This window comes from Actinomadura sp. ATCC 39365, assembly GCF_054392275.1.
Genome location: NZ_CP184335.1, coordinates 9,902,950 through 9,958,906, shown reverse-complemented (window position 1 = coordinate 9,958,906; position 55,957 = coordinate 9,902,950). Strand labels below are relative to the sequence as shown.

Annotated in this window: 57 protein-coding genes and 1 pseudogene (2 of these 58 running past the window's edge); 33 read left to right on the top strand and 25 right to left on the bottom strand. The window is 72.1% G+C overall.

The features are described from left to right. Both ACNF49_RS47600 and ACNF49_RS47595 read left to right on the top strand, forming a co-directional pair. Positions 1-399 carry the final stretch of a glycoside hydrolase family 3 protein gene (locus ACNF49_RS47600; protein ID WP_357983873.1) on the top strand. It extends 1,080 nt beyond the left edge of the window, so 399 of the gene's 1,479 nt are visible here — the last part of the coding sequence; its start codon lies off the left edge, out of view; its stop codon occupies positions 397-399. A gap of 4 nt (positions 400-403) precedes the next feature. Continuing rightward, the gene (locus tag ACNF49_RS47595) at positions 404-1,069 is read left to right on the top strand and encodes a pentapeptide repeat-containing protein (protein WP_357983870.1); all 666 of its coding nucleotides are present in this window, start codon (positions 404-406) and stop codon (positions 1,067-1,069) included. Positions 1,070-1,134: 65 nt separating this feature from the next. Here ACNF49_RS47595 and ACNF49_RS47590 read toward each other — a convergent pair whose 3' ends face one another. The 4 genes from ACNF49_RS47590 to ACNF49_RS47575 are packed head-to-tail and all read right to left on the bottom strand — an operon-like array spanning position 1,135 to position 4,376. Then, positions 1,135-2,157: an NAD(P)H-dependent flavin oxidoreductase gene (locus ACNF49_RS47590; protein WP_482941834.1), complete on the bottom strand. Its 1,023-nt coding sequence runs from the start codon at positions 2,155-2,157 to the stop codon at positions 1,135-1,137. Continuing rightward, on the bottom strand, positions 2,154-2,888 hold the full coding sequence (locus ACNF49_RS47585) for a CoA-transferase subunit beta (RefSeq protein WP_357983864.1): 735 nt from the start codon (positions 2,886-2,888) through the stop codon (positions 2,154-2,156). The genes ACNF49_RS47590 and ACNF49_RS47585 overlap by 4 nt, the downstream gene beginning before the upstream one ends. Continuing rightward, positions 2,875-3,651 carry a CoA transferase subunit A gene (locus tag ACNF49_RS47580; RefSeq protein WP_357983861.1) on the bottom strand — a complete coding sequence of 259 codons (777 nt, stop codon included), beginning with the start codon at positions 3,649-3,651 and terminating at the stop codon, positions 2,875-2,877. The genes ACNF49_RS47585 and ACNF49_RS47580 overlap by 14 nt, the downstream gene beginning before the upstream one ends. Then, entirely contained in the window at positions 3,648-4,376 is a 729-nt protein-coding gene (locus ACNF49_RS47575; protein WP_482941833.1) for an enoyl-CoA hydratase family protein, read from the bottom strand. The genes ACNF49_RS47580 and ACNF49_RS47575 overlap by 4 nt, the downstream gene beginning before the upstream one ends. A gap of 46 nt (positions 4,377-4,422) precedes the next feature. Between ACNF49_RS47575 and ACNF49_RS47570 the strand changes: the two genes are divergently transcribed. Continuing rightward, positions 4,423-5,151 (top strand): SDR family oxidoreductase, encoded by a 729-nt coding sequence (locus ACNF49_RS47570; protein WP_482941832.1) that lies wholly within the window; start codon positions 4,423-4,425, stop codon positions 5,149-5,151. 9 nt (positions 5,152-5,160) lie between these two features. Continuing rightward, a complete protein-coding gene (locus tag ACNF49_RS47565) occupies positions 5,161-6,090 on the top strand; it encodes an SDR family oxidoreductase (RefSeq protein WP_358000649.1) in 930 nt (309 codons plus the stop codon). 10 nt (positions 6,091-6,100) lie between these two features. On the opposite strand, the gene ACNF49_RS47560 is transcribed toward ACNF49_RS47565, so the two are convergent. The 3 genes from ACNF49_RS47560 to ACNF49_RS47550 form a co-directional block, all read right to left on the bottom strand. Next, complete coding sequence (locus ACNF49_RS47560; RefSeq protein WP_357983849.1) at positions 6,101-7,171, bottom strand: WD40 repeat domain-containing protein; 1,071 nt, start codon at positions 7,169-7,171, stop codon at positions 6,101-6,103. Beyond that, a complete protein-coding gene (locus ACNF49_RS47555) occupies positions 7,168-7,602 on the bottom strand; it encodes a SigE family RNA polymerase sigma factor (protein ID WP_482941831.1) in 435 nt (144 codons plus the stop codon). Before ACNF49_RS47555 ends, ACNF49_RS47560 begins: the two co-directional genes overlap by 4 nt. A 98-nt stretch (positions 7,603-7,700) precedes the next feature. Further along, a complete protein-coding gene (locus tag ACNF49_RS47550) occupies positions 7,701-8,354 on the bottom strand; it encodes an NIPSNAP family protein (protein WP_482941830.1) in 654 nt (217 codons plus the stop codon). Positions 8,355-8,570: 216 nt separating this feature from the next. On the opposite strand from ACNF49_RS47550, the gene ACNF49_RS47545 reads away from it, so the two are divergent. From ACNF49_RS47545 to ACNF49_RS47535, 3 genes are all read left to right on the top strand, one after another. Beyond that, positions 8,571-8,825 carry a hypothetical protein gene (locus tag ACNF49_RS47545; protein ID WP_357983843.1) on the top strand — a complete coding sequence of 85 codons (255 nt, stop codon included), beginning with the start codon at positions 8,571-8,573 and terminating at the stop codon, positions 8,823-8,825. A 32-nt stretch (positions 8,826-8,857) separates the two neighbouring features. Further along, positions 8,858-9,115 (top strand): hypothetical protein, encoded by a 258-nt coding sequence (locus ACNF49_RS47540; protein ID WP_352363132.1) that lies wholly within the window; start codon positions 8,858-8,860, stop codon positions 9,113-9,115. 90 nt (positions 9,116-9,205) lie between these two features. Then, a complete protein-coding gene (locus tag ACNF49_RS47535; RefSeq protein ID WP_482941829.1) occupies positions 9,206-10,021 on the top strand; it encodes an ATP-grasp domain-containing protein in 816 nt (271 codons plus the stop codon). On the opposite strand, the gene ACNF49_RS47530 is transcribed toward ACNF49_RS47535, so the two are convergent. The 6 genes from ACNF49_RS47530 to ACNF49_RS47505 form a co-directional block, all read right to left on the bottom strand. Beyond that, a complete protein-coding gene (locus tag ACNF49_RS47530) occupies positions 10,022-10,768 on the bottom strand; it encodes an SDR family oxidoreductase (protein WP_482941828.1) in 747 nt (248 codons plus the stop codon). 34 nt (positions 10,769-10,802) lie between these two features. After that, entirely contained in the window at positions 10,803-12,008 is a 1,206-nt protein-coding gene (locus tag ACNF49_RS47525) for an ATP-grasp domain-containing protein (protein WP_482941827.1), read from the bottom strand. 28 nt (positions 12,009-12,036) lie between these two features. Further along, positions 12,037-13,332 (bottom strand): DUF2252 domain-containing protein, encoded by a 1,296-nt coding sequence (locus tag ACNF49_RS47520; protein ID WP_357983831.1) that lies wholly within the window; start codon positions 13,330-13,332, stop codon positions 12,037-12,039. A 63-nt stretch (positions 13,333-13,395) separates the two neighbouring features. Then, positions 13,396-14,169: an SDR family oxidoreductase gene (locus ACNF49_RS47515; RefSeq protein WP_482941826.1), complete on the bottom strand. Its 774-nt coding sequence runs from the start codon at positions 14,167-14,169 to the stop codon at positions 13,396-13,398. 11 nt (positions 14,170-14,180) lie between these two features. Then, the gene (locus tag ACNF49_RS47510) at positions 14,181-15,302 is read right to left on the bottom strand and encodes an acyl-CoA dehydrogenase family protein (protein ID WP_482941825.1); all 1,122 of its coding nucleotides are present in this window, start codon (positions 15,300-15,302) and stop codon (positions 14,181-14,183) included. Continuing rightward, positions 15,289-15,903 (bottom strand): flavin reductase family protein, encoded by a 615-nt coding sequence (locus ACNF49_RS47505; RefSeq protein ID WP_482941824.1) that lies wholly within the window; start codon positions 15,901-15,903, stop codon positions 15,289-15,291. Before ACNF49_RS47505 ends, ACNF49_RS47510 begins: the two co-directional genes overlap by 14 nt. A gap of 201 nt (positions 15,904-16,104) precedes the next feature. On the opposite strand from ACNF49_RS47505, the gene ACNF49_RS47500 reads away from it, so the two are divergent. The 4 genes from ACNF49_RS47500 (at position 16,105) to ACNF49_RS47485 (ending at position 20,106) form a co-directional block, all read left to right on the top strand. Next, positions 16,105-17,265 carry a thiolase C-terminal domain-containing protein gene (locus ACNF49_RS47500; protein ID WP_482945684.1) on the top strand — a complete coding sequence of 387 codons (1,161 nt, stop codon included), beginning with the start codon at positions 16,105-16,107 and terminating at the stop codon, positions 17,263-17,265. A 3-nt stretch (positions 17,266-17,268) separates the two neighbouring features. Continuing rightward, positions 17,269-17,712, top strand: coding sequence for a Zn-ribbon domain-containing OB-fold protein (locus tag ACNF49_RS47495; RefSeq protein WP_482941823.1), 444 nt, complete (start codon positions 17,269-17,271; stop codon positions 17,710-17,712). Between the two features lie 851 nt (positions 17,713-18,563). Continuing rightward, the gene (locus ACNF49_RS47490; RefSeq protein WP_352363150.1) at positions 18,564-19,304 is read left to right on the top strand and encodes a GntR family transcriptional regulator; all 741 of its coding nucleotides are present in this window, start codon (positions 18,564-18,566) and stop codon (positions 19,302-19,304) included. 199 nt (positions 19,305-19,503) lie between these two features. Further along, positions 19,504-20,106 carry a GNAT family N-acetyltransferase gene (locus ACNF49_RS47485; protein WP_357983819.1) on the top strand — a complete coding sequence of 201 codons (603 nt, stop codon included), beginning with the start codon at positions 19,504-19,506 and terminating at the stop codon, positions 20,104-20,106. 64 nt (positions 20,107-20,170) lie between these two features. Here ACNF49_RS47485 and ACNF49_RS47480 read toward each other — a convergent pair whose 3' ends face one another. Further along, positions 20,171-20,761, bottom strand: coding sequence for a hypothetical protein (locus tag ACNF49_RS47480; protein WP_482941822.1), 591 nt, complete (start codon positions 20,759-20,761; stop codon positions 20,171-20,173). A gap of 11 nt (positions 20,762-20,772) precedes the next feature. Beyond that, entirely contained in the window at positions 20,773-21,684 is a 912-nt protein-coding gene (locus ACNF49_RS47475) for a serine/threonine-protein kinase (RefSeq protein ID WP_482941821.1), read from the bottom strand. A gap of 105 nt (positions 21,685-21,789) precedes the next feature. Between ACNF49_RS47475 and ACNF49_RS47470 the strand changes: the two genes are divergently transcribed. Continuing rightward, entirely contained in the window at positions 21,790-22,470 is a 681-nt protein-coding gene (locus tag ACNF49_RS47470; protein ID WP_482941820.1) for a copper homeostasis protein CutC, read from the top strand. 37 nt (positions 22,471-22,507) lie between these two features. On the opposite strand, the gene ACNF49_RS47465 is transcribed toward ACNF49_RS47470, so the two are convergent. From ACNF49_RS47465 to ACNF49_RS47445, 5 genes and pseudogenes are all read right to left on the bottom strand, one after another. After that, a complete protein-coding gene (locus tag ACNF49_RS47465) occupies positions 22,508-23,620 on the bottom strand; it encodes a DUF6986 family protein (protein WP_482941819.1) in 1,113 nt (370 codons plus the stop codon). Between the two features lie 8 nt (positions 23,621-23,628). Continuing rightward, positions 23,629-24,951, bottom strand: coding sequence for an FAD-dependent oxidoreductase (locus ACNF49_RS47460; protein ID WP_357983807.1), 1,323 nt, complete (start codon positions 24,949-24,951; stop codon positions 23,629-23,631). Positions 24,952-25,124: 173 nt separating this feature from the next. Beyond that, positions 25,125-26,642, bottom strand: a complete 1,518-nt coding sequence (locus tag ACNF49_RS47455; RefSeq protein ID WP_482941818.1) for an AMP-binding protein — start codon at positions 26,640-26,642, stop codon at positions 25,125-25,127. A gap of 16 nt (positions 26,643-26,658) precedes the next feature. Next, entirely contained in the window at positions 26,659-27,726 is a 1,068-nt protein-coding gene (locus tag ACNF49_RS47450; protein ID WP_482941817.1) for a phenylacetate--CoA ligase family protein, read from the bottom strand. Beyond that, positions 27,723-28,789, bottom strand: a pseudogene (locus tag ACNF49_RS47445) (LLM class flavin-dependent oxidoreductase). The gene ACNF49_RS47450 and the pseudogene ACNF49_RS47445 overlap by 4 nt, the downstream one beginning before the upstream one ends. 101 nt (positions 28,790-28,890) lie before the next feature. Here ACNF49_RS47445 and ACNF49_RS47440 point away from each other — a divergent pair. After that, positions 28,891-29,364 (top strand): hypothetical protein, encoded by a 474-nt coding sequence (locus ACNF49_RS47440; RefSeq protein WP_482941816.1) that lies wholly within the window; start codon positions 28,891-28,893, stop codon positions 29,362-29,364. A 6-nt stretch (positions 29,365-29,370) separates the two neighbouring features. On the opposite strand, the gene ACNF49_RS47435 is transcribed toward ACNF49_RS47440, so the two are convergent. After that, positions 29,371-30,348 carry an acyl-CoA dehydrogenase family protein gene (locus ACNF49_RS47435; RefSeq protein ID WP_482941815.1) on the bottom strand — a complete coding sequence of 326 codons (978 nt, stop codon included), beginning with the start codon at positions 30,346-30,348 and terminating at the stop codon, positions 29,371-29,373. Positions 30,349-30,481: 133 nt separating this feature from the next. On the opposite strand from ACNF49_RS47435, the gene ACNF49_RS47430 reads away from it, so the two are divergent. Continuing rightward, positions 30,482-31,153, top strand: coding sequence for a hypothetical protein (locus tag ACNF49_RS47430; protein WP_357988119.1), 672 nt, complete (start codon positions 30,482-30,484; stop codon positions 31,151-31,153). 139 nt (positions 31,154-31,292) lie between these two features. Next, on the top strand, positions 31,293-33,035 hold the full coding sequence (locus ACNF49_RS47425; protein ID WP_357988116.1) for a proline--tRNA ligase: 1,743 nt from the start codon (positions 31,293-31,295) through the stop codon (positions 33,033-33,035). 220 nt (positions 33,036-33,255) lie between these two features. On the opposite strand, the gene ACNF49_RS47420 is transcribed toward ACNF49_RS47425, so the two are convergent. Continuing rightward, on the bottom strand, positions 33,256-33,789 hold the full coding sequence (locus tag ACNF49_RS47420; protein ID WP_482941814.1) for a ferritin-like domain-containing protein: 534 nt from the start codon (positions 33,787-33,789) through the stop codon (positions 33,256-33,258). Then, positions 33,786-34,286, bottom strand: coding sequence for a hypothetical protein (locus tag ACNF49_RS47415; protein WP_482941813.1), 501 nt, complete (start codon positions 34,284-34,286; stop codon positions 33,786-33,788). The genes ACNF49_RS47420 and ACNF49_RS47415 overlap by 4 nt, the downstream gene beginning before the upstream one ends. A 284-nt stretch (positions 34,287-34,570) precedes the next feature. Between ACNF49_RS47415 and rimP the strand changes: the two genes are divergently transcribed. From rimP to truB, 8 genes are all read left to right on the top strand, one after another. Continuing rightward, positions 34,571-35,065, top strand: a complete 495-nt coding sequence (gene rimP / locus ACNF49_RS47410; protein WP_357988107.1) for a ribosome maturation factor RimP — start codon at positions 34,571-34,573, stop codon at positions 35,063-35,065. Positions 35,066-35,077: 12 nt separating this feature from the next. Next, entirely contained in the window at positions 35,078-36,082 is a 1,005-nt protein-coding gene (nusA, locus tag ACNF49_RS47405) for a transcription termination factor NusA (protein ID WP_357988104.1), read from the top strand. Further along, positions 36,066-36,365 (top strand): YlxR family protein, encoded by a 300-nt coding sequence (locus tag ACNF49_RS47400; RefSeq protein ID WP_352365338.1) that lies wholly within the window; start codon positions 36,066-36,068, stop codon positions 36,363-36,365. The genes nusA and ACNF49_RS47400 overlap by 17 nt, the downstream gene beginning before the upstream one ends. A gap of 125 nt (positions 36,366-36,490) precedes the next feature. Further along, the gene (gene infB / locus ACNF49_RS47395) at positions 36,491-39,613 is read left to right on the top strand and encodes a translation initiation factor IF-2 (protein ID WP_357988100.1); all 3,123 of its coding nucleotides are present in this window, start codon (positions 36,491-36,493) and stop codon (positions 39,611-39,613) included. A 120-nt stretch (positions 39,614-39,733) separates the two neighbouring features. After that, positions 39,734-40,030 carry a DUF503 domain-containing protein gene (locus tag ACNF49_RS47390; protein ID WP_352320823.1) on the top strand — a complete coding sequence of 99 codons (297 nt, stop codon included), beginning with the start codon at positions 39,734-39,736 and terminating at the stop codon, positions 40,028-40,030. Positions 40,031-40,069: 39 nt separating this feature from the next. Further along, entirely contained in the window at positions 40,070-40,510 is a 441-nt protein-coding gene (gene rbfA, locus ACNF49_RS47385; protein ID WP_482941812.1) for a 30S ribosome-binding factor RbfA, read from the top strand. Further along, on the top strand, positions 40,507-41,544 hold the full coding sequence (locus ACNF49_RS47380) for a DHH family phosphoesterase (protein ID WP_482941811.1): 1,038 nt from the start codon (positions 40,507-40,509) through the stop codon (positions 41,542-41,544). Before rbfA ends, ACNF49_RS47380 begins: the two co-directional genes overlap by 4 nt. Then, positions 41,526-42,398 carry a tRNA pseudouridine(55) synthase TruB gene (gene truB / locus ACNF49_RS47375; RefSeq protein ID WP_357988093.1) on the top strand — a complete coding sequence of 291 codons (873 nt, stop codon included), beginning with the start codon at positions 41,526-41,528 and terminating at the stop codon, positions 42,396-42,398. The genes ACNF49_RS47380 and truB overlap by 19 nt, the downstream gene beginning before the upstream one ends. 71 nt (positions 42,399-42,469) lie before the next feature. Here truB and ACNF49_RS47370 read toward each other — a convergent pair whose 3' ends face one another. Next, positions 42,470-43,489: a TRM11 family SAM-dependent methyltransferase gene (locus ACNF49_RS47370; protein WP_482941810.1), complete on the bottom strand. Its 1,020-nt coding sequence runs from the start codon at positions 43,487-43,489 to the stop codon at positions 42,470-42,472. A 102-nt stretch (positions 43,490-43,591) separates the two neighbouring features. Between ACNF49_RS47370 and ACNF49_RS47365 the strand changes: the two genes are divergently transcribed. The 8 genes from ACNF49_RS47365 (at position 43,592) to ACNF49_RS47330 (ending at position 52,728) form a co-directional block, all read left to right on the top strand. Further along, positions 43,592-44,518: a bifunctional riboflavin kinase/FAD synthetase gene (locus ACNF49_RS47365; RefSeq protein ID WP_482941809.1), complete on the top strand. Its 927-nt coding sequence runs from the start codon at positions 43,592-43,594 to the stop codon at positions 44,516-44,518. Between the two features lie 185 nt (positions 44,519-44,703). After that, the gene (gene rpsO / locus ACNF49_RS47360) at positions 44,704-44,973 is read left to right on the top strand and encodes a 30S ribosomal protein S15 (protein ID WP_195896693.1); all 270 of its coding nucleotides are present in this window, start codon (positions 44,704-44,706) and stop codon (positions 44,971-44,973) included. Positions 44,974-45,369: 396 nt separating this feature from the next. After that, on the top strand, positions 45,370-47,706 hold the full coding sequence (locus ACNF49_RS47355; protein WP_482941808.1) for a polyribonucleotide nucleotidyltransferase: 2,337 nt from the start codon (positions 45,370-45,372) through the stop codon (positions 47,704-47,706). Between the two features lie 46 nt (positions 47,707-47,752). Then, positions 47,753-49,060, top strand: coding sequence for a M16 family metallopeptidase (locus ACNF49_RS47350; protein WP_357988081.1), 1,308 nt, complete (start codon positions 47,753-47,755; stop codon positions 49,058-49,060). Between the two features lie 112 nt (positions 49,061-49,172). Then, entirely contained in the window at positions 49,173-49,910 is a 738-nt protein-coding gene (dapB, locus tag ACNF49_RS47345; protein WP_357988077.1) for a 4-hydroxy-tetrahydrodipicolinate reductase, read from the top strand. Positions 49,911-50,056: 146 nt separating this feature from the next. Beyond that, a complete protein-coding gene (locus ACNF49_RS47340) occupies positions 50,057-50,530 on the top strand; it encodes a GNAT family N-acetyltransferase (protein ID WP_357988074.1) in 474 nt (157 codons plus the stop codon). A 9-nt stretch (positions 50,531-50,539) separates the two neighbouring features. Beyond that, positions 50,540-51,202, top strand: a complete 663-nt coding sequence (locus ACNF49_RS47335; RefSeq protein ID WP_357694398.1) for a TenA family protein — start codon at positions 50,540-50,542, stop codon at positions 51,200-51,202. Further along, positions 51,193-52,728, top strand: a complete 1,536-nt coding sequence (locus ACNF49_RS47330) for a PucR family transcriptional regulator (protein ID WP_357988068.1) — start codon at positions 51,193-51,195, stop codon at positions 52,726-52,728. The genes ACNF49_RS47335 and ACNF49_RS47330 overlap by 10 nt, the downstream gene beginning before the upstream one ends. 12 nt (positions 52,729-52,740) lie before the next feature. On the opposite strand, the gene ACNF49_RS47325 is transcribed toward ACNF49_RS47330, so the two are convergent. Continuing rightward, positions 52,741-52,977 carry a glutaredoxin domain-containing protein gene (locus tag ACNF49_RS47325; RefSeq protein WP_482941807.1) on the bottom strand — a complete coding sequence of 79 codons (237 nt, stop codon included), beginning with the start codon at positions 52,975-52,977 and terminating at the stop codon, positions 52,741-52,743. Positions 52,978-53,107: 130 nt separating this feature from the next. Between ACNF49_RS47325 and ACNF49_RS47320 the strand changes: the two genes are divergently transcribed. Further along, positions 53,108-54,727, top strand: coding sequence for an ABC transporter substrate-binding protein (locus tag ACNF49_RS47320; protein WP_482941806.1), 1,620 nt, complete (start codon positions 53,108-53,110; stop codon positions 54,725-54,727). Beyond that, positions 54,727-55,957, top strand: partial view of an alpha/beta hydrolase family protein gene (locus tag ACNF49_RS47315; protein ID WP_482941805.1) — the 5' portion only. 641 nt of this gene lie beyond the right edge of the window; 1,231 of the gene's 1,872 nt are visible here — the first part of the coding sequence; it begins with the start codon at positions 54,727-54,729; its stop codon lies off the right edge, out of view. Before ACNF49_RS47320 ends, ACNF49_RS47315 begins: the two co-directional genes overlap by 1 nt.

Genomic DNA, 55,957 nt, shown 5'->3' with positions numbered 1-55,957 from the left:
CTGCCGCTCACCGGGGCGGCGCACGTGGTCGAGCTGACGCCCGAGATGAACCTGGCCATTGACAAGGGCACCCCGTGGGGCGTCGGCGAGCCGCTGGGACGGCTGCTGCCCGGCACCGCCGTCACCCGGCTGGCGGCCGGGGACACCACCGGGGCCAGGCTGGAGCGGCTGATCGGCGAGGCGGCGCAGCGCCCGCTGGTGATCGTGGTCCGCGACGCGCACCGCTACGCCTGGCAGGGCGAGGCGCTGCGGCACCTGCTCAGCGCCCGGCCGGACGCCGTCGTCGTGGAGATGGGCCTGCCCGCCCGCTCCGACCTCGGCGCCGTGCACATCGCCACGTACGGGTCGGCGCGGGTCTGCGGCCAGGCGGCGGCGGAGGTGCTCACCGGTACGCTGTGACACCGTGATCCTCGACGGCGAAGACCTCTCCCACAGCCGCCCCGCCCTCCATGACGACGGGCCGCACGTCTTCCGCGGCTGCGACCTGACCGAGGCCGACCTGTCCGGAGCCGCGCTGGCCGGCGCCCGCTTCGAGTCCTGCGTGCTCGACGGCGCCGACCTGCGCAAGGCCGACCTCGACGGCGCGGTCTTCGCGGGCGGCGGCGGCATGCGCCCGAGGTTCAACGACGCCGACCTGATCGACGCGACGTTCACCGACGTCGACCTGTCCTCGGCCCAGTTCGGCGGCGCCCTGCTCACCGACGCCTCCTTCCAGGGCTGCCGCATGATCGGCGCCGCGCTCACGGCCTCGCGCGGCACCGGCTTCAAGGTCGCGCGGTGCAACCTGACGCTGGCCAACCTCGGCGGCTGCTCGCTGCGCGGCGAGTTCATCGAGGGGGTGCGCTTCGACGACGCCGACCTGTCGGGCTGCGACTTCACCGAGGCCACCCTCAGCGACTGCCGGCTCATCGGCACGCGGCTGCTCAACACCACGTTCGCCAAGGCCGACCTGCGCGGCGCCGACCTCGGGCAGCCCGACGACGCCAAGCTGCGCGCCTTCGCCGGCGCGATCATCAACCAGGCCCAGGCCAACGCCATCCTCGCCGCCCGGGGCATCACCGTCGTGTGAGCCAGGCATCGGGTGAGCCAGGCGTCGGGTGGGGCAGGCATCGCGTGGGTCAGGCGTCGGGTTGGTCAGGCCAGGCGCCTGCGCGCCTCCTCGGCCTCGGCCATCACCCGCCCGATCAGCTCGGCGCACGACGGCAGGTCCTCGATCACGCCCACCACCTGGCCGGAGGCCATCACCCCGAGGTCGGCCCGCCCGTCCACCATCGCCGCGCGCAGCAGCACCGGCGTGTTGGCCGCCTGGAGCACCTGCGCCCAGGTCAGCTCCCGGCCGCGGCGCATCCGGCGTCCCTCGCGGACCAGCGCGCCCCACGACAGGCCGGACAGCCGACGGAAGCGGGCGCCGTTCAGCACCGCGCGCAGCAGCCGCGAGCGTTCCAGCGAGGCCACGAACGGGGTGCTGAGCACGCGGTGCGGCACGCCGTCCACCCTGGTCGTCACGACGGTCTCGCGGGCGGCCAGGTAGACGTCCTTGACCGCGCCGGGCACCGGGGACTCGCGGGTCAGCAGGAACCGGGTGCCCATGGCGATCCCGCACGCGCCGTAGGCCAGCGCGGCGACCAGGCCCCGGCCGTCGAAGAAGCCGCCCGCCGCGATCACCGGGATGTCCACCGCGTCCACGACCTGCGGCAGCAGCAGCGTGGTGGCCAGCGGGCCGGTGTGCCCGCCGCCCTCGCCGCCCTGCACGATCACCGCGTCCACGCCCCACGCGGCCACCTTCTCGGCGTGCCGGCGCGCCCCCACCGACGGGATCGTGACGACCCCCGCGTCCTTGAGCCGGGCGATCAGCTCGCGCCGGGGCGCCTGGGCGAACGACGCCACCCGCACACCCTCCCTGATCATCACCTCCACCCGCTCGGCCGCGTCGTCGGCGTCGGAGCGGATGTTCACCCCGAAGGGGGCGTCGGTCCGCTCCTTGACCCGCCTGACCGCCGCCGTCATCTCGGGCACCGACATGGTGGCGGCGCCGATCACGCCCAGCCCGCCCGCCGCCGAGACGGCCGCGGCCAGCCGGGCGCCCGCGACGTACCCCATGCCGGTCTGGACGACGGGATGGCGGCAGCCGGTGAGCTCGGTCAGCGCCGTCCTCATCCGGCCACCTCGCGGTCGCGCGCCCGGCCGGGATCCAGCCGGTCCAGGACGGCCAGCTCGACGGCGTCCGGCTCCCGCGTCGTGGGCACCTCCGGCGGGACGACCAGGTCGAAGCCGGTGGCGGCCAGCACGTCGGCCACGCTCACCCCCGGATGCGTGGACACCAGGCGCATCGAGCCGTCGGGTGTGGCAAAGTCGAGCACCGCCAGGTCCGTCACCACCCGCCGCAGCTCGTACGCCCCCCGGTCGGTGCCCAGCCCGCTCACCATGTCCACCGCGGGCACGAACACCCGCCGCGAGTGCCGCGGGATCCAGTAGCTCGTCGGGTCGCACCGCGTGTTCCCCGGCGCCCCGCGCACCCCGAGGAGCTGGGCCTTGGGACGGGCCCAGTCGCCGATGCAGGAGATGTTGCTGTTCCCGTGCCGGTCGATCTGGCTCGCGCCGAGCATCACGTGCCGGCGGCCGTTCAGCACCAGCCACAGGTGCTCCCGGAACGGCAGCCACCCCTCCACCACCTCGGGCGCCGCTCCCAGCGCGGGCACGTCGCCGGTGAGCAGGCAGACGCCGTCGGAGGTGAGCAGGCCGGGCTCGAACGTCAGCCGGGCCAGCCGCGCGGCCAGCACCGTGACCGCCCCGCCGATCCCGGCCGCCAGGATCTCCCCGTCGCCCCTGAACGCCTCCGCACAGGCCAGCACGCAAACGTCGGCCCTGCTCACCTCAGTTCTGGTCATCGACGCCGCCCTCCACGTACCGCCGCTGCCGTTCCTCGTCGCGCCCGTAGTCCGGCTCGCAGGAGGTGAACCCGGCCCCGCCGGGCGCCTCCACCACGCCCGTCACCATCGACCGGCTGATCAGCAACGACTGCACCGGCCCCTCCTTCAACAGGTCGGCGGTGTCCACCAGCCGCTCGCAGGACACGTAGCAGCGCCCGGCCGCCTTGGCGTACAGGTCGTCGAAGTACGGGTCGGGGCCCAGGTACTGGGCGTTCCCGCGGACGTCGGCCCGGTTCAGGTGCACCAGGGCCACGTCCATGGTCAGGGCGGGCACCGCGACCAGCTCCTCCCCGTCCCCGTACGGCGAGCGCACCGTCCGCAGCTCCGGGTTGACCCGCAGCACGCCGGACCCCAGCCCCGCCCGCGTCGGCAGGAACGGCAGCCGGTGCGCCGCCGCCAGCAGCCCGAACATGAACATGCCCTCGTCGTACTCGGTGAACTCGACCGCGCCCGCCTGCCTGGCCGCCCGGAAGTGCGGTTCGAGGGGGATGGAGTCGAGCGTGACGAACGGCGCCACGACCCTGCGCACCTTGCCCGCCGCGCACAACATGCCGACGTCCGGGCCGCCGTAGGAGACGATCGTCAGATCCCGGACGGACGTGCGCAGCAGGCCGCCCACCAGCGCCATGGGCTTGCGCCGCGAGCCCCAGCCGCCGATCCCGACCGTCATCCCGCTCTCCACCGAGGCCGCGACCTCCTCGACGGACATCACCTTGCTCATCGGAACCGCTCCCTGTGCTCGTCGCCCATGCCCATGAGGTTCAGCTCGAAGGTGAAGCCCTGCTCGAAGCGGTAGCTGCGCCGCACGTCCACCGGGTCGATGCCGTTCAGCGACTCCTTGGCGCGGCGGATGACGTACGGGTCCTTGGCCGCGATCTGCCCGGCCACCTCCATCGCCGCCTCGCGCAGCTTGTCGGGCGGCACCACCTCCAGCACCGACCCGAACGCGTGCAGCTCGGCCGCCGTGACGTTCCGGCACGTGTAGACCATGGCCCGCATGAGGTGCTGGGGCACCAGCCGGGCCAGGTGCGTGGCGGCCCCGAGCGCCCCGCGGTCCACCTCGGGCAGCCCGAAGTAGGCGTCCTCGCTCGCCACCACCACGTCCGCGTTGCCGGCCAGGCCGACGCCGCCGCCCAGGCAGTGCCCGTGCACGGCGGCGATCACCGGCACCTCGCACTCGTAGACGGCCGCGAACGCCTCGAAACACTGCCGGTTCGCGCCGACGAGCGCCGTGTGCCCGGGGTCGGCCCGCATCTCCTTGATGTCCACGCCGGCGTTGAACCCGCGGCCCTCGGCCCGCAGCACCACCACCCTGGTCGCCGGGTCGCGCCCGGCCGCGCGCACCGCCGCCGCCAGGTCGGCCCAGCCCTGGACGGTCAACGCGTTCACCGGCGGCACGTCCACCACGACCTCGGCGACCGGCCCGTCCCGCAGTGTGATCCCCATCGCGCTCCCTGGTCGCACCTAACGCTTGCTTGGTACGGTAGCACCCGTGACGGTCACTTACGACTACACGGGCAGGTCCGTGCTGGTGACGGGCGGCACCCAGGGCATCGGCGCGGGCATCGCCCACGCCTTCCGCGCGGCCGGCGCCGACGTGACGGTCTGCGCCAGGAAGGACCCCGGCCCCCTGGACGGCCTGCGCTTCGTCCAGGCCGACGTGCGCGTCCCGGCGGACGTCGAACGGCTGGTCGCCGGGTTCGACCGGCTCGACGTGGTGGTCAACAACGCCGGCGGCTCGCCGCCCGCCCCCGTGTCGGGCACCTCGCCGCGCCTGCACGCCCGCGTCATCGAGCTCAACCTGACCGCCCCCCTGCTGGTCTCCCAGCGGGCCCACCCGCTGCTGGCCGCGGCTCGCGGGGCGATCGTGATGATCGGCAGCGTCAGCGGCGCGCGTCCCTCGCCCGGCACCGCCGCGTACGGCGCCGCCAAGGCGGGCCTGCACCACCTGGCCCGCTGCCTGGCCGCCGAATGGGCCCCCGAGGTCAGGGTCAACTCGGTCGTGGTCGGCCTGGCCGACACCACGGCGGCCGAGCGGTACACCGGTCAGGGGCGGGCGGACGCCACCATCCCCGCGGGCCGCCCCGCCACGCCCGCCGACGTGGCCGCGGCGTGCCTGTGGCTGGCCGCCCCCGGCTACGTCACCGGCGCCGAGGTACGGGTGGACGGTGGCGGCGAGATCCCCGCCTGGCAACACCTAGCTTCTGACGATATTTCTTGATATCTGTGCATGATCCCCTTGGGAGGTCTTGTGGGCATTTGCGCTGGCCGCGTGGTGATCGTGACAGGCGCCGGACGCGGCATCGGCAGGCAGCACGCCCTGGAGTTCGCCCGGCAGGGCGCCCGCGTCGTGGTGAACGACCTCGGCACCGCCCGCGACGGCGGCGGCGCGTCGTCCGGCCCGGCCCACGAGGTCGTCGCGGAGATCGAGGCCCTCGGCGGCCGGGCGGTGGCCAACTGCGACGACGTGTCCGACTGGGCCGGCGCCGCCCGGCTGGTGAAGACCGCCGTCAGCGCGTACGGCCGGCTGGACGTCCTGGTGAACAACGCCGGCTTCCTGCGCGACCGCATGCTGGTCTCGATGACCGAGCAGGAGTGGGACGACGTCGTCCGCGTGCACCTCAAGGGCCACTTCCTGCCGCTGCGGCACGCGGCCGCGTACTGGCGGGAGCGCTCGAAGGCGGGCGAGGAGGTGTCCGGCAGGGTGGTCAACACCTCGTCGGGCGCGGGCCTGCTGGGCAGCGTCGGCCAGGCCGGCTATTCGGCGGCCAAGGCCGGTATCGCCGCGCTCACCCAGGTCGCCGCCGCCGAGCTGGCCCGCTACGGCGTCACCGTCAACGCCATCGCGCCGGCCGCCCGCACCCGGATGACCGAGGAGGTGTTCGCGGCGACCATGGCCAGGCCGCGGGCCGGGTTCGACCCCATGGACCCGGCGAACGTCGCCCCGCTCGTGGTCTGGCTCGGCTCGGCGGCCGCCGCGCACGTGACGGGCCGGGTCTTCGAGGTGGAGGGCGGCACGATCGCGCTGGCCACCGGCTGGCGCCACGGCCCCGCCGTGGACCGGGGGGCCCGCTGGTCGCCGGAGGAGGTGGGCGAGGCCGTCGCCACGCTCCTGGAGGCCGCGCCCGCCCCCGAACCCGTCTACGGCGCGGCCCCCTGATCCCCGCCGGCTAGCGGACCAGCCCGGGCACGGACGACTGGCCGTCCCCCCGCAGCGCGAACAGCTCGGTGGCACGCCCCGAGGTCACGTCCACCGCGTAGACCCTGGCGACGGCGCGGGGGTCGTCGTCCGGATAGGCCAGCATCGTCACCTCCTGGGGGGACGTCCAGCCGCCCAGCTTGGCCGGCCGCAGCCCCTCGGCGAGTCCCGACGGCCTGACCCGGCGCTCCTTGCCCCCCGTGACGTCGAAGACGACGATCGTGCCGTCGCGCTGCACCATGGGCTCCCGGTTCCGGTCGAGGGTCGTGCCGACGCGTGCGATCGTGCGCCCGTCCGGGGCCAGGGCGCTGAAGTCGTAGGTGTGCTCCGGAACCGTCACCGGGTCGCGGCCGAGCACCCGCAACGACGTGGTGTCCTCCTTGGCACTGGCCAGCACGACCGGGCCCGTCCCGTCCGCCACGCTCACCGGCCACGAGCCCTTCGGCAGGGGGGTCGCCGTGCCGCGCTCCACGTCCACGAGCCGGGGCACGCCCGCCCCCGCCACCACGAAGCGCAGGCCGCCGGGCGAGAGCCGCAGCGCGTACTCGGCGGCGAAGTCCTCCGCATCCTGCTTCAGCGGCGACGTCCACACCTGGCCCCCGGCCAGGTCCCGGACGACGATCGCGTGCCTGCCGGGGCTGTAGTAGGCGATCCTGCGCCCGTCGGCCGTCGCCTCGACCGGCCCGTTCTGCGGCCCGTCGGCCAGCTCGTACGTGGCGCCGTCCCGGGTCACCAGCCGCCACGGGCAGGCCGAGGCGTCGTCGCGGCACATCGGCCGGTAGAACTGCTCGACCGGCGCGACGCCCTCGGCGGGCAGTTCGAGGGCGGTGGCCGTCGGCGGGGTGAGCACGATCGGCGGCGCCGGGCGTGCCTCCCGCAGGAGCACCGCGCCGCCGCCCCCGATCACGCAGACCGCCGCCGCGACGCTCACGGCCAGGCGGGCCGCGCGCCTGCGCCGGGCGCGCAGGACGGCCCGCGCGGCCAGGTCGACGACCGGCGCCTGCTCGGCCAGCGCCCGCAGGTCCTCGCGCAGCGTCTTCATCGGTACACCTCCATGGGGGTGAGGGCACGCAGCCGGGACAGCGCGTAGTGCGTCTGGCTCTTGACCGTGCCGAGCGAGACGCCCATGAGCCGGGCGGTCTCGTGCTCGGTGCGGTCCTCGTAGAAGCGCAGCACGATCACCGCGCGCTGTTTCGGGGTGAGCCGGCCCAGCGCGTCGAGCAGGGTCAGGCGGCGCACGGTCGCCTCGTCGTGCGCGTGCCCGCCGGTCTCCGGCAGCTCGGCGGCGGGCAGTTCGGGCCGTCTGCGCCGGCGCCAGGAGATGGTCTGGTTCACCAGGGCCCGGCGCGCGTACGCCTCGGGGTTGCCGTCCTTGGCGAGCTTGCCCCAGTGCGAGGCGACACGGGTGAGGACCGTCTGCAACAGGTCCTCGGCGAGATGGGGGTCTCCGGTGAGCAGGTACGCGGTCCGCATCAGCGACTGCTGACGGGCGCGTACGAACTCGTGGAACCCTCGTAGCGGTCCATGTAGGAAATCAACTCCACCGAGGGCCCGAGGGTTGGAAGAAGTCGTCAGCGCATCGACGACCGGGCGGTGGGACGCAGGCGCAGCCGCACCGGCGGGGCGGTCAGGCGGGCGTCCAGCATGGGCAGGTCCGCCCGGCGCTCGTCCTCGGGCCGGGCGAACCGGGTGAACCACACGAACACGTTCTCCCCGGTCCGGACGGGCAGGCGGGGGAAGGTGTTCTCGGCGTGCTCGCTCTCCAGGCAGCCGACCGGCGGCGTCCCGGCCTCGGCCAGCGCGGGCGCGACCCGCCGGGCGAAGAACTCGGCGAAGCCCGCCCCGACGTGGCAGATCGTCGCGACGTACAGGGCGTCCGGCGGCTCGGCGGCGCCCGCGGGCGGCCGTTCCCAGGAGGGCAGCTCCGGGCCGGACGGGCGGAGCAGGAGCACGTCGTCGGAGTCGATCATCGTGGCGTTGGCGGCGTCGCGGTGCGCCCGCCAGACCGGGCCGTCGTAGAAGCCCTCCAGCGCCGCCCGGCGCGCCTCCATGTCGGGGAAGGCGCGCAGCCAGGTGAAGGTGTCGGGCGCGTCGGGATCGCGGAAGGTGCCCGCGATGCGCATGCCGAGCTCCTCCTGCGGCTCGACGAACTCGCGCTCGAACAGCGTGATCAGCGTGTCGCGCCGTCCGGGGTGAAGGGTGTACCGCCGTAGTTCGTAGATCATGCCCGGACGTTAGGGCGGGGTCGCTGCCATCTCATGTCAGGGTAGGCGGCGAACAATGTTCTGATCACTCTAAGCTACCGAACGGCAACGCAGAGTTATATAGTCGCATTGACCTTGATCCCAATGGGTCACAGAAGGTCAAAAAGGGGGCGGCGGTTGCCCAGGGCCCTGGCGCCCGCCGTCCTCGCAGGGGTCCTCACCGGTGAAGGAGCAGAAGTGATCAAAAGGCTGTGCGCCGCAGGTGCCGTGCTGGCCGCGGCCGGCGTCGCCATGGCGGCCGTTCCCGCCCACGCTGACACCTGGTCCGACAACTGGAGCAGCAACAGCGACTCGTCGCAGTCGGGCAACAACTTCGGCGACGTCTCCGCGGCCAACCGCGGTGGCTGGGACTCGACCAACGTCAACAACATCAACGGCGTCGCGACCACCGCCACCGACGGCGGCATCGCGGTGACCTACATCTTCTACTGACCTCCGTACAGCTCTGAGGAAGGGACATCGACATGATGAAGAAGCTCTGCGTGACCACCGGCGCCGTCGCCGCGGCCGCCGCCCTGACGCTCCTGTCCGCCCCGGCCCACGCCGACGTCACCGCGGGCAACTCCAGCTCCAACCATGACACCTCCCAGTCGGGCAACAACTTCGGCAACGTCGTGAACGTCAACGTGAGCGGCACCGACGCCACCAGCGTCAACAACGTCAACGGCAACGCCACGACCGCCACCGACGACAGCCACGCCGGCACCAGCGTCGACTCCTAGCCGGACCCGGGGGCGCCCTCCGGCGCGGAGAGGGCGTCCCCGTGCGGGCCGGGTCGAGGCGGCCCGGCCCGCTCCCACTACCATCCCTGGATGACGAACTGTGCATATGTCACCTTTGATGACCCAACCGGCCTCGACGACGAGCGCGACCTCGCCCTCTCCCACTGGCAGGCCAACGGCATCGAAGGCCGCGCCGAACGCTGGGACGACCCCGCGGCCGACTGGAGCGCCTACGACGCCGTCGTGGTGCGATCGGCCTGGGACTACATCGACCGGCGCGAAGAGTTCCTGGCCTGGGCCCGCCGCGTCGAGTCCGTCACCAAGCTGCTCAACCCGGCCGTCGTCCTCGAGGGCAACACCGACAAGACCTACCTGAGAGACCTGGGCGTGCCGACCGTGCCCACCCATTGGTCCGCCCACGACCTGCCCGACTGGCCCGAGTACGTCGTCAAGCCCGCGATCTCCGCCGGAGCCCGCGACACGACCAGGACCACCGACCGCGACAAGGCCGCGGAGCTGGCCGCCGCGCTCGAGGCCGCGGGGCGGCAGCCGATGGTCCAGCCCTACCTCGACATGGTGGAGTCGGAGGGCGAGACCTCCCTGCTGTACTTCAACGGCCGCCTCAGCCACGCCGTCCGCCGCCATCCGATGCTGGCGGCGGAGGCGACCCTCGACTACAACGCGCGGGCCGAGCTCCGCACCCCGGCCCCGGACCAGGTCGACCTGGCCGAGAAGGTGCTAGCAGCCATTCCCCACGCCCTTCTCTACGCCAGGATCGACCTGGTCCGGCTGTCCGACGGCACGCCGGTGGTCATCGAGCTGGAGCTGACCGAGCCGTACCTGTTCCTGCGGTACGCGCCGGACGCCGCGGCGAACTTCGCCAGGGCTCTGGGGGAGCTGGTCTGATCAGCAGGAGATCCCGCCGTCCACCGGGATGACCGTGCCCGTCAGGTACGAACCCGCCCGCGAGGACAGGAAGACGGCCGCGCCCGCCATGTCGTCGGGCCGGCCGATCCGTCCCAGGGGCACGGTCGAGGCGATGGCGGCGCGGGTGGAGGGGTCGTCCAGGGCGAAGGCCATCATCTTGGAGTCGAACGGCCCGGGGGCGATGGCGTTGACCGTGATGTGCTCCTTGGCCAGCTGCCTGGCCAGGTGGCGGGTCAGCATGTGCACGGCCGCCTTGGTGGAGGAGTAGGCGTAGCTCTCCAGGGCGGGCACCCGGATGCCGTCGATCGAGCCCACGTTGATCACCCGGGCCGGGTCGTCCGGGTCGGCCGCCTCGCGCAGGTTCGGCAGGAACTGCTGGGTCAGGTAGAAGACGCCCTTGACGTTGATGTCCCAGAGCTTGTCGAAGGCGTGCTCCGGATACTCCTCCAGAGGCGCGCCCCAGGTGGCGCCGGCGTTGTTGACCAGCACGTGCAGCGGGCCGCCCACCGCCGTGACCAGCGTGTCCACCCCCTCGGGCGTGGACAGATCGGCCTGGACGGCCGTGCAGCCCAGCTCGGCGGCGGTCTTGTCGACCTCCGCCGCCTTGCGTGCCGATATGACGACGGTCGCGCCGGCCGCGACGAACCCGGCGGCGATCATGCGGCCGATGCCGCGCGAACCGCCGGTGACGACGACCGTCTTGCCTTCCACCGAGAACAGACTCATGTTCCGGAAGCATGCCATACCGACTGGTCGGTTACTAGCTGCCCTCGTCCTTCACCCAGAGTCGCAACAGCCCCCGGAAGTGCTCGGTGAACCGCTCGCGCTCGGCCGCCGGGTACGTGGCCGCCACCGTGTCGACCAGCAGCCGGTCGAACTCCGGCCCGGCCACCCACTCCAGCACGATCTCGTCGATGTGCGCCAGATGGGTCCGGCAGAACTCCTCGTACCGGTCCACCTCGAAGTACCGGTCGGCCAGCTCGCGGTACCGGGCCAGCCGTTCCCCGTAGTCGCCGGTGACCTCGAAGTAGTCGTGCGTCTCCAGGTCGATGCGTGGCCGGCGGCGGGTGGCCACGCAGAACACGCTCCACTTCACCAGCGCCTTGATCGCCCAGGGGAAGTAGTAGTGCAGGCTGGTCAGGGCCACGTCGGGGCAGGCGTTGGCGTAGTCGATCGGGTGCACGTCGGAGCCCTTGACCAGCGTCTCGCAGGAGTTGAACTCCCAGCGGAAGAACGCGTTCACCAGCCGCCCGACGGTGACGACCTCCTCGCCCACGGACGGCGAGAGGAACTCGTGGTCCACGGCGTACCGGGCGTGCATCGGCTCGTCGGGGCGGAAGCGCATGACCATGGTCTCCGCGCCGATCGACAACGACCTGGCGAAGGCGTCGTACCCCTCGACGGACTGCTGGAGGTGCATGAGCATCTCGCCGCTCTCGTCGTAGGCGCGGTGCAGCTCGTCGCGGTCGCGGACGCGGGAGACGCCCCGCCAGGCGCCGCCGTCGTACGGCTTCATGAACAGCGGATAGCCGATGCGCTCGGCGACCGCGTCGAGGTCGAAGGACTGGTTGTAACGCTCGGCGGTGTAGGCGTAGCGGGAGTTGTCCACCGGGTTCTTGTACGGCACCAGCACCGTCTCCGGCACCTTGAGCCCCAGCCGCATCATCGCGCAGTAGGCCGCGTGCTTCTCCATCGACTGGAACGTGAACGGGCTGTTCAGCAGGTAGACGTCGTCCATCATGGCGATCTTCTTCAGCCACTCGCGGGGGTGGTAGTACCAGTACGCCAGCCGGTCGATCACCAGCTCGTGACGTGGCTTGGCACGCAGGTCGAACGGCTCGATCGTGATGCGCTCGACGTCGAACTCGCCCACCCCCTTGATCGGCCCCAACCGGCGTAACACGGTCTCGAACGCCGCCGGCCAGTCCTCCTCGGTCCCCAGCAGCAGCCCAATGAGATGACGCACGATGCTCCTCCGCGGCCGCCGCGAGGGCTCACACTCCGGGCAGGCGACCGTTCCTGAACAGGTCGACGAACCGTTGATGGTCTTCACGAGCCTGTGCCCCATATCGGTGGGCGAAATCCACCAACATGCCGATGAATCCGGATTGATCGCCGTTGATGACTGCCACGATCGCCTCCTCCGTTGAGAAGTCCACCAGGTCGTGACTGGACTCGTCGTCGGCCACCGAGTGCATGCGCGCCACCGCCCGTCCCAGGTCGCGCATGATGGAACGCAGCTCGTCCGGCTCGTTGACGTCGTCCCAGTCGAGGTCGGCCGAGTACGGCGACACCTCGGCCACGAGCTGGCCCACCCCGTCGAGTGAGGCGTACCCGAGCCAGGGGTCGGCATATGCCTGTAGCGCCCGCTGCGACTCGGCCGTGCGGTGGCCCTGGTGCAGGAAGTAGGAGGCCGCCTTCTCGTTGTCGACGTACCGGGCCACGGCCGGCACCTGGGCCTGCTTCATGTAGAGGATGACGTCGTTCTCCAGCGCCTGCGAACGCCCCTCAAGCAGCAGGTTGTACGACGGCAGCCCCGCCGACCCGATCCCCACGCCCTTGCGCAGCGCCACGTCCTTGACGACGTGCTCGACCGGGTTGGACGGCGTGGGCAGCGTGCCGAGGTAGCCCTCGAACGCCGCCAGCACCCTCTCCCGGGCCGCGGCGTCGACCTCCTCCCGGCCGTCCATGAGGGCGAAGCGCCGGTCGTAGTCGTCGATGACGGTCTCCACGTCGAGCATCGCCACCCGCGTGCTGAGCCGCGCCGTCTGCAGCACCCGGTGCAGCACGCCGCCGGTGGTCTCCAGGGTGAGCGAGCCGATGGCGTCGTCGCCGCCGGTCGCGATGCCGTGCAGCTCGGCCAGGTACGCCCGCGCGAACTCGGTCACCAGCGCGCTGATCGTCTCGTCCGACAGCGCCTTGGCGTAGCCGATCAGCGCCACGCTGGCGGCGAAGCGCTTGAGGTCCCAGACGTAGGGGCCGACGTAGGCCTCGTCGAAGTCGTTGACGTTGAAGACCAGCACCCCGGAGGCGTTCATGTACGTGCCGAAGTTCTCGGCGTGCAGGTCGCCGTGGATCCAGACCCGGCCCGTGGGCTCGTCGAGGTAGGAGCCGTCGGCGAAGTCGCCGGTCAGGTCGGCGTAGAACAGGCCGGCACTGCCCCGGTAGAAGGCGAACGGGGAGGCCGCCATCTTGCGGAACTTGCGCCGGAAGGCGGCCGGGTCCCGTTTGATCGACTCGCCGAACTCGCTGATCAGGACGTCGAGCAGGAAGGAGGAGCGTGTGCCCATGACACGGACGGTAGCCCGCCGGATCCTCGCCGCCTACCCCGAATTCTCCCTGACAGGGCCAGGTCAGGGATGTTGCGAGGACACCGAGACGGTCTCGCCCGTCATGTACGAGGAGTAGTCGCTGGCCAGGAAGACGATCACGTTGGCCACCTCCCACGGCTCGGCCGACCGCCCGAACGCCTCCTTGGCGGCCAGCTCCGCCAGCAGCTCCTCGCTCGTCACCTTCGCCAGGAAGGGATGCACGGCCAGTGACGGCGCCACCGCGTTCACCCGGACGCCGTGCTCGGCGACCTCCAGCGCGACGCACCTCGTCAACGCCATCACCCCGGCCTTGGCCGCCGCGTAGTGCGCCTGCCCGCGCTGCGCCCGCCAGCCGACCACCGAGGCGTTGTTCACGATCACGCCGGAGCCCTGGCCGATCATGTGCCGGACCGCCGCCCTGGTGCACCGCATGGTGCCGTTGAGGGTGACGTCGAGGACCGTGTGCCACTGGTCGTCGGTCATCTCGGCCAGCGGGGCCGTACCGCCGAGGCCGGCGTTGTTGATCACCACGTCGAGCCGGCCGTGCGCCTCCACCACCGCGTCGAACAGCGCCAGCACCTGCGGCTCCGACGTCACGTCGCACGGGACCGCCAGGGGCTTGACGCCGGTCAGCTCGGTCAGTGCCTCGGCGGCGGCGGCCAGGCGGCGCTCGTGCCGGTCGGACAGGACGATCGTCGCCCCCTCCTCCGCGCAGCGCCTGGCGGTGGCGTAGCCGATGCCCGCGCCCGCGGCGGCGGTCACCAGCGTGACCTTGCCGTCGAGCAGACCGTGCGACTTCGGATAGGGCGGTGCCATCCGTGCTCCAATCAGCGGGGGAGTCCGAGAGTGCGCTCGGCGATGATGTTCCGCTGGATCTCACTCGACCCGGCATAGATCGTGTCCGCCCGGCTGAACAAATACAAGCGCTGCAGGTCGTTCAGACCGTCCGCCGCCACGAGCCCGGCCTTCCCCTGGACCTCCTGCGCCAGCTCGCCCAGCCGGCGATGCCACTCCGACCAGTAGAGCTTGGCGATCGACACCTCCGGACCCGGGTCCGGGCCCAGCATCCGCAGGGCGTTCAGCCGCATGATCTCCAGCTCCAGCCACGACCGGACGAGCCGGTCGCGCAGCACCGGGTCCTCGGCCGCCCCGGTCCGCCGGGCGGTCGCGATCACCTCGGCCAGCTCCCGCCGGAACCCGATCTGCTGCCCCAGCGTGGACGCGCCGCGCTCGTGGCCCAGCGTGGCCATGGCCACCCGCCAGCCGTCGCCCGGCGCCCCGAGCAGGTTCCCCGCCGCCGTGCGCGCGCCGTCGAAGAACACCTCGTTGAACTCGGAGGTGCCGGTGAGCTGCCTGATCGGACGTACGGTGACGCCCGGCCCGCCCATCGGCACGAGCAGGTACGACAGCCCGCGATGCCGCTGCGAGCCCTCCTCGGTCCGGCACAGGACGAAGCACCAGTCGGCGACGTGGGCCAGCGACGTCCACACCTTCTGCCCGGTGATCACCCACTCGTCGCCTTCGAGCCGCGCCCTGGTCTGGACGTTCGCCAGGTCGGACCCGGCCTCGGGCTCGGAGTAGCCCTGGCACCACAGCTCCTCGCCGAGCTGGATCGGCGGGAGGAAGCGGTCTTTCTGCTCCTCGGTGCCGAACTCCAGGATGGTCGGGCCGATCAACCCCTCGCCGATCAGGCCGACCCGGGCCGGGGCGCCGGCCCTGGCGTACTCCTCGTAGAAGGCGACCTGGTCGTCGAGAGAGGCGGCCCGGCCGCCGTACCGCTCGGGCCAGCTCAGGCAGGTCCAGCCCGCCTGGCCGAGCCGGCGTTCCCAGGCCAGGCGCAGGTCGTGCCCCTCGTGCTCCCTGCCGGGGCCGCCGAGACCGCGGACGTGCGCGAACTCGCCGGACAGGCTCTCCTCCAGCCAGGCGCGGGCCTGCTCACGCAGGCTCAACAAAGCCCCCGTAGCCGCCCTGGAAGAAGACCAGGGGGCCGCCGTCGGCGTGCGTGTCGAGCTGCAGCACCCGGGCCACCACGATCATGTGGTCGCCGGCCGGGTGCTCGGCCTCGATCACGCAGTCGAGCCAGGCCAGCGCGCCTTCCAGCACCGGGTTGCCGCCGGGGGAGCCGGTCCAGGCCAGACCGGCGAACTTGTCGCCGCCCTTGGCCGCCATCTGCGCGCAGACCGGCTGCTGGTGCTCGGCCAGCACGTTCACGGTGACGACCTTCGCGCCGCGTACCCGGGGCCAGCTCGTGCTGGTGTGGGCCACGCAGAAGGCCACCAGCGGCGGGTCGAGCGAGACGGACGTGAAGGAGTTGGCCGCCAGGCCGCACGGCTGGTCGTTCGCCGGGTCGAGGGCGGTGATCGCCACCACGCCGGTCGCGAACCTGCCGAGGACCTGACGGAACCGGCGGCTGTCGACCTGGCCGTTCCCGTTGTGCTGTGTTGGGCCGGGCGGCATGGCGGCTCCGTTGCGAGTCCTGCTGCGCTGGTGGGGCGCCGGAAGGCCGCGACAGCCGTCCGGCGCGATGAGCCGGGCAGCGTGTGTGCTCATGGGGTCCGCCTCCTCGTCACCGACTGCGCCCATCATACATACCAAGCGCTTGCTTGGACACTAGGTCCGTCCCGGAAACCCTGTCAATCCGTCCGGAGCGTGGCCCGGCGATCCGGCCGCCGCTCGTTCCTCGGGCTGCCGGATCGCCGCGGTTGACATGGGGAAAAGGGTGGGCATAGCGTGATCTATGTGCCCAAGCGCTTGCTTGATTTCCGGGATGTGACCGCCATCGCGGGGGTCGGTTACACCCCCTTCACCAAGAACTCGGGCGTCAGCACCCTCACCCTGGCCTGCCGCGCCGTCCTGGCCGCCCTCGACGACGCCGGCCTGCCCCCGGACGCCGTGGACGGCCTGGCCACCCACCGCGTCGGCGACTCGGCCCCGCCCTCCCTGGTGGCCCCCGCCCTCGGCCTGCCCGACCTCGCCTGGCACCTCGACCAGTTCGGCGGCGGCAGCGTCTCGCACGCCGTCATCGGCCAGGCCGCCCTGGCCGTGGCCACCGGGATGGCCGAGACCGTCGTCTGCTACCGCGCGATCAACGCCCGTTCCGAGTTCCGCATGGGCGGCACCGGGCGTGGCGTGCCGGTCAGCCCCGAGGTCCAGTACCAGGCCCCGTACGGCTACTTCGCCCCGCCGCAGCAGTACGCCATGTACGCCCGCGCCCACATGCTCCGGTACGGCACCAGGTCCGAGCACTTCGGCCGCCTCGCGGTCACCCAGCGCGCCAACGCGGTCAAGAACCCGCGGGCCCTCATGCGTACCCCCATCACGCTGGAGGACTACCTGGCCAGCAGGTGGATCGCCGAGCCGTTCCGCCTCCTGGACTGCTGCCTGGAGACCGACGGCGCCTGCGCCCTCGTCGTCACCACCGCCGAACGCGCCCGCGACCTGCGCCGCCACCCCGTCCTGATCTCGGCGGCGGCCTGGGGCGGCGGCACGTCCCACCTGTCGGGCACGGGCCCGGCCGACCCCACGGTGACCGCGGCCGCCGCCCTGGCCCCGCGCCTGTACGCGCAGGCCGGCCTCGGCCCCGGCGACGTGGACGTGGCCGAGATCTACGACTGCTTCACGTACTCGGTGATCGTGCAGCTGGAGGACTACGGCTTCTGCGCCAAGGGCGAGGGCGGCCCGTACGTGGAGTCGGGCGCCACGGCCCCGGACGGCGAGCTGCCCGTGAACACCCACGGCGGTTTCCTGTCGGAGGGGTACGTGCACGGCGTCAACCACGTCGCCGAGGCGGTCGCCCAGCTCCGGGGCGAGGCCGGCGACCGGCAGGTGCCCGGCGCCGAGGTGGCGCTCTCGACGGCCCAGCCCGGCTACATCCTGCCCGCCACCTCCGCCCTGATCCTCAGGAGGTCCTGACCGATGACCCACGGTCCCCGTCCCGAGCCCGACCGGGACTCCGCCGAGTGGTGGGAGCGCCTGGCGCGGGAGGGGTTCGCGGTGCAGCGCTGCGACGGCTGCGGCACCGCGCGCTTCCCGGCGCGGGCCTTCTGCCCGTCCTGCCGGGGCGAGGCGTGGCGGTGGCTCCCGGTGCCGGCCGAGGGCGTGGTCGAGAGCTGGATCGTCAACCGCCGGCCTTTCATGCCGGGGGCGGGGGAGCCGTACGTCGTGGTGATGGTCCGGCTGGACGCCGTGCCCGGCTGCCTGGTGCACGGGAACTGGCGCGGCGCCGCCCCCGAGCCGCTGCCCGGCCAGCGCGTACGAGGGGTGCGCACGCGCATCGACGACCGGCTGACCCTGCTCGACTGGGAGCCCCTGACCGGGGACGCGGATGCCCATTCGCCCGAGCGCACATCCTCCCGCTGATCGGTCCAGATCCGGACATTCGATTCGTACCGGAAATTCCCACCAGTCCCACCATTGCGAAGGTGCCTACAGGTTGGCCCCTGAGGGTTGATGATGAAGCTGAGGCGTCAACCATGGAGGCGACCCGGACGTGGCGGCGTACGTGTGCGGTAGCGACTCGGCGACAGACGTGACACCGAGGTCACGACCGCTGACTCCTGCCGCCGGCCCGGGCCTGGCTCGGATGGCGCGCAGCCCTCCGGGCACGGGGGGCGGTACGGCGGCGCAAGAAGGTCCCTCTCGGAGGAAGGCGCGTCCTGGCGGGCGTGGGGGACCCGCCAGGACGCGCTTCCTGCCCCGTGAACGGCGACGCCAGGACTCCGGCGAGGGATGGAGTCCTAGGCCGCGAGTTCGCTCACGGAGTCGGTGGGGGTGTGCGAAGGCACGTGCCGCCGGTGACGAACGGTGCTGCGTCGAGCCGCACCGACAGGGTCATCGATGGGGTGCGTGACGGGGGCGCCACCCTCCTCGTTCCAGACAAAGGATCCGTCTATGCACCACACGGTCAGTTCGGTCGACACCGAGAGCACGGACATTGCCTTTCCCTTGCTCTGGTGCTTGTGGGAGAACCCGTCGCGCCGCAACGCGTAACGCAGTAAACGAGTTGCTTCGCGGGGGTCCTGCCAGGGCAGGAACGGCGTGTCCGAGTGAACCGGCAACACTTGGCCTCCACCCCCTCACCGGCCTTTAGATGGATTTGTACCAACGAATGGATGATGGGCCGGTCGAGGGGCTTCGGTCAAGGGGTTGTGGCCTGCTAGAACCAGATCGTCTAAATTGTTGGAACAAAAGGGGTGAAAGTGGCAAGGTCGGTGCTGTATCAGCAGGTGGCGGCGGAATTGCGTCGAGCCATCTACTCGGGTGTCCTCGGCCCCGGGGCGCAGCTGCCGACCGAGGCACAGCTCATGGAAGACCACGGGGTGAGCAGGAACACCGTCAGGCTGGCTCTCGGGGAGCTCGTCAACGAGGGGCTGGTCACGCGCACGCCGAGGCGCGGCACGGTGGTCCGCGACCGCAGGCCGCTGCTCATCTACCCGCAGCGCGAGCTGGAGCCGCAGCCCACCGGAGAACTGAAGGAGGCCTTCGCCTACGCCGTTGCGCAGGAAGGCCGGGCGCCGAGCCAGTACATTGAAGTGCTGACGGTTTCTCCCGTCGAGGAGATCGCCAGCAGGCTCGAGCTGGCCGACGGAGAGCTGGCGGTCGTGCGTCGCCGCCTGCGGTTCGTCGACGGCCAGCCGTACAACACCAACGACTCCTACTTCCCCCGTGATCTGGTCGCCGACTCCGAGATCGCCAGGCCCGGAGACATCGCGCGCGGGGCGAACAGGGTCCTGGAAGAACTCGGCCACGCGCAGATTCGCGTCGTCGACGACATCTGGGCCCGCATGCCCAACCAGGAGGAGGCCGAGCGCCTCCAACTCGAACTCGGCACGCCAGTCATGGTCTACGTCCGAGTCGGATACGACGGGGCCGACATGCCAGTGCGTGTCGCTGTGTCGGTGCTGCCCGCCGACAAACATCTGATCAGATACGAGCTCGATCGTCGCCGCTGACGGGCTCGGTTGAAGGGGTGATCCCGCCGGCCGGGCGCAGCGAGAAAGCCGCCTCGCTGGCCTAGGGGAGTCGTGCATACTCCCCTAAATCGCCATTTATCCATATATATCGGGTTGAGGACCCATATCGCCCCTGCGCGACATTGCGTCATCACGCTGTGTGTCGGCATGGGCACCCAACGCATCGAAGGGCTGTATTATGCACACAAACACCCTCCTTCACCCGCTCGCACTCCGGCGTGCGGAGCCCGCGGACCTTCCCGGCGTACTCAGGCTTCTCGCGGACACCGCCGAGTGGCTGCACACGCAGGGAGTGCGGCAGTGGCCGCGGCAGGGATTCGGCCCCGAGCGGATCGAGCCGCTCATCGAGGAGCGGGTCCTGTACCTGCTCGACGACGAGCTGCGCTATCTCGACCCCGACGTCCAGGCCCCGCCCGTGGCGACCATCGCCCTCGACGGCAACGCCGACCCGGAGTTCTGGACCCCGTCCGACGACCCGGGGGCCGCGCTCTACGTCCACAAGCTGGCCGTGGCCAGGCCGTGGTCCGGCAGCGGGCTCGGCGACGCGCTCCTCGACTGGGCCTGCTCCTCGGCCCGTTCCGCCGGGCTGCCCTGGCTCCGGCTCGACTGCGCCAAGGCCAACCCGCGGCTGCAGGAGTACTACCGCATGCGCGGCTTCCGGCACGTCCGTACGGTGGACCTGCCGCACCGCTCGTCCGGGGCCCTGTTCCAGCGGCCGTCGCGCGACCTGTCCACGACGGCCTTCCGTGACCTGACGGTCGCGGAGCTGATCAGCGCCTAGCGAACCCCTCTGGCCGGATCCGGTCCGGAAGAGGGCCGGGTCCGGCCGGTGGTCGCGCGCCGCCTCATGTCAGGCGGCAGGTCACCTCGTTGGCCATGTTGTTCGAAGGCTGCTCGGCCACGGCGTCGCGGCCCTGGAACTTCCACTGGCACACGGTCGTCGCGGTGATGCGCGCGCCGCCGAAGCACCACAGGTTGTCCCAGGTCCCGCCGCCCATGCTCTGGCCCTGCGCCTTGCAGTACTCCTGGACGTCGGTGAAGGTGATCGTGCCCTGGGACGGCGGCGGCGGGTCGTCGTCGGGCGGCGGCGTGCTCTTGGCGGGGCGGCTCGTCGGCTTGCGGGCCGGTTCCCTGGTGGCGGTGGGGGCTTCCGGTGCGGGGTCGGCCGGGCTGGTGCGGGGCTTGTGGGTGGCGGCGGGCGTGCGCGTGGGGCCGGCGATCCTGGTCGCGGCCGCCTTGGACGTGGCCTTGGCCGACGACGACTGCGCCGAGCCCTCGGGGGTGGGCGTCGGCGCCTCCGGCGTGGTGACGGCCGGTGAGGAGACCGGCGCGGACGCGGGTGAGGACACCGTGGGGGCCGCCGCGCCCGCCGTACGTTCGCCTGGGGCCCAGGCGAGGTAGCCGGTGGCGGCGGCGACGAGCATGACCACGCTCACCGCACCGACGATCAGCGGCCGCCTGCCCGCACCCCCGCCGGAGCGGCGGGAGACGTGAAGGGGCCGGGAGCGGCAGGCCCGTGAGGGGTTCCGGAAGTGATCGGGGGCGAGGCGGGGACGGCGCGTAGGCGTTCGACGAGCTGGGCGGCGGTGGGACGCAGCGACGGGTCCTTGGCCAGGCACGCGCCCACCAGTTCCCGCAGCACCCCGTCCAGCCGCCCGAGCTCCGGCTCCCCCTGGAGGATCGTGTGCAGGACGCGCGGGATCGAGTCGCCAGGGAAGGCCCGCTGCCCGGTGGCCGCGTAGACCATGGTCGCGCCCCACGCGAACAGGTCGGCCGCCGGCCCGACCGCGTCCCCGGCGATCTGCTCGGGCGCCATGTACGCCGGGCTGCCGATCGGCTGGCTGCTGACCGCCGACTGGCTGAGATCGAGCGCCCTGGCGATGCCGAAGTCGATGACGACCGGCCCGTCCGGCCCGAGCAGCACGTTGGCCGGCTTGAAGTCGCGGTGGACCACCCCGGCCTGGTGGACGCCCGCCAGCGCGGTGGCGGTGTTGACCGCCAGCCGCTGGAGGGCGGCCGCCCCGCGCGGCCCGTTGTCGCGTACGGCGCTCTGCAGCGAGGGCCCGTCGACGAACTCGCTCACGATGTACGGCCGCCCGCCCAGGAACCCCGAGTCGAGCACCTGCGCCGTGCAGAAGGGCGCCACCCGCCTGGCGGTCTCCACCTCCCGCAGGAAGCGCCGCCGGGCCTGCTCGTCGGCCATCAGGTGCGCGTGCAGCAGCTTGACCGCCACGCGCCCGCCGCCGCCGTCCCGGCCCACGTAGACGACGCCCTGGCCGCCGGCCCCGAGCCGCCCCTCCAGCGTGTACGGCCCGACCGCCCCCGGATCCTCGGACGACAGCGCCAGCACCTCGGGCACCAAGCCTCCAGCCAGTCGAGTGGGGCCAAGATCGTACCGCAGCGGCCCCAATGGGCACGTGCGTTTCCGGCGCAAGTGGACAGAGCGCCATATAACCTCTTTGCCATGACCGGATCCCTCCTTGAGGTGATCGCGCTCAATGTGCGCGACGCCGTGGCCGCCGAGCAGGGCGGCGCCGACCGCCCGGAGGTCGTCGCCGACATGGCTGCCGACGGGCTCACCCCCGCACCGGAGACGGTCGCCGCGATCGCCGCGGAGTGCCCCCTCCCCCAGATGGTGATGCTCCGCTGCGCGGCCAACTTCACCGCCGACCCCGACGTCCTGGACCGGCTGCGCCGCGACGCCAAGGAGCTCGCGCAGGCCGGCGCGGCCGGGTTCGTGTTCGGCTTCCTGGACGGCGCGGGCGTGGTCGATCTGGCGGCCACCGAGGCGCTCATCCACGCCGTCTCGCCGCTCCCGTGGACCTTCCACCGCGCGGTCGACCACGCCGCCGACGTGCAGGCGTCCTGGCGGGCCGTGCGGCTGCTGCCCAACCTGGCCACCGTGCTCACCTCCGGCTCCCCTCAGGGGGTCGGCGCGGGGCTGTCCACGCTCAGGTCCAGGGCCGAGGCCGGCGACGGGTCGATCATCCTGGCCGGCGGCGGGCTCAAGCCCGCTCACGTGCCCGACCTGCTGGACTACGGCATCCGCGCCTTCCACGTGGGCTCGGCCGTACGGGCGAGCTGGACGGACCCGGTCGAGTGGCGGCTGGTCCGGCAGTGGCGCTCCCTGGTCGAGCGCGACTGAGCCCCTCAGGGCCCCAGGGATCCCCGGGCCGCCCGGCTCAGGGGAACAGGGCCGCGTCGGCGCGGCGGAGGGCGGCGGCCAGCGTCCTGACGGTGGCCGGCTCGTCCATGACGCCGCCCCCGGCCGCCCGCCGCTCCTCCCAGGCCCGTACGCGCTCCCGATAGGAGTCGTAGTGGGCCAGGTGGAAGGCGTAGACGGTGGCGAACCTGCTGACGAGCTGCGCCGGATGCATGTCCCAGCCCTGGTGGAAGCCGTGGGCCAGGGAGTGGCCGACCAGCCGGGCGTGCCTGCCCCACAGGGCGTGGACGTCCTCCGCCCGGTCGGAGGCGGGCCCGGCGGCCAGCGAGCCGTCGGACAGCTCGACGCCCGTGCCCGCGAACGCCGTCTGCATCACGTGCCTGGCGTGGTCGCAGGCCGGATGGTCGAGCCGCTGCTCGTGCGGCGGCAGGCCGATGGCGGCGGTGTAGTCGAACACGCCGAAGTGCGCCGCGGCCAGCCGTCCGCCGAGCGTCCCGGGCAGCTCGGCCCGCAGGAAGGGCAGCGTCTGCGGAGCCTCCACCTGCATCTCGAAGCGCAGCCCGGACAGGCCGAGCCGCGCCTCCAGCCGTTCCAGCACGCCCGCGAACTGCCCGAGGTACGCCTCCATCAGCACCTTCGGGAACGTGACCGTGAACCCCGCCGGCAGCTCGCCCGCATGCTCCAGCACCCCGGCCAGGAAGCCGCCGAGCGTGCGCACCGACCTCGCCGGGTCGCCGTCGGCGAACGACTTCACCCGCAGCCCCCACCGGCGCGGCAGGGTCCCGGCGGCGTGCAGACGGGCCACGGCCCGCGCGGCCTGATCGGCGTGCCCGTCCTCCTCCTCGTACGGGCGCACGCCGTAGCCGTCCTCGAAGTCGATCCGCAGGTCCTCGACCGGCTCGCGGGCCAGCTTGCCGAGCACCCGGTCGCGCACGTCGGGCGCGAACGCCTCCAGATGCGCCTCGGCCAGCGAGAGCGCCCGCCCTCCCCACTCGGCGACGGTCGAGGCGGAGAAACGGTCGGCGGGCACGTAGACGGTGTGGACCGGCTGCCGGCCCGGCTCGGCCATCGGGTAGCGGGCCTGCTGCACCGCGTACACCTCGGCGAAACCGGGCACGGGCTCGTCGGGCACGTACGGGCTCATTCCAGGTGGGCGCAGGCGCGGAGCATGGTGTCGACGCCGACCAGCTTGACGCGTTCGCCCCGGCCGAGCGATCTGGCCAGCTCGCCCTCGGCCCGTTCGATGGCCAGCCAGTCGTCGTAGGTCACCGGCCGCACGCCCCGCTCGGCCAGCAGCGACTCGACCGTCGGCCGCGACATCCGCTCGCCGCCCTCCAGGGACTCGCCCTCCAGGTCGGCCAGCAGCGTGCGGACCGTCTCGGCGGCGTCGGACTTGTTGGTGCCGATGACGCCGGTCGGCCCGCGTTTGAGCCAGCCCGCCACGTACTCGCGCGGGCGCACCCGGCCCGCCTCGTTGGGCACGGTCATGGTCCGCTCGGAGAACGGCACGCCGGGCAGCGGGACGCTCTGGTAGCCGACCGAGCGCAGCACCATGCCGACGGGCAGCGTCTCGTACTCGCCGGTGCCGACGACGCGGCCCTCCTCCGACAGGCGGGTGCGTTCGAGCCGGAGCCCCTCGACCCGGTCGGCGCCCAGGATCTCCACCGGCCGCAGCCAGAAGCGCACGTCGAGGCGGCGCGGCCGGCCCACGGGCTCGCGGCCGGCCCACGACTGCAGGACCTTGATGTTGCCCTGGACCTGGCGCGGGAAGTCGGCGCCGAGGACGGCCGCCTCGTCGGGGCGCACGCAGACGTCGGCGTTGACCAGCTCGCCCAGCTCGCGCAGCTCCTTCAGGGTGAACTTGGCGTGCTCGGGCCCCCGCCTGCCGACCATGTGGATCGCCTTGACCTGGCTCTGGCTCAGCCGGTCGAGCACGTCGTGGGGCACGTCGGTGTGCCGCAGCTCGTCGGCCGTCTTGGCCAGCACACGGACGACGTCGACGGCCACGTTGCCGACCCCGATCACCGCGATCTCGGAGCTGTCCAGCGTGAAGCGCCCTGGATCGACGTCGGGGTGGCCGCAGTACCAGTTGACGAAGTCGGTGGCCGCCACGCTGCCCGGCAGGTCCTCGCCGGGGATGCCGAGCCGCCGGTCGACCATCGCGCCCGTGCAGTAGACGACCGCGTCGTAGACGCCGAGCAGGTCCGCGACGGAGACGTGGTCGCCCAGCGTGACGCCGCCGAGGAAGCGCACCTGGGGCAGTTCGAGTACCCTGCGCAGGTAGTTCGCGATCGACTTGATCGAGGTGTGGTCGGGCGCCACGCCGTACCTGACCAGCCCGTACGGCGTGGGCAGCCGTTCCAGGACGTCGACCAGCACAGGCTCGGCCGACTGCTTGACCAGCGCCTCGGCCGTGTAGATCCCGGCCGGGCCCGACCCGATGACCGCCACGTGCAACGCCACGCTGCCTCCTCATGCCGGTGAAGGTGCGACGCGGAGGACGCGTCCCTAGAGGTGCAACCGGCCCGTGTGCTCGATGTATCCCCGGTCGCCCGCCGGTGAACCCGTCTTCCGTGAATACCCGTCCAACCGGATTCTCGCTCACGAGGCCCCTCATGGCAGCCCCTGAAACGCCGCTATCCGGGGACGGCCCGCGAGCGGAGGGCGAGCTTGTCGACCTTGCCGTTGACGTTGACGGGCAGCGCGTCCACCACCTCGACGCGCTTGGGCACCTTGTAGTTGGACATGTTGGCCTTCGCCCAGGCCAGCAGCGCGCCGGCGGTGACGCGGGCGTCCGGCCGGGGCACCACGTACGCCACGCCGGCCTCGCCGGAGACCGGGTCGGGCACGCCGACCACGGCGGCCCGGGCCAGCGAGCCCTCGCGCAGCAGGAGCGCCTCGACCTCGGCAGGGGAGACGTTGAACCCGTTGACGATGTAGAGCTCCTTCTTCCTGTCCACGATGGCGAGGTTGCCGGCCGCGTCCAGCACGCCGACGTCGCCGGTGTGCAGCCAGCCGTCGGCGTCGATCACCTCGGCCGTCCTGCCGGGCTCGTCCCAGTAGCCGCGCATGACGCCGTAGCCGCGTTGCAGGATCTCGCCGCGCAGGCCGGGCGCGACCTCCTTGCCGTCGTCGTCCACGATCTTGACCTCGATGCCGGGGACGGCCCTGCCGGTGGTGTTCGCGATCACGTCGATGGGGTCGCCGGCCCGCGTCATGGACACGACCGTGCCCTCCATCAGCCCGTACGCGTTGATCATCCGTTCCAGGCCGACCCGCTCGGCCAGCCGGGTGATCAGCGTGGCGGGCACGGAGGCGGCTCCGCAGATGGCCACCCGCAGCGAGGAGACGTCCCAGTCGGCGCGGTCCAGCTCGTCCAGGATCCGGGCGAACAGGGTGGGCGGCCCGGCCAGGATCGTCACCCGCTCGGAGGAGATCAGCGACATCAGGGCGTCCGGCGAGAACACCGGGATCGGCAACATCGTGGCCCGGCGCAGCACGCACGCGACGAGCCCGGCGTTCAGCCCGAACCCGTGGTTGAACGGCGCGATCACCGGATAGCGGTCGTGCTCGTCCAGCGTGACGATCTCCGCCCAGTCCCAGTAGCCGCGCAGGACCTGGGCGTGGTCGAGCATCACGCCCTTGGGCGTGCCCGTGGTGCCGGACGTGGACATGATCTCGCACAGGTCGCCGGGCCCGACCGCCAGCGCCCGTTCCTCGCCCGCCCGTACGGTCACCCCGCCCGCGTCCAGGTCACCGGCCGCGCGTACGGCCACCCGGGCGTCCATGGGCGGCAGCAGGCCGGCGAGCGGCGGATCGCCGACGATGACGACCTTCACCCCGGTCCGCTCGATCAGCCCGGCCGCCTCGATGCCCTTGTACCGCGACGACAACGGCACGAGGACGGCCCCCGCGTCCCAGACGCCGAACGCGTGCCGCACCCAGGACGCCGAGTTCGAGCCCCAGATCGCCACCCGGTCGCCCGGCTCGACGCCGAGCGCGATCAGCCCGCGGGCCACCTCGGCGGCTCCCGTCCTGAGCTCCGACAGCGTGACGCGGGCGGCGCCCTCGACGACCGCGACGGCGTCCGGATGGCGGGCGGCCTGGTCGCGCAGCATGCGGGGGAGCGTCCCCCAGTCGGGCATCGATGCCATCGGCTACTCCGTCGCGCTAGCTGACGAGGGCCCTGTCCCGGCCGAGATGGTGGCCGCGCCGGTCGTCCACGGTGCCGGGCGCGGGGGTCTCCAGGACGTCCTGGGCGATCCGCACGTCGATCGAGATCGGAGTCAGGGCGCGCACGGCCTGCTCGATCCTCGACCGCCACATCGGGTTCCTGACCAGGCTCTCCCGGCCGAACGAGACGGTCAGGGCGGCGGCGTCAAGGGTGCCCTGGCGTTCGACCGACAACTCCCAGCCGGTCACGCCGTCGATCTTCGACAGCGCCTTCTCGACCCGCGGCAGCGCCAGCCACACGCCCCTGACCAGCACGTGCTCGCCGACCGTGTGCGCGGGCGCGGGCAGCCCGGCGCCGCCGGCCCTGGCCACCAGGCCGGTCCTGAGCACGGCGTCGCCCAGCGTGGAGTGCCCGGACGGCGTGAGGACCAGCTCGGCCAGCGCGTCCTCCTGGCCGGCCAGGTCGTCCTTGGTCAGCGAGGCGAGGCCCAGAACGCCGTCCGCGAGCGGGGTGAGCGGCGCGTCCTCGGCGGTCCTGAACGCGAGGGCGGCCCCGCCGAACGGGCTGGCGAGCACTTCGGTGACCGCGCAGCCGAACTCGCCCGCCAGATGCCCCATCGTGCGCCTGGAGGCGATCTCGCCGGTCAGGACGATGTGTTCGAGCCCGAGGTCGAGCGGGTCGAGGAGGAACTCCAGGTGCAGGCGGGCCAGCAGGTCCATCGCGCCCGTCGGGGTGCTGACCAGCGTGGTCGCGCCGAGCGCGGTCAGCGCATGGTGCAGGCGCAGGCGGCCGCGCGGCCCGACGGCGGCGGCGGCCCGCGCGACCTGCGCGGCGGCGGCGGCCCACAGCGCGCCCGCGGGGTCGGCGAGCGCCACCACGACCCGGTCGCGCCCGCCGACCCCGGCCGCGCGCAGCGCCGCCGCGGTGAGGCCGGTCGCGGCGGTGGCGTCCTCGGGGCCGAGCGGGAACACGCTGGACAGGTCGGGCGCCACGAGCAGCAGCCCTTCGGCGGAGCGTGCGGCCGAGGCGAGGTCGTCGCGGGTCAGCCAGCGGGCGGCGGTCAACGGGCCACCTCGTTCATGAACAGCGTCATCGACTCGCACACCCTCTCGTGGGCCAGCCCGCCGACCTGCGCCTGGATGATCAGGTCCGTGGCGCCGGCCTCGGCGATCCTGGCCAGGGCCTTGCGCGAGCCCTCGACGTCGTCCACCACGACCATGAGGTGCTCGCGCAGGGTGGCCATCGCCTCCTCCGGCGGCATCCCGGCGGCGAGCTGGCCCAGCACACGGTGGGTGGCGTGCCGGGCGTCGTAGTAGTCGGGCGGGGTGACCAGGTTGACCTGGCGGCGGATGTACCACAGGACGGCGTCGGCGGCGGTGGCGGTGGCCTCGTCCCGGGTGGGGGCGGCGAACCAGGGGATCATCAGCGCCACGCGCCGGGAGGCGGGGTCGAAACCGCTCTCGGCCAGGCACTCCCGATATCTCGCGATGTCGGCGGCGACGTCGTCGATGCCCTTGAGCATCGTCATGCCCAGCAGGTTGTAGCCGTGCCGGGCGGCGGCCAGGTAGCCCTCCAGCGAGGTGGAGGCGACCCACACGGGCGGGTGCGGCTCCTGGACCGGACGGGGGTAGACGGCCACGTCGGGGATCTCGAAGAACTCGTTCGACCTGCTGATCGGCTCGCCGTCGGCGTGCCAGATGGCGAGGGTGGCCTCCAGCGAGTCCTCCCAGATCTGCCGCGACTTCTCGAACGGCCGCTGGAAGGCCTGGTACTCCAGGGGGAGGCGCCGCGTCCGGTGCCGAACTCGACCCGGCCGCCGCTCAGCACGTCGAGGGTGGCGACCCGCTCGGCGGTGCGGATGGGCGACTGGAACGGCAGCAGCACCACGCCGAGCCCGAGATGGATGCGCTCGGTGCGCTGGGAGATGGCCGCGAGGACCAGATCGGGGGCGGAGGAGTGGGAGAAACCCCTGGTGAAGTGGTGCTCGACGAACCAGGCCGTGTCGAACCCCAGCCGATCGCCGAGGACGACCTGCTCGATCACGTTCTCGAACGCCTGTCGCTCGACCTCGCGGGTGCGGCCGCGGACCTCCAGTTCGTACCCCAGGCTGATCCGTAGGGACGTCATCGCGCCTCCGGCGAAAGTAGTAAACCAAGCGCTCGCTTGGTAGAGAGTATCAGGGCCGAAGACTTGCGGGAAGGGCGCGCCGCCGATCAGAGTGGTTGCTCGTGAGGCGAAAGCACGCGCTGCGGCGGTCGAAGGACGGCACGTTCCACGACCACGGGGACGACGGTCCCTCGCTCCCCGACGCTCGCGGTTACGAGGCTTTCGGCCGGGTCATGGCCGCCCTCGCGACCGAGGCCGACGTCATCGAGTCGTGCCGCGACCTGACGTGGTGGCGCGGCGCCGACCGGAGCTGGCACATCGAGTGGCGCGACGGGCCGTACGCCTCGGAGGTGGCCGCGCTGCTCGCCGGCCAGGTGGGCGACGCCGGCGGCGCGCCGCTCACGGCCGCCGGCCCCGCGGGCGCGGGCTCGGCGGTGCTGGAGGTGATGGGGGTGCGCTTCGAACTGCGCGCGATCGACCCCATGGGCCGGGCCCGGGTGCGCGCGCGGCCGGGGTTGTGGCGCCTGGCCGAGGCCCTCGACACCACCCGCCGCACCAACACCCGCCATCCGTGGGAGGAACTGCTCGGCGGCTGAGCCGTCTCACGCCTCGCCGAAGACGTGCGGGGCCAGGCGGGCGCGGTGCGTCCGCGGCGGGCACAGGAGCTGGGCGTCGGACGTGGCCCGTTTGAGATACCGGTGCGCCGGATGCTCCCACGTCACCCCGATGCCGCCGTGCACCTGGATGTTCTCGCCCGCCGCCGTCAGGTAGGCCTCCGTGCAGTACGACCCCGCGACGGCGGCGAAGACGTCCGCCCTTCCCTCCGGCCCCGCTCCCGCCTCCGCCGCCGCCCGTGCCGCCGAGCGGGCGGACTCCACGAGCAGCAGCACGTCGGCCAGCTTGTGCTTGATCGCCTGGAAGGAGCCGATCGGCCGGCCGAACTGCCGCCGCGAGCATGCGTACTCGGTGGCCATCTCCAGGCAGCGTGCCGCGCCGCCGGTCTGCTCGGCCGCCAGGGCCGCGATCCCGAGGTCGCGTACGCGGGCCCACGACGTCCCCGGGCCCAGCCGCCGTACGGGTGCGCGGTCGAAGGCGAGGGAGGTCAGCGGCCGGGTCTCGTCCATGGTCGGGTACGCCGCCCGCCGCGTCGGCACGGCCTCCACCAGGTGCCCGCCGGCGTAGGCGAGCACGATCTCGCCGTCCAGCGCGTACGGCACCGCGCCCGAGAGCCGGTCGTCCGCCAGCGTCAGCTCCCCGTCGCCCGGCAGCACGACGGTCGCCGTCGCCGCCCCCGAGGCCAGCTCGGGCAGCAGCCGGGCGCGCGCCTCCTCGTCCCCGTCGGCCATGAGCGCCCCGACGGCCAGCACGGCCGACTGCAGGAACGGGTGGGGTGACAGCGCGCGTCCCAGTTCTTCGGCCACGGCCGCCGCCTCGGCCGGGCCGCAGCCCGCGCCGCCGTACCGATCGGGGACGAGCAGCCCCGCCACGCCCACCTCCCGCGCGAACGCCTGCCACGTCGCGTCCGGCCGGTCGGCGAGGTAGGCGCGGACGACGGCGCCGAGCTCATTGGAGAGGGTCACCCGAGCATGGTAAACCAAGCGATTGCTTGCCTTAGATACGGATGACCGAAATTTGCCTTTTTTGGATGGATACATAATCTGGATGCGGTCATCCCTAGACATTTCCGGGGGAGGGATTGACCAGGGAATGAAGATGAACCACACCGCGATCGAGTACGCCGACTTCGCCGAATGCGACCGGCGTCTGCGCCGCATGGAACACCACGTGCTGGCGGCCTTCCTGGCAGGACTGGCCGTGGGCCTGATCGGCATGTTCACCGCCGGCAAGGGCCCGGAATGGTTCGGCCAGCTCTACGACCCGTACGCCTACCTGACCCTCTCGCTGGTCGTGGGCGCCACCGCGTCGGGGTTCGGCTGGGCGCTGCTGACCACGTTCCTGGCGGCCGTGTCCACCGTGGTCGCGGCCATGGGCGCGGGCGCGCTGCGCGGTGTGGACGGCTTCGACGTCATCGGCGGCGGCGTCGCCGGGCTGAACTGGACGGTCGGCCTGCTCGTCGGCCTCGGCCTGCTCGCCTACGTCACCCGCAGGCGGGACCGCTGGGGCGACCTGGCCGCGGGTGCGATCGGCGCCCTGCTGATCGCCGACGTCGTCGACCGCGCGACCCCCGGCTTCATCGACAGCGAGCAGTCGTTCTGGCCCGGACCCGCCACGGTGGTCGCGCTGCTGGCCGTGGCCCTGGTCGTGGTGCTGCGCAGGAACCGGCGGGCCCGCGTGCGCGCCCTGGCGGTCTCGGCCGTCTTCGCCGGTCTGTTCACGGTCTGCCTGGGCGTCTTCGTGGGCGGCTGGCTGCCCCTCTCGGCCTGAGCGGGCGTACCGGCCGCCGATCGCCGTGAGCCCGGTGATCCGGGCCTTCGCTCGTACGCGCCCGGTTAACGCCGCGCGGCGCGGCCCCCGAGTCGATAGCCTGTAATCCTTCAGATCCAGGCCCGAGCAAGGAGTAGCCGTGTTGCTGCGCATGTCGTCGTTGTTTCTTCGCACCCTGCGGGACGACCCGGCAGACGCGGAAGTGCCGAGCCACAAGCTCCTCGTCCGCGCCGGCTACGTCCGCCGCGTGGCCCCCGGCATCTACTCGTGGCTGCCCCTCGGCAAGCTGGTGCTGGAGAACGTCACCAGGATCGTCCGCGAGGAGATGAACCGGATGGGCGGCCAGGAGGTGCTCTTCCCCGCCCTGCTGCCCCGCGAGTACTACGAGGCCACCGGCCGCTGGACCGAATACGGTGACACCCTGTTCCGGCTCCAGGACCGCAAGGGCGCCGACTACCTCCTCGGCCCCACGCACGAGGAGCTCTTCACCGACATGGTCAAGGGCGAATACTCCTCGTACAAGGACTACCCGGTCACGCTCTACCAGATCCAGACCAAATACCGCGACGAGGCCAGGCCCAGGGCCGGCATCCTGCGCGGCCGCGAGTTCCTCATGAAGGACTCCTACTCCTTCGACCTCGACGACGACGGCCTCAAGCGCTCCTACGAGCAGCACCGCGAGACCTACATCCGCACGTTCGAGCGGCTCGGCATCGAGTACAAGATCGTGTTCGCCACCTCGGGCGCGATGGGCGGCTCGGCCTCCGAGGAGTTCCTGGCGCCGACCCCCACCGGCGAGGACACGTTCGTCGCCTGCCACTCCTGCGGCTACGCGGCCAACGCCGAGGCCGTCACCACCACCGCGCCGCCCGCCCGCGACCTCGACGGCGCCGCGCCGATGCGGGTCCTCGACACGCCCGACACCCCGACCATCGAGTCCCTGGTGTCCTACGTCAACGAGCGCCACGGCCTGTCCGTCACCGCCGCCGACACGCTGAAGAACGTCGTCGTCAAGGTCACGACCCCCGGCTCCGACAAGGTCGAGACGCTGATCATCGGCGTGCCCGGCGACCGCGAGGTCGACTTCAAGCGCCTGGAGGCCGCGCTCGCGCCCGGCGAGCCCGCCATCTTCGAGGCCGCCGACTTCGCCGCCCACCCCGGTCTCGTCCGCGGCTACATCGGCCCGCAGATCCTGCGCGAGCTCGGCATCCGCTACCTCGTCGACCCCCGCGTCGTCACCGGCACCTCCTGGGTCACCGGCGCCAACGAGCCGGGCAAGCACGCCGCCGACGTGGTCGCCGGGCGCGACTTCGTCCCCGACGGCACGATCGAGGCCGCCGAGGTGCGCGCCGGCGACCCCTGCCCCCGCTGCGGCTCCCCGCTGTCCATCGACCGGGGCATCGAGATCGGCCACATCTTCCAGCTCGGCCGCAAGTACGCCGACGCCGCCGGCCTCGACGCGCTCGGCCCCGACGGCAAGCCCGTCCGCATCACCATGGGCTCCTACGGCATCGGCGTCTCGCGGGCCGTGGCCGTCATCGCCGAGCAGGCCCACGACCAGCTCGGCCTGGTGTGGCCGCGCGAGGTCGCGCCCGCCGACGTGCACATCGTCGGCACCGGCAAGGAGAACCAGGTCGAGGCCGCCCTTGAGCTGGCCGGCGAGCTGGAGGCGCAGGGGCTGCGGGTGCTCGTCGACGACCGCGCCCAGGTCTCGCCGGGCGTCAAGTTCAAGGACGCCGAGCTGCTGGGGCTGCCCACGATCGTGGTGATCGGGCGCGGGCTGTCGCAGGGCGTCATCGAGCTGCGCGACCGGGTGACCGGCGTCAAGGAGGAGATCCCCCTCGCCGAGGCCGCCACCCGCATCCTGGCCGCCTGCCGCTGACCCCACACCGCCGCGGGCCGGGCGACTGCCCGCCCGCCCGCGGCCCGCTGCCCGCACCCCTTCGGAGCCGGGCCGTTGTCCCGGCTCCGGCGACGGGGCGGGGCCACTGTTCGTCTCCGCGAGGGGGACGGTCTGCTGTCTCGGCTTCGCGACGGGGACGGTCTGCTGTCCCGGCTTTGTGAGGGGAACGGGCCGTCGTGCCCGCCTTCCGTTGGTGTCGTCAGCCGCCGGAGCCGGAGGGCGCCGGTGTCGGGGGCGACGTCGGGGGCGGGCTGCTGCCCGGCATGCCCGGGAAGGCCGCGGGTGGTGCCGGCTGGAAGGCGTAGGCGCGGGTCGCCGACTCCTGCATGGCCAGGGCGGCGTACTTGCGCAGCGCGGGGTCGCCGGCCGCGGCCAGCTCCAGATAGGCGGCCGTGATGCCGTTCTCCAGCTGCACGGCCAGCCGGGCGGCCTGCGCGGCGCCCGTGGGCACGTACGGCAGCGCGTAGGAGGGCTCCGACTCGTTCGGCTTTTCCCCGCGGCCGGTGATCAGATTGCGGAGCTGGTCGCGGCGGGCCCGGTGGGCCTCGTACGCGGCGCCGGTCAGGTCCCGCAGGGAACCGGTCGTACGCGCCCCCAGGAGCCCGTAGGCGAACACGGCGGCATGCTCGGCGGCCAGAGCCTTGCGCAGCCTCCCGACGTCGTCCCCGTCCACCACGGCGCTGTCCACCACGGCGCTGTTCACCACGACCCCGTTCATCACGTTCCCGTTCACGACGACTTGGGCAGCGACACGGCGTGGACCGCCTCGCACGCCCCGATGCTGGCGAGGAGCTGGGCCACGCCGGGGGACAGGCCGGCGAGCTGACGGGGCCGCTGCGCCGCGGCGCGGCGTTCGACGTCCCGCAGCCGTGACAGCGTGGGCTTGGGGGACTTCGACGGCGTGGCGCCGGGCGACGCGCCGGGCGAGGCCGGCGAGGAGACAGGCGGAGAGGCGGGCGGCGTGCCCGCGGGCAGGTATTTGCGCAGCTCGGCCAGGTGCGCCTGGTGCCGGGCGCGGAAGGGCTCCAGGGACTCGGCGCCACCCGCGATCAGCGCCGAGTAGAGGGCGACCGTGCGCTCCTTGTCGGCGACCACCTGCCGCAGCAGGACGGTCTCGGGCGAGTCGGGCGCCGGGGCCGCGGGCCCGGCCGGACCCGAGGCGCTGCAGGCCGTCAGGGCGGCCGCTCCGCCCGCCAGCACGGCTCGCCTGGAGAGGTGACGCGGGCGCACGGGCTTGGACCTCCGGTGACTACGGACCCGGTGACGAGGGACCCCAGTGACCGGGGCGCCGCCGGCGACGGCTCCAGGTGACTGCGGACGCAGATAGCATCGTACGGGCTGGTGCCCGGGAACGCCGTCAGGCGACGCTCCGCCACTCGACCACGACGAGTGGCGCTCTCTCCGTGCCTCCGTACAGATAGGGTGTCAACTGTCGTCGCTGGCTGCGCAGCCAGACGGCGGAGAGCCAGTGGCGAGGTCCGCCCGGCTGAGACATGACAATAGGGGAGGTCGATATGGGCAGCGCATCATCCCGCGACCACCTGATGAAGCTCCTGGAGCCTGTGGTCGGCGCGGAGGGCCTCGATCTGGAGGACGTCACGGTCACCCAGGCGGGCAAGAGGCGGTTGCTGCGCGTGATCGTCGATCGCGACGGCGGCGTGAGCCTCGACGACATCGCAGACGTGAGCCAGGCCGTCTCCACCGCACTCGACGAGGACGACGTGATGGGGCAGGCCGCCTACACCCTTGAGGTCTCCTCTCCGGGCGTCGACCGCCCGCTCACCGAGCCGCGCCACTGGCGGCGTGCCGCCAAGCGGCTGGTGAAGGCCGAGATGAGAGACGGCACCGTGGTGGAGGGCCGCATCCTGGCGGCGGACGAGAGCGGCGTCGACCTCGACGTCGCCGGCTCCGCCCGCCGGCTCGATTACCAGGACCTGACCCGAGGCCGGGTACAGGTGGAGTTCCGCCGGATCGACGACATCGACGACGTCGACGGCGACGAAGGCTAAGGGGGAAGCCTCGTGGACATCGACATGAGCGTCCTGCGCAGCCTGGAGCGGGAGAAGGACATCTCCTTCGACCTGGTCGTCAAGGCGATCGAGGACGCGCTGCTGATCGCCTACTTCCGCACCGAGGGGGCGGCGCCCAAGGCGCGCGCCGAGCTCGACCGCGGCAGCGGCCACGTCACGATCTGGGCGGCCGAGCTCGACGACGAGGGCGACGTCGTCAGGGAGTTCGACGACACTCCGGGCAACTTCAGCCGGATCGCCGCGACCACTGCCAAGCAGGTCATCCTGCAGCAGCTCCGCGACGCCGAGGACGAGATCAACTTCGGCGAGTTCGCCAGCCGCGAGGGCGAGCTGGTCTCGGGCGTGATCCAGCAGGGCAAGGACCCGCGCGTGGTGCTGGTCGACCTCGGCAAGATCGAGGCCGTGCTGCCGCACGCCGAGCAGGTCCCGGGCGAGGACTACGTGCACGGCGAGCGCATCCGCGCCTACGTGGTGCAGGTGAAGAAGGGCCACAAGGGGCCGTCGGTGACGCTGTCGCGCACCCACCCCGGCCTGGTCAAGAAGCTCTTCGCGCTGGAGGTGCCCGAGATCGCCGACGGCACCGTGGAGATCACCGCGGTGGCCCGCGAGGCCGGCCACCGCACGAAGATCGCGGTCCGGTCGCGCAAGCCGGGCGTCAACGCCAAGGGCGCCTGCATCGGCCCGATGGGCTCGCGCGTCCGCAGCGTGATGACCGAGCTGCACGGCGAGAAGATCGACATCATCGACTGGTCCGAGGATCCCGGTCAGTTCGTCGGGAATGCGCTGTCCCCGTCCCGTGTTTCCCATGTCGAGGTTCTCGATCTCGAAGGACGGGTCGCACGGGTGACGGTCCCCGACTACCAGCTTTCGCTGGCCATCGGCAAGGAAGGGCAGAATGCCCGGCTTGCCGCCAGGCTCACCGGATGGCGCATTGACATCCGGCCTGACACACAAGCCGAGGATGCCGCCGGTTCCGTAGATGCGTCAACACGGTAAGCTGGAATATGGTGGCCACGCGGCCCCACAGCGCACCTGTGTGGGCTGCAGGGTTCGCACGGCTAAGTCCGAGCTGCTCCGCCTGGTGCGGATCGAGGACCATCTGGTCCCTGATCTGCGAGGACGGCTTTCTGGCCGCGGTGCATCGCTGCATCCGTCCTTGAGCTGTCTGGAGCTCGCCGAGCGTCGCCGAGCGTTCCCGCGCGCGTTCCGCGTGCCGGGGCCGCTTGACGTCTCGCGTGTGCGGGCACACCTGGAGGAGGAATCACGAAATGTCATGTAGGACGCCGAGTTGATGGGCGGAGTCAGATTGCTATGAGCGCCTGATGAGCACGCGGCGATGAAGACGTCAAGTTAACGACGGTCCGGACGGCACAGCCAGCCTCCCGGGCCGAGTAAGGGAGTGCAGTGGCGAAGGTCCGGGTATACGAGCTCGCTAAGGAGTTCGGCGTAGAGAGCAAGGTCGTCATGGCCAAGCTCCAAGAGATGGGAGAGTTCGTCCGTTCGGCGTCCTCGACCATCGAGGCGCCGGTGGTCCGCAGGCTCACCGAAGCTCTGGGCGCATCGAAGGGTGGGCCCTCCAGGGGCGGCGGTTCGTCGTCCAACAGGCCGCAGCCGCCCAAGGCTGCGCCCCGTCCGGCAGAACACCAGGCCGGCAACGGCGCCGCGGAGGCGCCGACCCCTACCCCTCCGCGTCCTGGCCCGGCTCCGAGGCCCGGCCCGCGTCCCGGCCCCGCGGCTCCCGCGGGCGGCGCGCAGCCGCGTCCGCCGGTGCCGATGCCCCACCAGCCGCAGCAGCAGCCCGAGGCTGCGCGCGGCGAGGCCTCCGGGGCTCCGCAGGCCCGCTTCGAGAGCGCGGCCGGTTCCGGCGCGCCCGCGCGTCCGACTCCGGGGCCGCGTCCGGGTCCCGCCGCCCGTCCGGGTCCCAAGCCCGGTCCGGCGCCGCGTCCCGGGCAGCCTTCCGGTGGTGGCGGCGGCGGTCAGCAGCAGGCTCCGCGTCCGGGTGCGCCCGCAGGCGGCGGCCCGCGTCCTGGTCCCGGTCCCAAGCCGGGTCCGCGTGGCCCGCGTCCGGGTAACAACCCGTTCTCGTCCAACGCCAGTGGCATGGGCCAGTCGCGTCCGCCGCGTCCCGGCGGCAACCGCGACGGTGGTGGCCCCGGTCAGCGCGAGCGTCGTGAGGGTCCGCCGCGTGACGGCGCGGGCCCCCGTCCGCCGCGTCCCGGTGGCGGCGGCGAGGCCGGTCCGCGTCCCGCGGGTCCGCGTCCCGGTCCGCCCGGTGCGGCCGGTCCGCGTCCGGGTCCCGGCGCCGGTGGTCCGCGTCCCGGTGGGCCGCGTCCCAACCCGATGATGATGCCGCAGGGTCGTCCTGCCGGTCCGGGCGGTGGCCCGCGTCCCGGTGGTGGCGGCGGTGGCGGTCGTCCCGGCGGCGGTGGCGGCGGTGGCCGTCCCGGCGGTGGCGGCGGTCGTCCCGGTGGCGGCGGCGGCTTCGCCGGTCGTCCCGGTGGCGGCGGCGCCGGTCCCCGTACCGGCACCGGTGGTCCCGGTGGCGGCGGCGGTGGCTTCGGCGGTCGCCCGGGTGGCGGCGGCCGCGGTCGCGGCGGTGGCACGGCGGGCGCGTTCGGGCGTCCCGGTGGCCGTCCCGCGCGTGGTCGTAAGAGCAAGCGTCAGAGGCGCCAGGAGTTCGACAACATGTCGGCGCCGGCGATCGGCGGTGTGCAGGTCGCTCGCGGCAACGGCGCGACGATCCGCCTGCCGCGCGGCGCGTCGCTGTCCGACTTCGCCGACCGCATCGGCGCGAACCCCGCCTCGCTCGTGCAGATCATGCTGCACCTCGGCGAGATGGTGACCGCGACCCAGTCGGTCAACGAGGAGACGTTGCAGCTCCTCGGCGCCGAGCTCGACTACAACATCCAGGTCGTCAGCCCGGAGGAGGAGGACCGCGAGCTTCTCGAGGCCTTCGACATCGAGTTCGGCGAGGACGAGGGCGACGAGGCCGACCTGGCCGCGCGTCCGCCGGTCGTGACCGTCATGGGTCACGTCGACCACGGTAAGACCAAGCTGCTCGACGCCATCCGCAAGACCAACGTGGTGGCGCGCGAGGCCGGTGGCATCACCCAGCACATCGGTGCCTACCAGGTCCCCGCGGTGCACGAGGGCGAAGACCGGAAGATCACCTTCATCGACACCCCGGGTCACGAGGCGTTCACCGCCATGCGTGCCCGAGGCGCCAAGTCCACCGACATCGCGGTGCTGGTGGTCGCGGCCGACGACGGTGTGAAGCCGCAGACGATCGAGGCGCTCAACCACGCCCAGGCGGCCGACGTGCCGGTCGTGGTCGCGGTGAACAAGGTCGACAAGGAGGGTGCCGACCCCAACAAGGTCCGTGCCCAGCTCACCGAGTACGGCCTGGTCGCCGAGGAGTACGGCGGCTCGACCCTGTTCGTCGACATCTCGGCGAAGAACGGCACGGGCATCGACAACCTCCTCGAGGCGATCCTGCTCACCGCCGACGCCGAGCTCGACCTGCGGGCCAACCCGACGATGGACGCCCAGGGCATCGCGATCGAGGCCCACCTCGACAAGGGCCGCGGCCCCGTCGCGACCGTCCTGGTCCAGCGCGGCACGCTGCGCGTGGGCGACTCGATCGTGTGTGGCGAGGCCTTCGGCCGCGTCCGCGCGATGCTCGACGACAACGGCGACGCGGTCGAAGAGGCCACGCCGTCGCGTCCGGTCCTGGTGATGGGTCTGACGGCCGTTCCCGGCGCCGGTGACAACTTCATCGTCGTCACCGACGACCGCATGGCCCGCCAGATCGCCCAGCAGCGCGCGGCGCGCAAGCGCAGCGCCGACATGGCGAAGTCGAGCCGCCGCCTCACCCTCGAGGAGCTGTTCAGCAACCTCGAGAAGGGTCGCGTCGACGAGCTCAAGCTCATCATCAAGGGTGACGTGTCCGGTTCGGTGGAGGCCCTGGAAGACGCCCTGCTCAAGATCGACGTCGGCGACGAGGTCAGGCTCCGTGTCCTGCACCGCGCGGTCGGCGCCATCACCGAGTACGACGTCAACCTGGCCGTCGCCGACGACAACGCGGTCATCATCGGCTTCAACGTCCGCCCGGAGCCTCGGGCGCGCGACCTGGCCGAGCGCGAGGGCGTCGACATCCGCTACTACTCGGTCATCTACCAGGCGATCGAGGAGATCGAAGCGGCGCTCAAGGGCATGCTCAAGCCCGAGTTCGAAGAGGTTCAGATGGGCACCGCCGAAGTCCGCGAGGTCTTCAAGGTGCCGAAGATCGGCAACGTCGCCGGTTCGCTGGTCCGCTCCGGCACGATCGTCCGCAACAGCAAGGCCAGGGTGATCCGCGATGGCGTCGTCATCGCCGACAACCTGACCGTCTCGTCCCTGCGTCGCTTCAAGGATGACGCGACCGAGGTCCGTGAGGGCTTCGAGTGCGGCATCGGTGTCGGTTACAACGACATCCGGATCGACGACACGATCGAGACGTTCGAGATGCGGGAGAAGCCGCGGGCCTGACCCGCGGCCGGGCGCCCGGCGGAACCTCCGCCGGGCGCCTCTCGCACGTCCGGGCCCCCTTCCCACCGCAGTGGACCGGTCGTGCTTCCACCCCACCAGGCCAAGCGGTGGTTTCACACGATGTATGTGGGTGCTCTGACCCTGGACATCCTGCTCGGCGACGTGCGTTCGCTGAAGCAGAAGCGCTCTGTCGTCCGGCCTCTGATCGCCGAGCTGCAGCGACGTTACCCGTCCATCGCGGTGGCCGAGACCGGTCACCTTGACCTGCATCGCAGGTGCGAGGTGGGCGTCGCGGTGATCTCCGCCTCTGCGGGTAACTGCAAAGAGGTGATGGACGCCTGCGAGCGGATGGTGGCCTTCCGCCCTGAAATCGAGTTGCTGTCAGCCAGACAGCGCCTCTACAACGACGAAGATTGAACGACAGCACGGCCAGGTCGTGCGTGAGGGGGAGCGAACATGGTGGATGCCGCACGAGCGCGCAAGCTCGCCGACCGCATCCAGCAGATCGTCGCCGAGATGCTGGAGCGCCGGATCAAGGACCCGCGCCTGGGCTTCGTCACCGTGACCGACACGCGGATCACGGCTGACCTGCGTGAGGCGACGGTGTTCTACACGGTGTTCGGCTCCGACGCCGAGCGGTCCGACAGCGCGGCCGCCCTCGAGAGCGCCAAGGGCATCATCCGCGCCGAGGTGGGCCGCCAGACCGGCGTGCGCTTCACCCCGACGCTGGCGTTCCGGCATGACCCGCTGCCCGACAGCGCCCGCCAGCTCGACGACCTGATCAACGCCGCCAGGGCGCGGGACGCCGAGGTGGCGCGCCGGGCCGAGGGCGCGGCCTACGCCGGCGAGGCCGACCCCTACAAGAAGCCCGATGAGGGTGAGGACGACCAGGCGTGACGTCGCACGTGCGCGCCCGAGCCGAGCAGCCCTCCCAGGAGGCCACGGGGATCCCCGAGGCCGCCTGGGAGCGCGCGGTCCAGCTCATCGGCCAGGTCGACGAGGTCGCCCTGGCCTGTCACGTGTCGCCCGACGGCGACGCGCTCGGCTCGATGCTGGCCGTCGGTTACGTGCTGCGCTCGATCGGCAAGCGGGTCGTGGCCTCCTTCGGTGACCAGTACTTCGCGGTCCCGCGGATCCTGCGGTTCCTGCCGGGGCAGGAGATGTTGTGCCCGCCGGCCGACTACCCCGAGGCGCCGGCGTTGATGATCACCTTCGACTCCTCCACGTTCGAGCGGCTGGGCCTGCTCAGCCCCAACGCGGCCAGGGCGGAGGAGGTCATCGTGATCGACCACCACCCGTCCAACGCCGGGTTCGGCACGCACAGCCTCATCGACCCGCAGGCGGCGGCCACGGCCATGCTGGCCGAGCAGCTCATCTACCGGCTCGGCGGCAGCCTCGACCGGGACATCGCCACCTGCCTGTACACCGGCCTGGTGACCGACACGGGCTCCTTCCGCTACGCCTCGACCACGCCGGCCGTGCACCGGATGGCGTCCCGGCTGGTGGCCACGGGCCTGCACACCGACGAGATCGCCCGCGAGCTGTGGGACCGTTCGCCGTTCGGCTACCTCAAGGTGCTGGCCAGGGCGCTCGACCGGGTGCAGCTGGAGGGCTCGATGGTCTGGACGTACGTGCCGCGGGTCGACCGGGCCGCGTACGGGCTGCCGTACTCGGAGATCGAGGGCATGATCGACATCGTCCGGCGCACCGACGAGGCCGAGGTCGCGGTCGTGCTCAAGGAGGACGACCACGGCGACTGGCAGGTGTCGACCAGGTCCAAGGGCGGGGTCGACGTGGCGGCCGTGTGCGCCGCGCTGGGCGGCGGCGGGCATCACAACGCGGCCGGGTTCACCTCCTACGACAGCGTGGAGGAGACCATGGCCAAGTTCAGACGAGAGCTGGGGAAGGCTGGATGGCCGAGAGCGGTCTGATCATCGTCGACAAGCCGGGCGAGTGGACCTCGCACGACGTGGTGGCCAAGATGCGGCGCATCGCGGGCACCCGCCGCGTCGGGCACGCCGGCACGCTCGACCCGATGGCCACGGGCGTGCTGGTGATCGGGGTGGAGAAGGCGACCCGGCTGCTCGGGCACCTGGCGCTGACCGAGAAGGTCTACGAGGCCACGATCCGGCTGGGCGTGTCCACCAACACCGACGACGCCGAGGGCGAGACCGTGGCCACGGCGTCGGCGGCGGAGGTGGGCGCGGCCGAGGTGCACAAGGGCGTCGAGGCGCTCACCGGCGCCATCATGCAGGTGCCGCCGCAGGTCAGCGCCATCAAGGTCAACGGGCAGCGGGCGTACAAGATGGCCCGCGCGGGCGAGGAGGTCGCGCTCGCGGCCCGGCCCGTGACCGTGTACGGCTTCGACGTGCTCGACATCAGGGCCGCCGGCGACGTCATGGACGTCGACGCGGTCGTCACCTGCTCCAGCGGCACCTACATCCGGGCCCTGGCCCGCGACCTGGGGGCCGCGCTCGGCGTCGGCGGCCACCTGACGAGCCTGCGCCGGACCCGGGTCGGCCCCTACGACCTGTCGCTGGCCCGGAGCATCGACCAGCTCGCCGAGGAGTGCGTGGTGCTGCCCATCGGCGAGGCAGTCTCGGCGGCGTTCCCGCGCCGGGATGTGACCGCCGAGGAGGCGCGCGTGATCGGCCACGGCGGCCGGCTGCCCGCGGTCGGGCTCGGAGCCGGGCCGATCGGCGTGTTCGGGCCGGAGGGCGAGCTGCTGGCGCTGGTGGAGGAGCAGGGCCGGATCGCCAAGCCGCTGGCCGTGTTCGCGGGCTGAGCGCCGCCGCCGGGCCGGCCGTGTTCGCGGCCAGGGCCCGCCGTGTTCGCGGCCGGCCCGCGGGCCCGTCGTCAGGCGGGTTTGCGGGCGACCAGGATGTCGCGGACGATCGCCTGGTCGACCCAGTGCTCGAAGTCGGGGTAGTCCATGACCTCCAGGCCGGCGCCGGTGAGGATCGCGGCCAGCTCGGCGCTCTTGCCGCCGTAGGTGTTCCAGGAGATGCCCATCGCGCCGCCGGGGCGCAACAGCTCGGCCCAGACCGGCACGGCCTGCCTCAGCAGCTCCAACGGGCTGCGGGACAGGCCGCCGCCGCCCTTGCTGCCGTGCTGGACGCCGTAGGGGGCGTCGGTCACGACGACGTCGAACGTGCGGGGCTTGAAGAACTCCCGGCTCTTGAGCGTGTCGGCGTTGACCACGGCGAGCTGCTGCACGTCGCCCGCCTTGACGGCCTCCTTCGACAGCCCGAACGTGACGTTGAGCCGCCGCCCCACCAGCGCCCGCGCCCGCCGCACCGGCACGGTCTCGGCGGTGTGCTTGAGCCGCTTGTTGCGCAGCCAGGTCTTGATGAACGTCGTGTACGCCTCGAAGTCCTTGCCGTCGACGTCGAGGCCGTAGGCGTCGTAGCCGTACATGAGGGCCTGGTTGAGGGTGGTGCCGCGGCCGCACATCGGGTCGAACACCGACAACCTGCCGGACATGGGCCGGTCGGAGGCGAGCACGGTGACGTTGAGCAGCAGCTTGGTGAAGTGTTCGTTGGTCTTGCCGGCGTATTTCTGGATGGTCAGCAGGTCGCTGCTCAGCCGGTCGAGCGGGCGCATGGCCAGCGGGCGCAGCAGGTCGCCCTCGACGCCGAAGACCGCGTAGACGGAGGAGAGGTTGGACAGCAGCGCGACGTCGGGCTCGGAGAGCGGCTCGGCGGTCTCGAACGTGATGTACGGGACGCCGCCGATGGTGGTCTCCGCGCTGCTCAGCACGGTGTTCTCGATGGCGTGGTCGCTGAAGACGGCCAGCTCGCCCCTGGTCAGGCGTGGGGAGCTCTCACCGTAGACCCGGTTGAAGGCGGGCAGGATCAGGAGCGCGTATCGAGGCATGATGGCTCATCCTACTTGCGGGAATACCGCGCTCCGCCCCTCGATTGGAGGTGAGCGGGAGGTGCATGGCAGGCTTGTCTCGGATTGATCTGCCACGAACGAATGGGGCCTAGCGTGCGGGGTTCGAGAAGGTCTGTGGTGACCATCGGCGTGTACGACGGGGTCCATCGCGGGCATCGCAAAGTGATCGAGCGGACGGTCGAGCTGGCCCGCGAGCGGGGGGCGCGCAGCGTGGCGGTCACGTTCGAGCCGCATCCCGACGAGGTGGTGCTGCCGGGCACCCGGCGGGCGCGGCTGACCACGCTCAAGCGGCGCGCCGAGCTGCTGGCCGAGCTGGGCATCGACGACGTCGAGGTGGTGGAGTTCACCCTCGACCTGTCCCGGACGAGCCCCGACGACTTCGCCCAGGGCATGCTGAGCGAGCGCCTCGGAGCGGCGGTGGTCGTGGTCGGGGCGGACTTCACGTTCGGGCACCACGCCGTCGGCGACGTCGAGACGCTGCGCACGCTGGGCGACAAGTACGACTTCGAGGTCGAGGTGGTGCCCCTGCTCGACGGCATCTCCTCGACCTCCGCCCGCGAGCTGATCGTCGCCGGTGACGTCGAGGGGGCCGCCGCCGAGCTGGGCCGTCCCCATCGGGTGGAGGGCGTGGTGGTGCGCGGCTACCAGCGGGGGCGGCAGCTCGGCTTCCCGACGGCCAACGTCGAGACGCCGCAGCAGACGGCCATCCCGGCCGACGGGGTCTACGCGGGGTGGCTGGAGTGCGTCCCGGTGGCCAACCTGCCCGCGCCGTACGAGGGCGAGCGGTGGCCGGCGGCGATCTCGGTGGGGACTAACCCGACGTTCGAGGGCGTGCCGCGTACGGTGGAGGCGTACGCGCTCGACCGCGACGACCTGGAGCTCTACGGGGTGCACGTGGCGGTGGAGTTCGCCGCCCGGCTGAGGGGCAACACCCGTTTCGAGTCGATCGAGGCGCTGATCGACCAGATCCACGCCGACGTCGACGCCGCCCGCCACATCACGTCGTGACACCGGGCGGCGACGTCAGCAGTCGCGGGCGTGAAACGCTTGACTCCGATGGTAACCTTGCATGTCGGCTCTGTAACGGTGGCGCTCTGCGCTGCTCATGACGGCCTTCACGCGGCGACTGTAGGCACGCACGGTCGTTCGCACTCTCATCTCATTCGCGCGTGTCCGTAGATCGAAGGAGAGCCGTGTCCCTCGACACCGCTGCCAAGAAGACCATCATCGGCGAGTACGCGACGACCGAAGGCGACACAGGTTCGCCCGAGGTGCAGATCGCGCTGCTCAGCAAGCGCATCAGCGAGCTCACCGAGCACCTGAAGACGCACAAGCACGACCACCACAGCCGTCGTGGCCTGCTTCTGCTCGTCGGTCGCCGGCGTCGTCTGCTGAAGTACCTGCAGAAGGTCGACATCCAGCGTTACCGTTCGCTCATCGAGCGACTCGGTCTGCGCCGATAACATGAAAGGGAGCGGCGTAGGACGCCGCTCCCTTCTCATATGGCTCCGCCCATGTGGGTAGGGGCACACACGACCGGCGCGTCGTGGCGGCGAGCCGCCGCGCCGTCGGCGTACAACTGAATATCCGAGACACACAGCCCCCGCGTCCGATTCAGCACCATGCGACCCGCGACGCCTGCGGGCCGGTCCTCGGTAGTGGCTTCCGGTAAGAACGACCGGGCGCTTCGATCGAAGACCGGCGCTGCACCTTCTATGGGGAGACGCGCTGATGGATCGCCGCCACCGTGCCACCGGGCACGACGGATGGGCGGCAATCTGACGAGCGGGTCCTTTCATAGGCACGAGGGTGCCGGTGAGAAAAGAGGGCGCGGGTGACCGACCACAAGGAGGTCCCCCGTGGAGGGTGTCCACACCGCTGAAGCCGTCATTGACAACGGCTCTTTCGGCACGCGCACGGTCCGGTTCGAGACCGGCCGTCTCGCGCGCCAGGCGGCGGGTTCCGCCGTCGCCTATCTCGACAACGACACGATGGTGCTCTCGGCCACCACCGCGTCCAAGGCTCCCAAGGAGAACTTCGACTTCTTCCCGCTCACGGTCGACGTCGAGGAGCGCATGTACGCCGCGGGCCGCATCCCCGGCTCGTTCTTCCGCCGTGAGGGTCGTCCGTCCGAGGACGCGATCCTGACCTGCCGCCTGATCGACCGGCCGCTGCGCCCGTCGTTCGTCAAGGGGCTGCGCAACGAGATCCAGGTCGTCGCCACGGTCATGGCGCTCAACCCCGACCACCTCTACGACGTGGTCGCCATCAACGCCGCCTCGCTGTCCACGCAGCTCGCCGGGCTGCCGTTCTCCGGCCCGATCGGCGGCGTGCGGGTCGCGCTGATCGAGGGCCAGTGGGTGGCCTTCCCGACGCACCCCGAGCTGGAGCGGGCCACGTTCGACATGGTCGTGGCGGGCCGCGTGCTCGACGACGGCGACGTCGCGATCATGATGGTCGAGGCCGAGTCCACCAAGGACACGCTCAAGCTGGTCGCCGAGGGCGCGGTCGCGCCGACCGAGGAGACCGTCGCGCAGGGCCTTGAGGCCGCCAAGCCGTTCATCAAGGTGCTGTGCGAGGCGCAGTCCCGCATCGCGCAGGTCGCCGCCAAGGAGACCACCGAGTACCCGGTCTTCCTCGACTACCAGGACGACGTCTACAACGCGGTCGAGGCCGCGATCAAGACCGAGCTGGCCGCCGCGCTGACCATCGCCGGCAAGCAGGAGCGCGAGAGCGAGCTCGACAAGGTCAAGGCGCTGGCCGCCGAGCGGCTGCTGCCCGAGTTCGAGGGGCGCGAGAAGGAGATCTCCGCCGCGTTCCGCTCGGTGATGAAGAAGCTCATGCGCGAGCGGGTCGTCAAGGACGGCGTCCGCATCGACGGCCGTGGCACCAAGGACATCCGCGCCCTGTCGGCCGAGGTCCACGTGGTGCCCCGGGTGCACGGCTCGTCCCTGTTCGAGCGCGGCGAGACCCAGATCCTGGGCATCACCACGCTGAACATGCTGCGCATGGAGCAGAACATCGACACGCTCAACCCCGAGCGGACCAAGCGCTACATGCACAACTACAACTTCCCGCCGTACTCCACCGGTGAGACGGGCCGCGTGGGCTCGCCCAAGCGCCGCGAGATCGGTCACGGCGCGCTGGCCGAGCGGGCGCTCATCCCGGTGCTGCCCTCGCGCGAGGAGTTCCCGTACGCCATCCGCCAGGTCTCCGAGGCCCTGGGCTCCAACGGCTCGACCTCGATGGGCTCGGTCTGCGCCTCCACGATGGCGCTGCTGGACGCCGGTGTGCCGCTCAGGGAGATGGTCGCCGGCATCGCGATGGGCCTGATCAGCGAGGGCGGCAGCTACGTCACGCTGACCGACATCCTCGGCGCCGAGGACGCCATGGGCGACATGGACTTCAAGGTCGCCGGCACCAAGGACGTCATCACCGCCCTGCAGCTCGACACCAAGCTCGACGGCATCCCCGCCTCCGTGCTGGCCGCCGCGCTGAAGCAGGCCAAGGGCGCCCGTCTGGCGATCCTCGACGTGATGCAGGAGGCGATCGACTCCCCGGCGGAGATGAACCCGACCGCGCCGCGCATCATCACGATCAAGGTTCCGGTTGACAAGATCGGCGAGGTCATCGGCCCGAAGGGCAAGATGATCAACCAGATCCAGGACGACACGGGCGCCGAGATCACCATCGAGGACGACGGCACGATCTACATCGGCGCCACCGACGGGCCCTCCGCCGAGGCGGCCCGGTCGGCGATCAACAGCATCGCGAACCCGCACATGCCCGAGGTCGGCGAGCGTTACCTGGGCACGGTCGTCAAGATCGCGGCCTTCGGCGCGTTCGTCTCGCTCATGCCCGGCAAGGACGGCCTGCTGCACGTCTCCCAGATCCGCAAGCTGCACGGCGGCAAGCGCATCGAGAACGTCGAGGACGTCATGGGCGTCGGCGAGAAGATCCAGGTCGAGATCGCCGAGATCGACGGCCGGGGCAAGCTCTCCCTCGTGCCCGTCGAGGTCATCGAGAAGGAGGCCGCCGAGAAGGAGGCCAAGGCCGCGACCGGCGACGAGGACGGCGAGGCTCCCGCGCCCGAGGCCGACTCCGCCGCCGCCGAGGACAAGCCGGAGCGGCCGCGCCGCACCCGGACCCGCGTGCGCACCAGCCGCCCCAACGAGGGCGACGACCGCAACTCGTGACCGGGCAACCACAGTTCTCGGCACCCCCGAAGCAGGAGGCCTCGTGATGACCACCACGCTGCACCCCGGAAAGGACGGAGCCGGGGTCGTCAGGCGCACCGTCCTGCCGGGCGGGCTCCGTGTGGTGACCGAGACCATGCCGACCGTGCGTAGCGTCGCGGTCGGCATGTGGGTCGGCATCGGCTCGCGTGACGAGGCCCCCGAGCACATGGGGGCCACGCACTTCCTCGAACACCTGCTGTTCAAGGGCACGCCCACGCGGGACGCGATGGAGATCTCGGCCTCCATCGAGGGCATCGGCGGCGAGATCAACGCCTTCACCGCCAAGGAGTACACCTGCTACTACGCGCGGGTCCTCGACGAGGACCTGCCCGTGGCGGTCGACGTGCTCGCCGACGTGGTGACCAGCTCGCTGGTCACCGAGGAGGACGTCGAGTCCGAGCGCGGGGTGATCCTGGAAGAGATCGCCATGCACGACGACGACCCGTCCGACGTGGTGCACGAGCAGTTCGCCGCCGCGCTCTACGGTGACTCGCCGATCGGCCGGCCCATCCTGGGCACGGTCGACTCGATCAACGCCCTGGGCCGCGAGCGCATCGCCGAGTACTACCACCGGTACTACCGGCCGCGTACCACGGTGGTGTCGGTGGCGGGGAACGTGCGGCACGAGGAGGTCGTCGAGCTGGTCGCCCGCGCGTACGAGCGGGCGGGCGCGCTGGAGGGCCCCTACGAGTTCGCCCCGCCGCGCACCAGCGGGCCGGGCGCCGAGACCCGTTCCGGGGTCAGGGTGCTGGACCGGCCGACCGAGCAGGCCAACCTGGTGCTCGGCACGACCGGCATGTCCCGCACCGACGACCGCAGGTTCGCGCTCGGCGTGCTCAACGCCGCGCTGGGCGGCGGCATGTCCTCCCGGCTCTTCCAGGAGATCAGGGAGAAGCGCGGGCTGGCCTACTCGGCCTACAGCTACACCTCGGCCTACGCCGACACCGGGCAGTTCGGGATCTACGTGGGCTGCCTGCCCTCGAAGATCGACGACGTGCTCAAGATCTGCCGCGACGAGGTGTCCCGGGTGGTGGCCGAAGGCATCACCGCCGACGAGATCATGCGCGGCAAGGGGCAGATGCGCGGCGGGCTCGTGCTCGGGCTGGAGGACACCGGGTCGCGCATGTCGCGGATCGGGAAGAACGAGCTGGTCTACGACGAGCTGATGTCGGTGGACGAGGTGCTGGCGCGGATCGAGGCGGTCACTCCCGACGAGATCGGCGAGGTCGCCCGTGACGTCCTGAGCCGGCCGCTCACGCTGGCCGTCATCGGGCCGTACGGGGACAAGGACTTCTCGGACGCCATCGCCTGAGCGGTCCGCCCCGGCTGGGGTTCTTTTCGAGGGGGAGAGCGGGGTTCCGCTCTCCCCCTCTCGGTTCGGGGGGTGCTTGGGAGGGGGTGGCGGGCGTAATAGGGTTGGGGGCGTGATCAGGGTTGGTGTGCTGGGCGCGCGTGGTCGCGTGGGCGTCGAGGTGTGCAAGGCGGTCGAGGCTGCGGACGACCTGGAGTTGGTGGCCGCGCTCGACAAGGACGATCCCGTCGAGGGGCTCGAAGGCGCCGAGGTGGTGGTCGACTTCACCCATCCCGACGTGGTCATGGGCAACCTGGAATGGGCCATCGCCCACGGTGTGCACCCGGTGGTGGGCACCACGGGCTTCGACGCCGGTCGGCTGGAGACCGTGCGCGGGTGGCTGGAGCGGTCGCCGGGCGTCAACTGCCTGATCGCCCCCAACTTCGGCATCGCGGCCGTGCTCATGATGCACTTCGCGCAGCAGGCGGCCCGCCACTTCGAGTCCGTCGAGATCATCGAGCTGCACCACCCGAACAAGGCCGACGCCCCTTCGGGCACCGCCCGGCGTACCGCTGAGCTGGTGGCCGAGGCGCGCGGCAAGGCCGGGCTCGGCGGGATGCCCGACGCCACCAGCACCGCACTCGACGGCGCCCGCGGCGCCGACGTCGGCGGGGTGCACGTGCACGCGGTGCGCCTGTCCGGGCTGATCGCCCACCAGGAGGTGCTGCTCGGCGGCGACGGCGAGATCCTCACCATCCGGCACGACACGATGAGCAGGTCGGCGTTCACGCCGGGCGTGCTGCTGGGCGTGCGCCGGGTGCGCGAGCTGCCCGGCCTCACCGTGGGCCTGGAGCCCCTGCTCGACCTGTGACCGCTGCACGACGTGCCCATGACCGCAGCGGACCGGGGTCATGGGCACGTCGTGAGGAGAGGGTCCCGGCTCCGCACAGCCGGGCCTACGATCATCAACACTAATACCAGCGGCGTGGTCCACCCGAAACATGAGACCGTGTCGTCATGGTGCGATGGGCGGACCCGGGCGAGCTTGCCGGGCTGATCTCCGTGGAACTGGCCGCCGACAAGCTGTTCGAGCAGGCCGGCATAGTCTTCCCGGCGGGCACGACCATGGTCGAGGACGTGACGGACGCGGCCTCGGTGCTGGTCGAGGGCGACCCGCCGGCCGGGTTCGCGATGATCGGCTGGGTCGACGGCAACCTGCATCTCGACCAGCTCGCGGTGCACCCCGACCACATGCGGCAGGGCATCGGCGGGCGGCTGGTGGAGGCGGTGGCCGACCACGCGCGGGCGGTCGGGGCGCCGGCGGTCACGCTGACGACGTTCCGCGACGTGCCCTGGAACGCCCCCTGGTACGAGCGGCACGGCTTCGCGGTGCTGCCCGAGGCCGAGTGGGGTCCGGAGCTGCGCGCGCTGGTGGAACACGAGCGAGAGCTGGGCATCGAGGTGGCGCCGCGGGTCGTGATGCGCCGATAGCCTGGGCGGGTGAGCCGGTTTCGTGATGAGTTGTGGCAGGTCGTCGGCGGTGTGTACGACCAGATCCTGGCCCACCCGTTCCTGTCGGGGCTGACCGACGGATCCCTGCCGCGCGAGGCGTTCCGCCACTACGTGGTGCAGGAGGCGCACTTCCTGCCCGACTACGCCAGGGCGCTGGCGGCCTGTGCGGCTCGCTCGCCGGAGCCGTCCGGCGTGCAGCGTTTCGCCCGCGACGCCGCCATGACCGTCGAGGTCGAGCACAGCCTCGTGGTCGAGCTGCTGGCGGCGTTCGGGCTGGACGAGGCCGACGCGCGCAAGACGCCCGCCGGGCCCACGACGGTCGGTTACACGTCGTACCTGGTGCGCACGTGCTCGCTGGGCACGTTCCCGGAGGCGCTGGGCGCGATCGTGCCCTGTTACTGGATCTACGCCCGGGTCGGCGAGACCCTGCTCGGCCGTTCCTCTCCCGACCCGCTCTACGCCTGGTGGATCGACACCTACGGCGGCGAGGGCTACCAGGAGACCGTGGCGGGGGTGCTCGACCTGCTCGACGGGCTGGCGCCGGGCGGCGAGGAGCGGCTGCGGCTGCTCGACCGCGCGCTCACCACGGCCCGCTACGAGTGGATGTTCTGGGACGCGGCCTGGCGCCGGGAAGGCTGGCCATGCGGCTGAGGGACCTCCTCCAGGCCGGCCAGCTCGCCCTGAAGGTGCTGACCGGGCACGACCTGCTCGACCGGCGCGTACGCGGTGTCGCCACGACCGACCTGCCCGACCCGGCCATGTTCGTCAAGGCGGGCGAGCTGGTGCTCACCGAGCTGACCTGGCACACCGGCCCGGCCTCCTCGCGTGACTTCGTCGCGAACCTCGGGGACGTGGCGGCGCTGGTCGCCGGCACCGCGCTCAAGGTGCCGCCGGCCGACCTGATCGACGCCTGCGCCGAGGCCGGCCTGCCGCTGCTGACCCTGCCGGTGGACGTGCCGTTCAGCCAGGTCACCGAGCACGTGCTGCGGGCCCTGATCGCCGAGCTGGGCACGCCGCCGCGGCCCGCGTACGCCGCCCGCAGGCGGCTGGCCAGCACCCTGGTCGACGGCGGCAGCCTCACCAAGCTCGTCACGGCGGTGGCGGGCGAGCTGGACGTGCCCTGCTGGGTGCTCTCGCCCACGGGCCGGGTGGTCGTCGGCTCCCAGCCGCTTCCCGCCGCGGCCCGGCTGCGGCTGGCGCACACGTTCCTGACCGCGCGTTTCCTGCCGGGGATGGTGACGCAGGAGGACGGCACGGCGCTGTCGGTGTTCCCGGTCAGCAAGGGGGCGCCGCACCGCATCGCCAACTGGTTCCTGGCGTACGCGGGCGAGCAGGTGCAGGGGGAGAACGAGGACCTGGTCGTCGAGCTGGCCGCGCTGGTGGCGCTGGAGCGCTCGCGGCTGGAGGCGGCGCAGCGCATCGAGCGGCGGGTGCTCGACCAGCTGCTGACGCTGCTGGAGTCCGGCGACGCGGCGCTGCCCGGCGTGGTCTCGCGGCTGCACACGCTGCACGTGGAGACCGAGCACGGCCTGCTGGCGGTCGCCCTGTCGGCGCGGCTCGACGGCGGCGGCGACGAGGTCGCCGTGCCCGTGCTGGACGAGCTGCTGCGGCCGCTGGCGCCCGGCATCGTCACGGCCACCGGCCCCGCCGAGGCGGTCGCGCTCGTCCCGCTGGCGGGCAACACGGCCGACGAGCTGACGGCCCACGTGCTCAGGGGCGCGCGCACCCTGGAGGCGGGGCTCGGTCAGGGCCGCATCACGCTCGGGATGAGCAGCGTGACGACCGGCCCGGCGGCGCTGAGCAGCCTGATCGAGGAGGCCAGGCACGCGCTCACGCTGGCCGGCCTGAGCGGCGACCGGGTCAGCGTGATCACCGGCGACGACGTCAGCTCCCACCGCACGCTGCTGGCCGCCATCCCGGGGGAGCTGCGCCGGGCGTTCCGGTCGCGGCTGCTGGGGCGGCTGGAGTCGTACGACGCGGCCAACCAGACGGATCTGCTGGAGACGTTGCAGGCGTACCTGGAGGAGTCGGGCTCGTGGGCGGCCACGGCCGAGCGCCTGCACGTGCACGTCAACACGCTGCGCTACCGGCTGCGCCGGATCGAGGAGCTGACCGGCAGGTCGCTCAACTCCTGGGACGAGCGGGTCGACTTCATGCTGGCCCTCAGGATGCGCTGAGGATGCCGGCCCTCAGGATGCGCCGAGGCGCGCCCGCACCTCCTCCACGCCGGGGTTGACCAGGGCGGAGCCGTCCGGGAAGACGACCGTGGGGATGAGCCAGGAGCCGCCGTTGAGCTCGGCGATGTGCTCGACGGCGCCGGGGGTCTCGTCCACGTCGATCTCGGTGTACGGGATGCCGGCGCGGGACAGCTGCGCCTTCAGCCGGTGGCAGTGACCGCACCAGGGAGCGCTGTACACGGTGATCATGTATTTCCGATTCGTTAGGTGGGTTTGACTGGTGGCACAGGCGCCGAATACTCTCGTGTGCCAACTGGAGTTTACCGGTAGACACTGCAGCTAGGCGGGTTGACCGGTCGTGTGAAAGTAGGGTCCCCCGGTGGCCGATCTGCCTGTTTCCCGGCGTTCCGTCCTGCGGTCCGCCGCCTTCGCGGGGGCACTCGCCGTGCTGCCCGGCCTGCTGTCGGCGTGCGGGCCGGCCGAGCCCGCCGGGACGGGCGCCAAGAAGAGCCTCGACGTCCTGCGCGTCGCGCTGCCCTCCTCCATCGGGTCGCTGGACGCGGCCAAGGAGGCGGGCATCATGAACTACGTCGTCGCCCTCCTCGTGCAGGAGTCCCTGGTCGGCGTCGGCCCGGACGGCAGCCTCCAGCCGTCCCTGGCCGAGTCCTGGACCAGGAAGGACGCCACCACCTACGTCTACAAGCTGCGCAGCGGCGTGACGTTCTCCGACGGCAGCCCGCTCACCGCCGCCGACGTGGTCGCCAGCCTGAACCTGCACGCCAAGAAGGGCTCGACCACCGCCTTCGCCTACGCCTACGCCAACGTGGACACGATCGAGGCCACCGGCGACGCCGAGGTGACGATCAAGCTCAAGAGCCCCGACGCGGCGTTCGCGTGGGTGCCCACGCCCGGCACGCTGCTGGTGACCAGCGCGAAGTTCATCCAGGCCACCGGTGAGCGCATCGGCACGCCGGAGGGCAAGCTGCTGGGGACGGGGCCGTACAAGGTGGCCGAGTTCGCCCCCGACTCGCACGTCACGCTGGAGCGCAACGACGCCTACCGGGGCGGCAAGCCGGCCTTCAGGCAGATCAGGATCGACTTCATCGCCGAGGAGTCCACGCGGCTGCTGGCCATGCGCGGCGACAACGTGGACGTCGCGCTCAACGTGCCCGCCGAGCAGATCGACCAGTGGAAGGCGGTGCAGGGCGCGCAGGTGCTGACCGCCGCCGACCGTTCGCTGGTCACGCTGGCCTTCAACACGGCCAGGAAGCCCTGGGACGACGTGCACGTGCGCCGGGCCGTCGCGCACGCCGTGGACCGGGAGGGCATCGTCAGGAGCGTGCTGCGCGGCCACGGCAAGGTCGCCACCGCCATCCCGGACCCGGCCCAGTGGGGCGGCGTGCTGGACGAGGCCGGGGTCGCCGCCCTGTACGCGTCCATCCCCCAGTACGGCTTCGACCTGGCCCAGGCCAAGGCCGAGCTGGCGAAGTCGGCCACGCCGCAGGGGTTCGCCGACACGCTCACGTACCCGAGCAGCGGCCCGCAGCTCGGCCGGGCGGCGCTCACCCTGGCCGAGAACCTCAAGACCATCGGCATCACGCTGGAGGTCAAGGAGGTGCCGCTCGAACAGTGGATCGCCGACCTCGGCAAGCACGGCTCCGGCGTCTACCTCGGCTGGTACTTCGCCACCACCGGCGACCCCGCCGAGTACGTCCAGCAGCTCCTGCACGGCGGCGCCACCGGCGAGAACGGCACCAACATCGCCGAGTACGACAACGCCGAGGTGACCGGCCTGCTGGACAAGGCCAAGGCGGGCACCGACGACGCCGCCCGGGGCAAGCTGCTCGGCCAGGCGCTGGTCAGGGCGGCGGCGGACGTGCCGTACCAGCCGCTGTGGTGGGGCGAGGCGGCCACCGCGTTCGGCAAGGCGGTCGCCGCCGAGGGCTTCGGGCCCTACTTCTTCGTCGGCCCGTGGGCGACGAAGGTGGCCGCACGCTGATGACCGACGCCATCCACGGGCACCGGGCGGCCGGGACGACCGACCCCATCGACGTGCACCAGGCGCTGGCCGGGATGCGCTATCCCGAGTCGGTGTCGCTGCACCCCGACGGCGACCGCGTCGCCTGCGTGATCGACGGCGTCGCGTACGTCGTCGCGCTCGACGGCGCGCTCGACGGCGCCATGGAGGCCGCGGGCGACTGCCACGGCCTGGTCCGCTGGCTGCCCGACGGGCGGCTGCTGCGCACGCCGTCGCCGTCCGAGCTGGCCGTCGACGGCTGGCGGGCCCGCGTGGACGGCGAGATCGAGGACCTGGTCCCCGGCGACGACGGCACCGTCCTGGTCCGGCTGGCCGACCCCGGCAGCGAGCGCGACGGCAGCCACCTGGGCCTGCGCGTGCACGACCCGTCCGACCCCTTCGTCCTGACGCCGGGCGGGCGGCTGCGCCGCCTGGCCTGGTTCGAGATCGGCGACGACCGCCCGCGCGAGCTCGCGCTGCCCGGCCTGACCGTGTGGGACGCCGACTGGCGCGGGCGCCGGGCCCTGGCCGTGACCTCGCCGGACGAGACGCCCGCCGGGTACTACCGGCCCCGGCTCGACCTGGTCGAGGACGGCGAGGTGCGCACGTTGCACCGCACGTCCTGGCAGCTCGCCCGGCCCCGGCTGGCCCCGGGCGGGCGGGCCGCCGTGGTGGTCGAGGGGCTGTCGATCGTCTCGGGCCGCGTCCTGCGGGCCGACCTGGTCACGGGGGAGGTCGCGTACCTGGGCGACCTGGACGACGTCACCGACCTCGGCTGGCTGGACGACGACACCCTGTGGTTCACCGGCTGGTCGGGCACCGGCGTGCACGGCGGGGTGCTCAGCGCCGCCGACGGCCGCGTGCTGAGCCGCTGGACGGCCCGGGGAACGCTGGGCGGCCGCGACGGCCAGCCCTCGCTGTCCGTGGACCGCACCGGCACGGTGGCCGCGGCCTGCTGGGAGAGCCCCGAGCTGCCGCCCGAGGTCGCCGTGGCCGTCCTCCGGGAGGGCGACTGGCGCCCGGTCACCGCGCTCAACGCCGGGCTGGCCGGGCTGGCGGCGCACCAGGAGGAGATCACCTGGACGGGCCGCGACGGCCTGCCGGTCAGCGGCCTGCTGCTCACCACCCCCGGCGCCGGAGAGGGCCCCAGGCCACTGGTCGTCATGGTGCACGGCGGGCCCACCTGGTTGTGGTCCAGCTCGTTCGCGCCCG

What these genes read in the sequence shown, in the direction of transcription:
- ACNF49_RS47530 (WP_482941828.1), bottom strand. Translation starts at nt 10,768, where the DNA reads ATGAGTCTGTTCTCGGTGGAAGGCAAGACGGTCGTCGTCACCGGCGGT.
- ACNF49_RS47340 (WP_357988074.1), top strand. Translation starts at nt 50,057, where the DNA reads ATGGTGCGATGGGCGGACCCGGGCGAGCTTGCCGGGCTGATCTCCGTG.
- ACNF49_RS47470 (WP_482941820.1), top strand. Translation starts at nt 21,790, where the DNA reads ATGACCGGATCCCTCCTTGAGGTGATCGCGCTCAATGTGCGCGACGCC.
- ACNF49_RS47575 (WP_482941833.1), bottom strand. Translation starts at nt 4,376, where the DNA reads ATGGGGATCACACTGCGGGACGGGCCGGTCGCCGAGGTCGTGGTGGAC.
- ACNF49_RS47495 (WP_482941823.1), top strand. Translation starts at nt 17,269, where the DNA reads ATGACCCACGGTCCCCGTCCCGAGCCCGACCGGGACTCCGCCGAGTGG.
- ACNF49_RS47560 (WP_357983849.1), bottom strand. Translation starts at nt 7,171, where the DNA reads ATGAAGACGCTGCGCGAGGACCTGCGGGCGCTGGCCGAGCAGGCGCCG.
- ACNF49_RS47515 (WP_482941826.1), bottom strand. Translation starts at nt 14,169, where the DNA reads ATGGCACCGCCCTATCCGAAGTCGCACGGTCTGCTCGACGGCAAGGTC.
- ACNF49_RS47400 (WP_352365338.1), top strand. Translation starts at nt 36,066, where the DNA reads ATGCGTCAACACGGTAAGCTGGAATATGGTGGCCACGCGGCCCCACAG.
- ACNF49_RS47590 (WP_482941834.1), bottom strand. Translation starts at nt 2,157, where the DNA reads ATGAGGACGGCGCTGACCGAGCTCACCGGCTGCCGCCATCCCGTCGTC.
- rbfA (WP_482941812.1), top strand. Translation starts at nt 40,070, where the DNA reads ATGGTGGATGCCGCACGAGCGCGCAAGCTCGCCGACCGCATCCAGCAG.
- ACNF49_RS47370 (WP_482941810.1), bottom strand. Translation starts at nt 43,489, where the DNA reads ATGCCTCGATACGCGCTCCTGATCCTGCCCGCCTTCAACCGGGTCTAC.
- ACNF49_RS47535 (WP_482941829.1), top strand. Translation starts at nt 9,206, where the DNA reads ATGACGAACTGTGCATATGTCACCTTTGATGACCCAACCGGCCTCGAC.
- ACNF49_RS47520 (WP_357983831.1), bottom strand. Translation starts at nt 13,332, where the DNA reads ATGGGCACACGCTCCTCCTTCCTGCTCGACGTCCTGATCAGCGAGTTC.
- truB (WP_357988093.1), top strand. Translation starts at nt 41,526, where the DNA reads ATGGCCGAGAGCGGTCTGATCATCGTCGACAAGCCGGGCGAGTGGACC.
- ACNF49_RS47430 (WP_357988119.1), top strand. Translation starts at nt 30,482, where the DNA reads ATGAACCACACCGCGATCGAGTACGCCGACTTCGCCGAATGCGACCGG.
- ACNF49_RS47325 (WP_482941807.1), bottom strand. Translation starts at nt 52,977, where the DNA reads ATGATCACCGTGTACAGCGCTCCCTGGTGCGGTCACTGCCACCGGCTG.
- ACNF49_RS47330 (WP_357988068.1), top strand. Translation starts at nt 51,193, where the DNA reads ATGCGGCTGAGGGACCTCCTCCAGGCCGGCCAGCTCGCCCTGAAGGTG.
- ACNF49_RS47550 (WP_482941830.1), bottom strand. Translation starts at nt 8,354, where the DNA reads ATGATCTACGAACTACGGCGGTACACCCTTCACCCCGGACGGCGCGAC.
- ACNF49_RS47350 (WP_357988081.1), top strand. Translation starts at nt 47,753, where the DNA reads ATGACCACCACGCTGCACCCCGGAAAGGACGGAGCCGGGGTCGTCAGG.
- rimP (WP_357988107.1), top strand. Translation starts at nt 34,571, where the DNA reads ATGGGCAGCGCATCATCCCGCGACCACCTGATGAAGCTCCTGGAGCCT.
- ACNF49_RS47365 (WP_482941809.1), top strand. Translation starts at nt 43,592, where the DNA reads ATGGGGCCTAGCGTGCGGGGTTCGAGAAGGTCTGTGGTGACCATCGGC.
- ACNF49_RS47455 (WP_482941818.1), bottom strand. Translation starts at nt 26,642, where the DNA reads ATGGCATCGATGCCCGACTGGGGGACGCTCCCCCGCATGCTGCGCGAC.
- ACNF49_RS47505 (WP_482941824.1), bottom strand. Translation starts at nt 15,903, where the DNA reads ATGAGCACACACGCTGCCCGGCTCATCGCGCCGGACGGCTGTCGCGGC.
- ACNF49_RS47585 (WP_357983864.1), bottom strand. Translation starts at nt 2,888, where the DNA reads ATGACCAGAACTGAGGTGAGCAGGGCCGACGTTTGCGTGCTGGCCTGT.
- ACNF49_RS47390 (WP_352320823.1), top strand. Translation starts at nt 39,734, where the DNA reads ATGTATGTGGGTGCTCTGACCCTGGACATCCTGCTCGGCGACGTGCGT.
- ACNF49_RS47565 (WP_358000649.1), top strand. Translation starts at nt 5,161, where the DNA reads ATGATCCCCTTGGGAGGTCTTGTGGGCATTTGCGCTGGCCGCGTGGTG.
- ACNF49_RS47540 (WP_352363132.1), top strand. Translation starts at nt 8,858, where the DNA reads ATGATGAAGAAGCTCTGCGTGACCACCGGCGCCGTCGCCGCGGCCGCC.
- ACNF49_RS47580 (WP_357983861.1), bottom strand. Translation starts at nt 3,651, where the DNA reads ATGAGCAAGGTGATGTCCGTCGAGGAGGTCGCGGCCTCGGTGGAGAGC.
- ACNF49_RS47485 (WP_357983819.1), top strand. Translation starts at nt 19,504, where the DNA reads ATGCACACAAACACCCTCCTTCACCCGCTCGCACTCCGGCGTGCGGAG.
- ACNF49_RS47555 (WP_482941831.1), bottom strand. Translation starts at nt 7,602, where the DNA reads ATGCGGACCGCGTACCTGCTCACCGGAGACCCCCATCTCGCCGAGGAC.